The organism is Pseudomonas sp. TE24901, from assembly GCF_054058375.1.
The window spans coordinates 1-42,090 of record NZ_JBSSAF010000025.1 but is presented as its reverse complement, the minus strand read 5'-3'; the positions used below and the strand labels follow the sequence as shown (position 1 = coordinate 42,090).

The 42,090-nt window shown below is 63.0% G+C and carries 30 protein-coding genes and 1 pseudogene; 14 read left to right on the top strand and 17 right to left on the bottom strand.

Features of this window, described 5'->3' with window-relative positions; translation table 11 throughout:
- Positions 1-209: 209 nt before the first annotated feature.
- From ACVWVP_RS30195 to ACVWVP_RS30185, 3 genes are all read right to left on the bottom strand, one after another.
- Positions 210-2,036: an ABC transporter ATP-binding protein gene (locus ACVWVP_RS30195; RefSeq protein WP_457409761.1), complete on the bottom strand. Its 1,827-nt coding sequence runs from the start codon at positions 2,034-2,036 to the stop codon at positions 210-212.
- A complete protein-coding gene (locus ACVWVP_RS30190) occupies positions 2,029-3,795 on the bottom strand; it encodes an ABC transporter ATP-binding protein (RefSeq protein ID WP_457409758.1) in 1,767 nt (588 codons plus the stop codon). The genes ACVWVP_RS30195 and ACVWVP_RS30190 overlap by 8 nt, the downstream gene beginning before the upstream one ends.
- 156 nt (positions 3,796-3,951) lie before the next feature.
- Positions 3,952-5,184 (bottom strand): acyl-CoA dehydrogenase family protein, encoded by a 1,233-nt coding sequence (locus tag ACVWVP_RS30185; protein WP_457409755.1) that lies wholly within the window; start codon positions 5,182-5,184, stop codon positions 3,952-3,954.
- A gap of 302 nt (positions 5,185-5,486) precedes the next feature.
- Between ACVWVP_RS30185 and ACVWVP_RS30180 the strand changes: the two genes are divergently transcribed.
- The 7 genes from ACVWVP_RS30180 to ACVWVP_RS30150 all read left to right on the top strand — a co-directional run bounded on the left by ACVWVP_RS30180 (position 5,487) and on the right by ACVWVP_RS30150 (position 13,792).
- Complete coding sequence (locus tag ACVWVP_RS30180) at positions 5,487-6,530, top strand: ABC transporter substrate-binding protein (RefSeq protein WP_457409753.1); 1,044 nt, start codon at positions 5,487-5,489, stop codon at positions 6,528-6,530.
- A gap of 15 nt (positions 6,531-6,545) precedes the next feature.
- Positions 6,546-7,277: a class II aldolase/adducin family protein gene (locus tag ACVWVP_RS30175; RefSeq protein WP_259171254.1), complete on the top strand. Its 732-nt coding sequence runs from the start codon at positions 6,546-6,548 to the stop codon at positions 7,275-7,277.
- A gap of 138 nt (positions 7,278-7,415) precedes the next feature.
- Positions 7,416-8,603 carry an LLM class flavin-dependent oxidoreductase gene (locus ACVWVP_RS30170; protein WP_457409750.1) on the top strand — a complete coding sequence of 396 codons (1,188 nt, stop codon included), beginning with the start codon at positions 7,416-7,418 and terminating at the stop codon, positions 8,601-8,603.
- A gap of 3 nt (positions 8,604-8,606) precedes the next feature.
- Entirely contained in the window at positions 8,607-10,163 is a 1,557-nt protein-coding gene (locus tag ACVWVP_RS30165; RefSeq protein ID WP_457409748.1) for an ABC transporter substrate-binding protein, read from the top strand.
- Positions 10,156-11,214, top strand: coding sequence for an ABC transporter permease (locus tag ACVWVP_RS30160; RefSeq protein WP_457409747.1), 1,059 nt, complete (start codon positions 10,156-10,158; stop codon positions 11,212-11,214). Before ACVWVP_RS30165 ends, ACVWVP_RS30160 begins: the two co-directional genes overlap by 8 nt.
- The gene (locus ACVWVP_RS30155) at positions 11,211-12,020 is read left to right on the top strand and encodes an ABC transporter permease (protein WP_259171257.1); all 810 of its coding nucleotides are present in this window, start codon (positions 11,211-11,213) and stop codon (positions 12,018-12,020) included. The genes ACVWVP_RS30160 and ACVWVP_RS30155 overlap by 4 nt, the downstream gene beginning before the upstream one ends.
- A complete protein-coding gene (locus ACVWVP_RS30150; RefSeq protein WP_457409745.1) occupies positions 12,017-13,792 on the top strand; it encodes a dipeptide ABC transporter ATP-binding protein in 1,776 nt (591 codons plus the stop codon). The genes ACVWVP_RS30155 and ACVWVP_RS30150 overlap by 4 nt, the downstream gene beginning before the upstream one ends.
- Positions 13,793-14,013: 221 nt before the next feature.
- Here the strand turns inward: ACVWVP_RS30150 and ACVWVP_RS30145 are convergent, their stop codons facing one another.
- The 6 genes from ACVWVP_RS30145 to ACVWVP_RS30120 form a co-directional block, all read right to left on the bottom strand.
- On the bottom strand, positions 14,014-15,096 hold the full coding sequence (locus ACVWVP_RS30145) for an LLM class flavin-dependent oxidoreductase (RefSeq protein ID WP_457409742.1): 1,083 nt from the start codon (positions 15,094-15,096) through the stop codon (positions 14,014-14,016).
- 19 nt (positions 15,097-15,115) lie between these two features.
- On the bottom strand, positions 15,116-17,677 hold the full coding sequence (locus ACVWVP_RS30140; RefSeq protein WP_457409740.1) for a TonB-dependent receptor plug domain-containing protein: 2,562 nt from the start codon (positions 17,675-17,677) through the stop codon (positions 15,116-15,118).
- 141 nt (positions 17,678-17,818) lie between these two features.
- Complete coding sequence (locus ACVWVP_RS30135) at positions 17,819-19,375, bottom strand: ABC transporter substrate-binding protein (RefSeq protein ID WP_457409737.1); 1,557 nt, start codon at positions 19,373-19,375, stop codon at positions 17,819-17,821.
- Between the two features lie 4 nt (positions 19,376-19,379).
- Complete coding sequence (locus tag ACVWVP_RS30130; RefSeq protein ID WP_457409734.1) at positions 19,380-20,585, bottom strand: LLM class flavin-dependent oxidoreductase; 1,206 nt, start codon at positions 20,583-20,585, stop codon at positions 19,380-19,382.
- A gap of 12 nt (positions 20,586-20,597) precedes the next feature.
- Positions 20,598-21,824, bottom strand: coding sequence for a lipase family protein (locus tag ACVWVP_RS30125; RefSeq protein ID WP_178923040.1), 1,227 nt, complete (start codon positions 21,822-21,824; stop codon positions 20,598-20,600).
- Between the two features lie 14 nt (positions 21,825-21,838).
- On the bottom strand, positions 21,839-22,906 hold the full coding sequence (locus ACVWVP_RS30120; RefSeq protein ID WP_457409731.1) for an ABC transporter substrate-binding protein: 1,068 nt from the start codon (positions 22,904-22,906) through the stop codon (positions 21,839-21,841).
- A 390-nt stretch (positions 22,907-23,296) separates the two neighbouring features.
- Between ACVWVP_RS30120 and ACVWVP_RS30115 the strand changes: the two genes are divergently transcribed.
- The 4 genes and pseudogenes from ACVWVP_RS30115 (at position 23,297) to ACVWVP_RS30100 (ending at position 26,567) form a co-directional block, all read left to right on the top strand.
- Entirely contained in the window at positions 23,297-24,373 is a 1,077-nt protein-coding gene (locus ACVWVP_RS30115) for a sigma-54 interaction domain-containing protein (RefSeq protein ID WP_457409729.1), read from the top strand.
- A gap of 42 nt (positions 24,374-24,415) precedes the next feature.
- A complete protein-coding gene (locus ACVWVP_RS30110) occupies positions 24,416-25,033 on the top strand; it encodes an LbetaH domain-containing protein (RefSeq protein WP_178923034.1) in 618 nt (205 codons plus the stop codon).
- Positions 25,034-25,125: 92 nt separating this feature from the next.
- A pseudogene (locus ACVWVP_RS30105) lies at positions 25,126-25,644 on the top strand (sigma-70 family RNA polymerase sigma factor).
- Complete coding sequence (locus ACVWVP_RS30100; protein ID WP_457409727.1) at positions 25,641-26,567, top strand: FecR domain-containing protein; 927 nt, start codon at positions 25,641-25,643, stop codon at positions 26,565-26,567. Before ACVWVP_RS30105 ends, ACVWVP_RS30100 begins: the two are co-directional and overlap by 4 nt.
- A gap of 84 nt (positions 26,568-26,651) precedes the next feature.
- Here ACVWVP_RS30100 and ACVWVP_RS30095 read toward each other — a convergent pair whose 3' ends face one another.
- Genes ACVWVP_RS30095 through ACVWVP_RS30085 form a run of 3 tightly spaced genes read right to left on the bottom strand, consistent with a single transcriptional unit; the run spans position 26,652 to position 29,159 of the window.
- Positions 26,652-27,368 (bottom strand): ABC transporter ATP-binding protein, encoded by a 717-nt coding sequence (locus tag ACVWVP_RS30095; RefSeq protein ID WP_178923028.1) that lies wholly within the window; start codon positions 27,366-27,368, stop codon positions 26,652-26,654.
- Positions 27,365-28,192 (bottom strand): ABC transporter permease, encoded by an 828-nt coding sequence (locus ACVWVP_RS30090; RefSeq protein WP_259171266.1) that lies wholly within the window; start codon positions 28,190-28,192, stop codon positions 27,365-27,367. Before ACVWVP_RS30090 ends, ACVWVP_RS30095 begins: the two co-directional genes overlap by 4 nt.
- Before the next feature lie 10 nt (positions 28,193-28,202).
- Positions 28,203-29,159 carry an aliphatic sulfonate ABC transporter substrate-binding protein gene (locus tag ACVWVP_RS30085; RefSeq protein WP_457409723.1) on the bottom strand — a complete coding sequence of 319 codons (957 nt, stop codon included), beginning with the start codon at positions 29,157-29,159 and terminating at the stop codon, positions 28,203-28,205.
- 332 nt (positions 29,160-29,491) lie between these two features.
- Between ACVWVP_RS30085 and ACVWVP_RS30080 the strand changes: the two genes are divergently transcribed.
- Together ACVWVP_RS30080 and ACVWVP_RS30075 are read left to right on the top strand one after the other, a co-directional pair.
- The gene (locus tag ACVWVP_RS30080) at positions 29,492-29,707 is read left to right on the top strand and encodes a TOBE domain-containing protein (protein WP_003173733.1); all 216 of its coding nucleotides are present in this window, start codon (positions 29,492-29,494) and stop codon (positions 29,705-29,707) included.
- Positions 29,708-30,169: 462 nt separating this feature from the next.
- Positions 30,170-34,267: a hypothetical protein gene (locus tag ACVWVP_RS30075; protein ID WP_457409721.1), complete on the top strand. Its 4,098-nt coding sequence runs from the start codon at positions 30,170-30,172 to the stop codon at positions 34,265-34,267.
- Between the two features lie 66 nt (positions 34,268-34,333).
- Here ACVWVP_RS30075 and ACVWVP_RS30070 read toward each other — a convergent pair whose 3' ends face one another.
- The 5 genes from ACVWVP_RS30070 to ACVWVP_RS30050 all read right to left on the bottom strand — a co-directional run bounded on the left by ACVWVP_RS30070 (position 34,334) and on the right by ACVWVP_RS30050 (position 40,479).
- A complete protein-coding gene (locus tag ACVWVP_RS30070; protein ID WP_259171269.1) occupies positions 34,334-37,681 on the bottom strand; it encodes a hypothetical protein in 3,348 nt (1,115 codons plus the stop codon).
- An 87-nt stretch (positions 37,682-37,768) separates the two neighbouring features.
- Positions 37,769-38,920, bottom strand: a complete 1,152-nt coding sequence (locus tag ACVWVP_RS30065; RefSeq protein ID WP_457409718.1) for a MalY/PatB family protein — start codon at positions 38,918-38,920, stop codon at positions 37,769-37,771.
- Between the two features lie 59 nt (positions 38,921-38,979).
- Entirely contained in the window at positions 38,980-39,573 is a 594-nt protein-coding gene (locus ACVWVP_RS30060) for an FMN-dependent NADH-azoreductase (RefSeq protein WP_457409715.1), read from the bottom strand.
- On the bottom strand, positions 39,570-40,010 hold the full coding sequence (locus ACVWVP_RS30055; RefSeq protein WP_457409712.1) for an N-acetyltransferase family protein: 441 nt from the start codon (positions 40,008-40,010) through the stop codon (positions 39,570-39,572). The genes ACVWVP_RS30060 and ACVWVP_RS30055 overlap by 4 nt, the downstream gene beginning before the upstream one ends.
- Entirely contained in the window at positions 40,003-40,479 is a 477-nt protein-coding gene (locus ACVWVP_RS30050) for a carboxymuconolactone decarboxylase family protein (RefSeq protein WP_457409765.1), read from the bottom strand. The genes ACVWVP_RS30055 and ACVWVP_RS30050 overlap by 8 nt, the downstream gene beginning before the upstream one ends.
- Before the next feature lie 133 nt (positions 40,480-40,612).
- Between ACVWVP_RS30050 and pdxR the strand changes: the two genes are divergently transcribed.
- Positions 40,613-41,986 carry a MocR-like pyridoxine biosynthesis transcription factor PdxR gene (gene pdxR / locus ACVWVP_RS30045; protein ID WP_457409763.1) on the top strand — a complete coding sequence of 458 codons (1,374 nt, stop codon included), beginning with the start codon at positions 40,613-40,615 and terminating at the stop codon, positions 41,984-41,986.
- Positions 41,987-42,090: the final 104 nt, after the last annotated feature.

Genomic DNA, 42,090 nt, shown 5'->3' with positions numbered 1-42,090 from the left:
CAGGACGCCGGGTTAGCCGTCCTGGGCCAAGGATGGCCCATGACGGCGGCCCACGGATTCAAGCCGGAGTGAGGGCATGCCGAGCCTAGGCGAGGTGCCGAGTGTTGGGGCAAGAGCGTTTTGCTTACTTTTGCGCTTTTCAAAAGTGAGCCGCTGTAAGAGCGGAACCATAAGCAGCCGTTACTCCAATAACGGATATGTACACGACGTCAAACCACCACCTCCGCACTCAACAAATAACTCCGATACAACCCCGCATACACACCATCCCTCTCAATCAACTCCCCATGCCCCCCCACCTCAACCACCTGCCCATGCCTCACCACCGCGATCCGATCCGCATCCCGAATCGTCGCCAGCCGATGGGCAATAATGATCGCCGTGCGCCCTTCACACAGCCGTCGCAACGCCCGCTGAATCCGCCGCTCGGTATGAATATCCACCGCCGACGTCGCCTCATCCAGCACCAGCACCGCCGGGTCCGCCAGGTACGCGCGCACCAGGCACACCAACTGCCGCTGCCCATGGCTCAAATGCGCGCCCAGCGGCCCCACCTCGGTGTGGTACTGATGGGGCAGCCGCTCCAACACCTCATCTGCCCCCAACTCACGGGCCGCGGCAATCAGCAGCGCATCAGACGCCTGGGGCGCCGCCAGGCGCAGGTTGTCGAGAATGCTGCCGCTGAACAACACGTTGTCCTGCAACACCACCCCCACATGCCGGCGCAGGGTGTGTTGCGCCAGGTCGCGCACGTCGATACCGTCAAGCCGCACCGCGCCGGTCTGGGCTTCGTAGAAACGCGTCAGCAACTGCACCAGCGTGCTCTTGCCATGCCCGGACGGGCCGACAATCGCCAGCACTTCACCCGCCGCAATATGCAGGTTCAGCCCGGTGAGGACCGGCGTCTGCCCGTAGCTGAATCCCACCTGGTCAAACTGCACGTCACCGCGTGCCAGCGGCAGTGGTTGAGGCGCGGGGCTGTCGACGATCTGCGGGCGGGTGTCGAGCAACAGGAAGATCCGCTGCGCCGACGCCGAGCCCGTGGCGTAACGCTCGAACAGGTCCGACAGTTCCTGCAGCGGCCCGAGGAACAGAAACACGTAGAACAGGCTTTCAGCCACCTGGCCCACACTCACGTCGCCCGCTGCCAGGCCATAGGCGCCCACCAGCAACAACAGGGCGATGCCGGCCGAGCTGAGCAGGGCGGTAAACGGCGCAAACCACGACGAGCGCAAGCTGCCGCGAATCAGTGCGTGGTTGAAGTCATCCAGCAGCCCGCGATAACGCTGCAGGTTGGGCGTTTCCTGGGCGCATTGTTGCAGCAGGCGTGCGCCGCTGACGCTTTCCACCAGGTGCGCGGTAAAGCGGCTGCGGTTTTCCGCGACCTTGGCCCAGTTGCGCTGGGAGATGCGCTTGAAACTCCAGGTGGCTATGACCAGCAGCGGCACCGTCGCCACCAGGCTCAGAAAGAAGCGGGGGTCGATACGCCACAGCATCACCGACGCCAGGCCGCAACGCAGCACGGCGCCGAGTAATTCCGGTGGGCCCTGGATCACCAGCGGTTCAAGGGCGTCCACGTCGCGGTCGACCCGGGAAATGATGCGCCCGGCGCGGGTCTGGTCAAAGTAGCTCACGCTCAGGCCCTGCACATGGGCGAACACCTGTACACGCAAGGCGTTCAGCACCCGGATCGCCGCGCTGCCGGCCACGAACTGCGAGACCCCGGCCAACAGAAAGCGCGCCAACCAGCTTGCCGCCAGGCCGAGGCCCAGCCACAGCACCAGGCGTTCATCCAGCAGCCAGTGATCGGCGCTTTGAACCAGCCCGCGGTCGAGCAGTTCACGCACGAACCACGGGCGCAGGAACACGGTAAATACCAGCAAGATCTCGATACCGATCACCGCCAGGATCTGACGTCGGATCGGTCGCAGCAGCGGCAGCAGGCGCTTGAACATGCCCCGGTCGAGGGCTTTTTTTGCCAGCATTTCTTCGATTTCGATGTCGCTCAAGGCTTTGCCTGGCAGCGGGTTAGCCATGGTCGATCCCCAGCAGGTCGCGGTAAGCCGCGTCGGTGGATTGCAGGTGGGTGTGGGTGCCTTGGGCGACGATGTGGCCGGCGTCGAGCATCAGCACGCGGTCGGCCAGCAGGATGGTCGAGAGCTTGCTGGAGATCACCAGCACCGTCGTGCCCTGCAGTTGCCGCAAGTTGTGCAGCACCTGGCGTTCGCTGATGGCGTCGAGGGCGCTGGTGGCGTCGTCCAGGCACAGGATGTCCGGTTTGCCCAGCAACGCGCGGGCCAGGCACAGGCGTTGACGCTGGCCGCCGGACAGGGTGACGCCGCGATCGCCCAGGGGCGTTTCCAGCCCGTGGGGCAGACGTTGCAACACATCTTCGGCGGCGGCCAAGTGCAGGGCGTCGCGCAGTTGTTCGTCGCTGGCATCGGGTGCCGTGAGGCGCAGGTTGGCGGCCAGGGTACCGGCGAACAGGAAACTCTCCTGCGGCACCACGTGCACCCGTTGGCGCAATGGGCCCAGTTGCAGGGCGCGGATGTCCTGCCAGCCATGACGGTCCGAGCCCAGCAAGACGCGCCCGGCCGTCACATCGCTCAAACGTGGCAACAGGCTGGCGAGCAAACTCTTGCCAGTGCCCGTGGCGCCGACCAATGCGACGATCTCACCGGGCTGCAAGGTCAGCGAACAGCCCTGCAGAATGTCGCGACCACCGCCAGGCGCGGTGACACTCACCGCGTCCAGCTTGAGCCCCAAGGGGCTGGCGGGCAGGGTGGCAGTGCCGCTTTGGATCGCGGCGGGAGCATCAAGCAATTGCCAGATGCGCTCGGCACTGGCGCGGGCGTCGGCGAACGTCTGCATCACCCGGCCGATGCCTTCGATGCGGAACACCAGCGTGGTGGCGATCAGCAGGGAGGTGACCAGCTCACCAATCCCCAACTGACCGGCCGCCACCAGATGCGCGCCGTACACCAGGATCCACACGTGCCCCAGTGCGACCACCGCCTGGGGCAGCGGAATGCGTGAACTGGAATAGGCCAGGGCCTGCCGGGCCAACGTGGCAAACACCGCCACTTGGTCGGCAAAACCCTGGATACGCGGTTGCTCCAGCGCAAATGACTTGATCACCCGCACCCCGCCAATGCCTTCGCTCAGGTCCTGGTTGACGCGGTCATAGGCGCTGCCGACGGCACGGTCCAGGCCCACCAGCCGTTCGGTTTGCAACACGAAAATCCCCAGGCCCGTGACCGTCAGCAGCAGCGGCACCAGGCCCAGCAGTGGGTCGTACCAACTCAGCAAACCCACGGTGGCCAGTACCACCAAGGGCGTTTCCACCAACTGGCGCCAGAAGGTGATCAGCGCGTCGCGTACCTTGTCGGCGTCGCGGGTAGTGCGGGTGATCATCTCGCCCATGCCGTGCTGCCAGTGGTAGCCCAGGTGCAGGCTTTGCACCTGGGCCAGGATGCGTTCGCGCAGGCGTGTCAGCAGCTCTTGGCTGATCACCAGCGACAGCACACTGGCGACGTATTGCAGCACGCCACGGCCCAGGGCCACGGCCAGCATCAGGCCCAGCCAGTACCAACCCAGGCTGGCGTCGAGGCTGCCGTCGGCGTGATGCACCACGGCGCGGCCGGCGCTGACGTCGTTGACCGCGTGGCCGATCAGCCATTGCTGCCAGACCAGCCCCAGGTTGATGGCGATGTACAGCGCTGCCACCAGGCTGAACCGCCAGGGCATTTCCCGGTAGATCGCCAGGCTGCGCAGAAGAGGGTGTCTTTCGATCATGAAAAGCTCATCGGCAAAAAGGAATTCACGCGTCCCCGTGTAGGAGCCCGGGTTGCCGGCGATGGCGTCGGCACATCCACTACAGATGTCGCCTGACACACCGCCATCGCCGCGGTGCGACGTTTCGACAAGCCGGGCTCCTACAGAGTTGTGTGGTTATTTTTGGGTGGCGCCCTGGGTTTCCTTGGCGTTGAGGATTGCGGTGTATTCGCCGGGGTCCACGTCGTTGAGGTAGTAGTTGCCCACGTGGTGCAGGCGCCAGCGGATCGGGTCGTGGGTGGTGTGCACCCGGGCGTTGCGCCAGAAGCGGTCGAGGTTCCATTTGCTCAGGGATGCGCTGGCGCCGAGCAGCGAGAAGATGTCGCTGGAGATCTTCAGCGAGGCACTGTCGGAGTGAGCACGGGCGGTGGCCACAGAGAGGATCAGTTCGTCTTGCAGTGCCTTGTTCTCCGGGTCCAGCTCATGGGCATCAAACACCCGTGCCGCATCGCGCAACAGCGACTCGGCGGCGCGCAAGGCCACGGCGTATTCGCCGATCTGCTTGATGATGTGCGGCTCTTCATTGGCGTGATCGACGCCGCTTTCCACCCACGGGCGTGCGTTGTGCTTGAGGTAATCCACGGCGGCCGACAGCGCGCCCGCAGCGATGCCGGTGTCGATGGCCGCGTGAAGGATCTGCGGGAAGGTCAGCCCGGTGCGTTTCATCGGGCCTTTGCGCCGTGACACGTAGTCTTCGTCCAGCACGATGTTGTCGAAATTCACCGTGCCGCTCACCGAGTTTTTCTGGCCGAACGCCTCCCAGTCATCCACCAGGGTCAGGCCCGGCGCGTTGCGGTTGAGCAGCACGCCCGCGCCGCCATCCTCCGAGGCGGCGGTGAGGGAGATCCATTCGGCCAGGTAGGAGCCGGTGGAGTAGAACTTGCTGCCGTTGAGCACCAGGGCACCGTCCTCACGGCGTTCGACGCGGGTCTTGAGCGCGAATTTGTTCTTGCCGCCGACCTCGGCCAGCGCATTGCCGAAGCGTTTGCCGGCCAGCACATCGCTGACCAGGCGATCACGCACGGCGTCGGGGTAACCATTGAAGATGCCGCGCAGCATCACGTTATGGATCTGCAGCAGTTGCCCCACACCGCCATCGGCCACCGAGATGATGCGCACGGTCTCGACGATGGTTTGCACCGACGCGCCAAGCCCGCCGTAGGCCTCTGGCACGCCGATGGCGGTGATGCCGCTCTCCGATAACAGCTGCGCCTGGCGCCACGGCAGTTGGCCGTTTTGCCTGTGGTCGGCGGCAATGGCGGCGATCTCCTGGGCGATTTCATGGGCGGCGGCGATGGCCTCGGCTTCGCTGTGCAGCTGGCGTATGGGGGCCTGTTCAAACGTAGTCATGCATTCATCCTTCTGGTTTGGTTCGCGCCGGGCTCCTACAAGAGCGAGCGGTGTCTGAAGGGGCTTGAGCAAGTTCCAAGCCAACGCCTGAAACCCCATGGCACGGGGGCTGAGGCACACGGGGTGCTGCTGGAGAAGCAACACCCCCAAGCGACTGCTGGCGCAGCAGCAGTGCTGTTGGCAGGTCAGCAATCGCGTTGCATAGCCCCGGGCATCAGGCCCGTAAACCGGGGCTTTGGCCGTTTGGCACGGCCTCTGCAATACCCCCTCCACTGAACCCGCCCAATTCAATGGAGCTGCCGATGACCCTTTCCGCTGTCCTGCCCACGCCTGAGCTTGAGCAGATCTGGTTTACCCGTTGCCCGGTGCCGACCGCGTCCGGCATCGCCTACAAGCTGGGCTGGCTCACCGAAGAGTTCGCCGCCGATGGCCTGCCGGTGTCCACCTTGCAGGAGGCCCGCCAGCTGGGTCGTCATCATTACGATCACGACCTGCCAGGGCTGTTTCGCGAAGGCGGCAATGTGCCGGCATTGGCCGCCCGTGCAGCCGGTGCGCCGAGCCGGCTGATCGGCCTGACCTGGATCGAGGAATGGCAGACCATCCTCGTGCGCCCGGACTCCGGCATCACCCGCCCCGAGGACTTGAAAGGCAAGCGCCTGGCCCTGCCAGCGTGGGGGGAAAGCCGGCCGGGCAGCATTGCCCGGGCCATGAGCCTGCACGGATACAAGGGCGCCCTGAGCCTGGCCGGCCTGGGCTTTGATGACGTGACGCTGGTCGAAGTGGCGTTGCAGGATCAGGAACAGGCCCCCGACCCGCAGCGTGGCTTGCAGCGCCTGTGGTCGGGCCTGGATTACCTGGTGCGTGGTGAGGTGGACGCGGTGTACGTCAAGGGCGCTTCGGCTGCTGACGCAGCGCGCCGGCTCGGCCTGGTGGTGGGCATCGACCTGGACCTGATCGCCGAGCCGCGTTATCGCATCAACAACGGCACGCCGCGGCCGATCACCGTCCACCAGAGCCTGCTGGACAACCACTTTGACCTGGTGGTGCGCTTCCTCGCGCAAACCCTCAGCGCCGCCGAGTGGGCCGCGAACAACCGCGACAGCCTCAACGCGATTCTTGAAGAAGAAACCCGCGCGGGCAGTGCCGGTGTGGCCGAGGCTTATCGCGGCGACTTCCACACCACCCTGGCACCGGACCTGTCGGCCCAGCGCCTGGCGTTCCTCGACACCCAAAAGACTTTCCTTTACCTGCACGGCTTCCTGGAGCGCGATTTTGCCATCGCCGACTGGGTCGACCCGCGCCCCCTGCAAGCCGCCCATGAACTGTTGGCCAAGCGCCGCGCCTGAACCTGGAGACACCCCATGACTGCCATCGTCCACGCACAACCCATCAGCCAGGAGTTGCAGGCCTTTATCGACAAGGTCCTGCTGGAAGCTGAAGAAGCCTTCACCGTGTTCCGCGAAACGAACACCATCACCGCCAACGGCACCGTTGGCTTTATCGAGCGCGTCCCCGGCCAGGAGCTGCTGGTGTCGGTGAACTACGGCGGCCCGTGGAACTACCGCAAGCCGCTGCAGGCCACCGTCACCGACTTTGCCGGCAACGTGATCTTCGGCAAGGGCAAGGGTGGCCTGGGACGCTACACCAAGCTGTTCCAGCAGCACCCGGACGTGACCACCGTGTCCCACGTGCATTCGCCGTACCTGGGCGCCTGGGCCCAGACCCACCGCACCCTGCCATTTCATTACGTGCCGGTGCAGCGCTACCAGTTGGCGCGTGAGCTGCCGGTGTACATCGACCGCCGCCAGCAAGAGGTGGATTTCATCCTCGACAAGATCGCCGAAAACCCCTTCAACCTGGCGATCCTCGAAGCCAACGGCGGCTCCACGGTGTGGGGCAAGCAAGGGCTTCGCGCCACGGCGGAATTCATCCTGTTGCTGGAGGAGGGCGCACAACTGCAATTGCTCGCCGACGCACTGGGGGGCTCGCGCGCCTACGGCCCGGGCGTGTTGACCCAGCAATGGAAGATGAGCGGGTTGTTCGAGCAGGCTACGGCGTTGGGCCTGGTGCCGGCGATTGACCGTCGTAGCTAAGGTTCACTCGGTCCAACTGTGGGAGCTGGCTTGCCTGCGATAGCGGTGTACCAGGCGACATCAATGTCGGATGTGCCGCCGCCATCGCCGGCAAGCCGGCTCCTACAGGGGGATTTTTTAATTCAAGGATGTGTTGTCATGGCCGTAAAAATTCTCTGGTACCTCACCACGCCCGACGGGCCTTATCCGTGGGAGCCCGAAGGCCGCTGGAAAACCGATTTCCACCACCTCAAGCAACTGGCCGTCGCCAGTGATCGCCTGGGTTACTACGGCTCTTTGCTCGGCTCCAGCCCGAATGAAAGCCTGGCCGTGGCCGCCTCGCTGATCGACGCCACCCAACGCCTGCGCTTTTTGGTGGCCCAACACCCGGGGGAGCTGTCGCCGGCTGTCTTGGCCAAATGGGCGCTGACCTTCGACCAGTTCTCCAACGGCCGCCTGTTGTTCAACGTGGTCAACGGCAATGACGCGGGCCTGGCGACGCTGGGCGTGCATTACCCCCATGACGAACGCTATGCCTTCAGCCTCGAATACTGGCGGGCGTTCCAGGGCTTCTATGCCGGCGATACCCGTGGCTATGACGGCGATTACGTCAAGCTCGCCCCCCGTTCGCCGGGCGCGGCCAGGCATCCGTTGGGCGGCTGGCACCCGCCGTACCAGAAGCCCGGCATCCCGCTGTGGGGCGCAGGCACATCGGGGCCGGGTGTCGAGCATTCGGTGCAATTGCTGGACGTGTACCTGAGCTTCGCCAATACCCCGCCAAAATTGGGCGACAAGTTCCGCAAGGTGGCCGCCGAGGCCGCGAAGATCGGCCGCGAGCTGACCTTCGGCACCCGCCTGCAGATCATCGTGCGCGAGACCGAGGAAGAAGCCTGGGCCCACGCCGAAAAACTGCTGCAGCGTACCTCGCTGCAAACCGCACGAAACGCCATCGAACGCCAGCTGCCGCCGGGGGTGAGCTTGGATGATTTCCACAGCGACGACCCGCACATCCAGCGCAATGTCGACACTGTTCGCAGCGGGCGCTTGCCCACCGCACGCGAGCTGGAGATCTACCCCAACGTGTGGCTCGGGCCTAGCCTGTTCGGCTTCAATATTCTTGGCCCGGCAGCCGGCACCTACCTGGTGGGCAGCGCCGAGCAAGTGGCCGAGCGCATTCGTGAATACGAGGCCCAGGGCACGTCGGCGTTCATCTTGTCGGGCTTCCCGCTGATCGACGAAGCCCACCGCGTGGCCGACCTGTTGTTCCCGCTGCTCGACCTGGACCACGGTTTTGACGTGCCACGCCTGGGCGTCACCCACACGGTTGTGCAGCGCGAAGAGGCTTGAGTGATGAGTGACGGATTTTCCCGCCGGGTGTTTCTCGGCAATAGCCTGGCCATCGGCGGCGGCTTGCTGTTGGGGGGCTGTGACAGTGGTGCGGCGACCCAGGGCGCGGCCGTCCTTACCGGCAAGCCCGTCAGCGGGGGGCGCTTGCGTGTCGGCATTATCGACGGTGACCAGTCCGGCAACCTGGACGCCCACAAACCGGTGGGCGGCGGGATCATTCGCGGTTGGGCGCTGTACAGCAAGTTCTGGGAATGGAACACCGACGTCAGCACGCGCCTGGCCCTGGCCGAATTCGCCGAGCCGAACGCCGACGCCAGCGCCTGGACCATCCGCATCAAGCCGGGCCTGGAGTTTCACCACGGCAAGACCATCGGCGCCGACGACATGCTGTTTTCGTTGTTGCGCCTCACCGACCCGAAGCTGGCTTCGCCGTTTGCCGGGCTGGTGGGGGCCATCGACCGCAATGCCTTGCGCAAACTGGATGAACGCACGATCGAAATCCGCTTCAAGCACGGTCAGAGCTTCTTCCCGCTGGATGAAACCCTGATCAGCTTCGGCGGCATCGTGCCCACCGACTATGACCCGATCACTAATCCGGTGGGCGCCGGCCCCTACAAGCTCAAGCGTTTTGTACCCGGCCAGCGCTCGCTGTATACGCGGTTCGAGAACTACTACAAGCCCGGCCAGCCGTATGCCGACGAGCTGGAAATCATCGAATTCAAGGACCAGGTGTCCCGGGTTGCCGCCTTGCGCGCCGGGCAGATCGACGTCGCCAGCGGCGTGCAGGCCGAGCACAGTGCATTGCTCAAGGCCGACTCGCGGCTGCAACTGAGCGTATCGCCGACCACCTCGTTTACCGGCTTCAACCTGAACCTGGCCAAGCCGCCGTTCGACGATGTGCGGGTGCGCCAGGCGTTTCGCTTGCTGGCCGACCGGCAAGAGTTGGTGGACCGAGGCCTGAACGGCTTTGGCCGTATCGCCAACGATCTCTATTCGCCCCACGACCCCACCTACAACCATGGGATTGCCCAGCGCCCGTATGACCTGGAGCAGGCGCGGGCGTTGTTGCGCCAGGCCGGCCAGACCGACCTGCGCGTGGAACTGACCACCACGCCGGGGCCGGGCGTCAACGCCGCGCTGGTGTTTGCCCAGCAGGCGAAGAAGGCCGGTGTCGAGGTGCGCGTCAGCCAAGTCGACGGCGCCGTGTTCAACGGCCCGCAACGCGAGCAATGGCAAGTGTCGCCGGGCTCCACACCGGCCCGTGGTTTCCTCGCGTCGGCGTTGCATAACGATGCACCGTTGGCGATCTATAACCGCAGCAACTTCCATGACCCGCGCTTTGACGACCTGTACCGCCAGGCCCTGGCCCAGCCCGACCTGGCGTTGCGCAAAGGCCTGGTGCATGAAGCGCAGCAGATCCAGCACGCGCGTGGCGGCCTGTTGATCTGGGGTTTCAGCGACGTGCTGGACGCGGCTTCGGTGAAGGTCGGTGGCCTCACGCCGGAACAGACCACCTTCGCCTCCTGGCGCTTTGATGAGTTGTGGTTGAACCATGTCTGAGCCGCACTGCAACACCCCACGCACACCGGCGTGGCTGTCCTGGTTTGTCGGGCGCCTAGGCTATGGCCTGCTGACCGCCTGGGTGATCAGCCTGGTGGTGTTCATCGCCACCCAGGCGCTGCCGTCGGACCCGGCGCGGGTGATCCTCGGCCCGGACGCGCCGCTCGACAGCATCCTCACGCTGCAACATCAACTTGGGCTCGATCAGCCGATTGCCTGGCAATACCTGCGCTGGTTGGGCTCGGCTTTGCGGGGCGACCTGGGTGTGTCGCTCGACTCCAACGTGCCGGTCAGTCACCTGCTGTGGGGGCGGTTTGGCTACACCCTGGTGTTGCTGGCGGGCGTCATCGCCGTGGTGGTGCCCACTGCATTGGCACTGGGCGTGGCGTTGGCGTTGCGGCGCGACAGCCGGCTGGATCGCTGGGGCCTGTCGCTGCTGATCTTCCTCAAGGCAACGCCGGGGTTCCTGTTGGCGATTGGCCTGGTGCTGTTGTTTTCCATGCCCCATATGGATTTTTTGCCGGCCGTGTCGATCCTCGACCCGGACCAGTCGCTGCTGCGTCAACTCAGGTTCCTGGTGCTGCCGGTGTTGGCCCTGAGCCTCACCGCCTTGCCGTACCTGACCCGCATGGTGCGTGCTGCGATGATCGAGGCGCTGGCGTCCGACTACGTGATTGCCGCCCGTTTGCGTGGGGTGCCCGAGCGGCGCATCGTGTGGCGCCATACCTTGCCCAATGCTCTGGTGCCGGCCATCCAGGGGGTGGCGCTGACTTTGCGCACCTTGATCGGCGGCGCGGTGCTGGCCGAAGTGATCTTCAGCTACCCCGGCATTGGCACCGCGCTCAACGCAGCGATCCAGATGCGCGACCTGCCGATGGTGCAGGCGATTGTGCTGGTGATCACCTTGGCCGTGGTGCTGATTAACCTGCTGGCCGACCTGTTGACTGTGCTGCTGACACCCAAGCTGCGCACGGCGCGGCGGGTGACCCTGATCCAACGCAACCGCCGTGGCATTACGCCCTGGTGGCGCCGTTCCCGAGGTGACGCATGAACGAGCCGCAAACCCGCAAGGGCCTGTTGATCACGCTGCTGGTGGTGGCTGTGGCGTTGCTCGGCCCTTGGCTGGCGCCCCACGGGCCGACGGACATGGTCGGCCCGGTGTACGGCGCCCCCACGGGCGCGGCGTGGCTGGGGTATGACTTTCTGGGGCACGACGTGCTGTCGCGGTTGCTCAGCGGTGGCGTGTCGGTGCTGTGGATGTCGGTGGCGGCGGCGAGCCTGGCGCTGGCGGTGGGCACCACCCTCGGTTTGCTCGCCGGCTTGTCGCGGCGACGGCTGGACCAGTGGATCACCTGGTCGGCGGACGTGTCCCTGGCGTTTCCCGACCTGATTTTGGTGTTGCTGATCGTCTCGATGCTCGGGCGTGCGCCGTGGCTGATCGTGTTGACGGTGTCGATCGCGTTCATCCCCGGCGTGATCCGCCTGGCACGCGCCAGCGCGGTGGCGGTGGCGGGGCAGGAGTTTGTCGAAGCGGCGCAGATGATGGGGTATTCGCGCCGGCGCATCCTGTTCAAGGAGATTCTGCCGAACATCCTCACGCCGTTGCTGGTGCACTTCGGCAACCTGCTGACCTGGGGCGTGGGCATGCTTTCGGGCCTGAGTTTTCTCGGCTACGGCGTGGCACCACCGACGGCGGATTGGGGCTTGATGATCAACGAAAACCAGGCCGGCCTGCTGGTACAACCCTGGGCGGTGCTGGCCCCGGCCGTGCTGATCGGTGTGTTTGCCTACGGCACTAATATCCTGGCCGAGGGCATCGGCCGCAGCAGCGCAGGGACGGGAGCAAAACAGCCATGAACGCCATGACCGAAATCGACAGCGCGGTGTTGCAGGTGCGTGACCTGCGGGTTGAATTACCCGGCGAAGTGGACGTGGTGTCGGGCATTTCGTTCAGCCTGCAAGCGGGGGAGATCCTGGGGCTGGTGGGTGAGTCCGGCTCGGGCAAGACCACCCTGGCCACCGCGTTGTTGGCCCATGCGCGGCGTGGTGCGCAGATTGTCGGCGGCCAGGTGCAGGTGGGCGGCCAAGCGCTGTTGAGCCTAGAGGGTGAAGCCCTGCGCCGTGCCCGAGGCAGTTTGATCGGCTATGTCGCCCAGGACCCGGCCACGGCGCTGAACCCGGCACTGCGCATCGGCCACCTGTTGCGCGAAACCCTGGCGGTGCATCCTTTGGGATTGGATCGCGAGGCGCAACAGGTGCGTATCCGCGAGACGTTGCAGGATGTCGGCCTGCCGGATGAGCCGGAATTCCTGCGGCGCTTTCCCCATCAACTGTCCGGTGGTCAGCAACAGCGGGTGATGCTGGCGCTGGCGTTTGTGCTGCGTCCATGCCTGATCGTGCTGGACGAACCGACAACCGCCCTCGACGTCACTACCCAGGCGCACATCCTCGACACCCTGCGCCACCTGTGCAAACGCCAGGGGGTGGCGGCGGTGTATGTGTCCCATGACCTCGCGGTGATCAAGGACCTGGTGGACCGGGTGATGGTGATGTACGCCGGGCGCATCGTCGAAACGGCGACGCGGGAGGCGCTGTTCAGCCGGCCGTCCCACCCGTACACCCGAGGGTTGCTGGCGGCGATCCCGGATGTGGCGGGGCGGCGTGAATTGCAGGCGATTGCCGGGCATGCGCCAGCACCGGGGCAGCGGCCAACGGGGTGCAGCTTCGGGCCGCGCTGCGAGCGGTTTACCGACGCGTGTTCGCGGGTGGAACCCACCTTGCCGGTGGACGTCGCCCATGCCGTGGCCTGTTGGGTGCCCCATGAGCAACCGTTGCAAGCGGTCGCACTGACACCGATTGCAAGCGTCGCCGCGCACACCCAGGCGCCGTTGCTGACGGTCAGCGCGTTGAATGTCGCCTACGACCGCCAAGTGCTGTTCGACATCAACGTGCAGGTGCAGCCAGGGGAATGCCTGGCGTTGGTGGGGGAGTCCGGCTCAGGCAAGACCAGCCTGGCCCGGGCCATTGCCGGCCTTGGCGAGAACGCCACCGGCGCATTGAGTTACGCGGGGCAGGCTTTACCTTTGCAGGCACGCCGGCGTGAGGCGGGGCAGCGGCACCCGATCCAGTACATCTTCCAGAACCCGTACCGGGCGTTGAACCCACGGCAAACGGTGTACCAGACGCTGAGTGCGCCCCTGGAACACTTCTTCTGCGTGAAGGGTGCAGCGGCGCGGCAACGGGTGGAAGCGGTGCTGATGCGGGTGTCGCTGCCGGCCTCGGTCGCCGACCTGTACCCCGGGAGTTTGTCGGGTGGCGAACGCCAACGCGTGGCCATCGCCCGTGCGCTGCTATGCGAACCGAAGCTACTGATCTGCGACGAAATCACCTCGGCGCTGGATGTGTCGGTGCAAGCCTCGATCCTTGACCTGCTGCGCCAGTTGCAGCGCGAAGGGCTGACCTTGCTGTTCGTCACCCACGACCTCGGCGTGGTCCGTGCGATTGCCGACCGGGTGCTGGTGCTCAAGGCGGGCAGGGTGGTGGAGCAGGGCGCGGTGGATGAGGTGCTGGACCGGCCGCAGGCGGCGTATACGCGTACGCTTCTTGCGCATTCGCCGTCGTTGGGGTGAAGGGCAAATTTGCGCGGTGATCGAACGAGTTCTGCATAACCTGTGGCGAGGGAGCTTGGTCCCGAAGGCGGTGTGTCAGTCACCCTTTTTTCAACTGACACACCGCCTTCGCGAGCAAGTCGAATCGTCGAACCGCCGATCCCACCGTTAAGGTAGGGGTGAACCTGGTGATTCATGGTTGGCTGTGAGGTCCTCACGGGAGCAAGCTCCCCCGCCACAGGTTAGGCGTTTGCCTGCCTGCGCCGTGCCTCTTCCCGCACCGCCGGAATGATCCACCGCCCATAATCCACGGTGTCGTACAACGGGTCATAGCCCCGATTCAAAAACGTGGTCACGCCCAGATCGACGTAATCCAACAAGGCCTGCGCCACTGTTTCAGGTGTGCCCACCAGCGCCGTGGTGTCGCCATACGCTCCCACGGCCGTGGCGGTTGGCATCCACAACGCGCGGTCATGGCGGTCCCCCAAGGCGGCCGCCGCCAGCAAGCGTTCCGAGCCGGTGCCCTTGATGCGTTTGCTCCACGGACTGCCCGCCGCAAACTGTGGGTTGGCCTTGATTTGCGCCAGGATCTGCTCCGCCCGCTGCCAGGCCAATTCCTCGGTAGCGCCCAAGATCAAACGCACCGACAAACTCACCCGTGGCTCGTCAACCCCGGCCGACGCGGCGGCGGCCTTGAGCTTGGCAATCTGTTCCGCCACGCCACTCAACGGCTCGCCCCACAGCGCATACAAATCCGCATGCTTGACCGCGATCTGGTAGGCAATGTCGGAAGACCCGCCAAACGAGATCGGGATATGCGGCTGTTGCAGCGGCTTGACCGGTGAAAACGCGCCCTTGATGTTGAAGTATTTGCCCTCGAAATCGAACGGTTCCTCGGCGGTCCAGGTGCGGCGCACGATCTCCAGGTATTCGTCGGTGCGCTGGTAGCGTTCGGTCTTGTCCAGCAGGAAATCGCCTTCCTGGGGTTCGGCGGTGATGCCGGTGATGGCGTGCAGGCGTATGCGCCCGCCGCCGGTGGTGTGGTCCAGGGTGGCGAAGGAACGGGCGGCCACGGTCGGCGCGGTGAGGCCCGGGCGATGGGCGATCATGAACCCCAGGCGCTCGGTGTGCGCGGCCGCGTAGGCGGCGATCTGCAGGCTGTCGGCGCTGCCGGGGCCGCTGGCAATGAGCACGCGGTCGAAACCGGCGTGCTCGTGGGCGCGGGCGTGGTGGCGGATGAAGTCAAGGTCGAAGTCCGGGCTGCGAACGCCACGGGTCTCGGACCATTGGCGGGGGAAGATCATGCCGACAAATTCAATGGACATGGAGCGCTCCTGGTGCGGATCAGAATTGATAGTCGACCTGGGCCAGCAAGGTGCGGCCAGGCATGGGTTGCAAAAAGGTGTTGGTGGAACCGGCGAGCCCGCTGACGAAGTTCAGTTCGTTGGTCAGGTTGAGTACGCGCAACGTGGTGCTCCATTGCGGCTGGCGGTAGTACAGGGCGAGGTCGAGGTTGTATTCGTTGGGAATCTTCACGGTCTTGCTCAGGTTCAAGTACCAGCTGCTGGTCCACCAGCCGGACAGCTCGGCGCCAAAGCCGGAATCGAAGCGGTAGTCCACGTAGCCGCTGGCGGTGTATTCGGGAATCTGCACCGCGTCATAGCGCCCGGACGGCCGCTGATTGAGGCTGTTGTTGTCGCCGAACACCGTGCCGTTGTCGGGGATGAATCCCGCCGAAGCGAACCCGGCCTGGGAGGTGAACTCGTTGTAGGCGTTGAGCTTGGACAGGTTCAGGCCGCTGCGCAGGTGATCGTCCGGTTGATAACGCACGGTGGCTTCCACGCCCTTGATCATCAGCCGCGCGATGTTGTTATTGCTGTCGGGCGCCTGATCCCGGGCTTGTTTGAATGCGGCCAGGGTCATGAACAGCTGGTTTGGCACCGCCTCGACCTTCACGCCCACCTCATGCAGCACGCTCAGGCTCTGGAACGCCAGCGGGTTGAGGCTGTTGGCGCCACTGCCGCTGCCCCAGCCCAGGCCGTTGGAGAAGAACCCGGTGTTCACCGCCAGCGAGCGGTCGAAGGTGTAGTACAGCGTGGTGTTTTCGGTGGGTTTCACATAGGGGCTGACCTGGAAGGCAAACAAGCGGTAGTTGTCGTTGTCCTGGCGTCGGCTGCCACCGGCCAGGGCGAAGGGGTTGTGGATCTCGGCCTCGATCCAGCTGCGGCTGGCGCCGATGTTCAGGCCGAAATAATCGCCGTACTTGAGGTTGTGCTGGCTGAACAGGGTCTTGGTGGTCCAAGTGCTTTCGGCGGTGTAGGGCGCCACCGATTCCGCATACAGGCCATGCCCGGCCGCATACATCGGTGGCAGGTTGAGCCAGCCGTAATAGTTGGAATACTGCGGCACGCCCGGTTGGCCGATCCACGCGCCGTTGCCCCCGGCCGGGTTGCTGCCGTCGAGGCCGAGCAGGTCGCCCGGGTTTTTGCCGGACGGATTCTGGGTCAGGTCATAGGCGTTGATGGTCGAGCCGAAGCTGTTGTTGGCGGCAATCGACTGGTTGAACTCGCGGCGATAGATCAGGCCGGTGTTGCTCTCGTCGCGCAGGGTCCAACCGCCCACTTGGGTTTCGTTGCGCGAGCGGAACTCGAAGCGGTTATCAAAAATGGTGTCTTTGGATTGCACCTGGAAGGCACCCACGGCGTCGGTGATGTCCTTGGAGCGCTCGTAGAACGTGCTGTTGGCCAGGGTGATGGTCGGCGACAGATCGGCCTCGATGCGCAGTTGCGTGGTGAAGCGCCGCGAGCTGCTTTCATCCTCTTTGCGCTGCCCGGTCTGTGACGACAACGATTGCTCGCCATTGCCTGCCAGCGTCGGGTCGTACACCCAGCCACGCAGGCTGCCGGGGTTGGCCTGGGTGTTGGGCGAGGCGGTCTGGAAGCTGCCATCGACCACGCTGTATTGGCCCTGGGCATTGCGCTGGCGCTGCACCCAGCCGAGGGTTGGCGCATCGGCAGCGCCGGAAGCAAGGACCGGCGACCACAGGGTGTTGCCGTTCTGGATGATCGGCGTGGCACGCCCGGCGTAGTACTTGCCGTGGTCCACCAGGTCCTGGGTGGCGCGGTTCCAGCCGTGGGTGATGTTGTAGTCGTAGTAGTTGTCGTAGCTGGCGTTCCAGTCCACGCGCACGTTGTCGTTGCGCCAGGCGAAGGCGCCGTAGAACGCGTCGAAGTTGTTGTCGACGTTGTCGTAGAAATCCTGCTGGCGCTGCTTAGTGATGCTCACGCGATACGCCAGGTTATCGGTCAGCGGGCCGGTGTTGTCGATGCTGAATTTGTTGGAACTGCGCGAGGTGCCGTCGGGTACCCACGAGCCCAGTTCGCCGCTGAGCTTGGTCTTGAACTGATTGAAGTCCGGCTTTTTGCTCAGGTAGTTCACATAACCGCCGCTGCCGGACACCGAGCCGTAGGTCACCGAGGACGGCCCGGCGACGATATCGGCACCCTCGTAGGCGTTGAAGTTGGCCGGGTGGCGCACGGCGTAACCGCGCTGGCCGTCCTGGAAGATCTCCGAGCCCTGGGCACGGAACTGCGGGGCAATACCGGCGTTCTGGCCACCGCCCCGGGTGATGCCGGGGGCGTATTTGACCAGGTCATCGGCGCTGTGGATGGAACCGTTGGCCAACTGCTCGGTGTTGATCTGCACCACCGAGCGCGGGGTGTCGAGCACCTTGGCCTCGGTGCCGCCGTACACCGAGGTCGGCGGGCGGGTGGGCAGGGCGTCGTCATCGGACTCGGCGGTGCTGGCTTGCACCGTCACGGTTTGCAGTTGGGTGTCGGCGGCAAAGGCCTGCAGTGGCAGGGTGGCGGCCAGCAGCAGGGGTAAACGCAAGGCGATAGCGTGCATGGCAGAAATGCCCCATTAAAAAGAATTGAAAACGCAGATCCCTTGTAGGAGCCCGGCTTGCCGGCGATGGGGCCCTCGAATCCGGCGCAACGTTCAAGGACGCCATCGCCGGCAAGCCGGGCTCCTACAGAGCGTGGGGGATCAGGCGGTGTCTTTGAGCCAGAGCTTCTCGAAGCGCCAGGTGCTGAACAGCGACGCTTCGGCACTGGCACCGCCGACGCGTGTGGACACGCTGTCGAGCAGGTCGGCGTAGCCCCAGATCAACATGCCGCCGCGCTCGTATTGGATCTGCTGCACCTGATGCACCAGGGCCTTGCGTTTCTCCAGGTCGGGCTGGGCCATGGCGGCGAGGAACAGCTCGCTGAATTGCGGGTCGTTGAAGTGGGTCTTGTTCGACACCGCAAACGGCGCATCGGTATGAATCGCGCTGGCCAAAAACGGCGCACCAATGCTGCCGCCAGTGCTCAGGGTCCAGTCGTTCTTCAGCGGGCCCTGGAAGGTGGCGAGGTCCACTTGCTTGACCTTGAGGGTCACGCCAATGCGCTTGGCCTGCTCGGCCAGCACCAGCGCCGAACTCAAACCCGGCCCCGGCGTGGTGACCAACTCGACTTCGAGGTTTTCCTGGCCGGCTTCCTTGAGCAATTGCGCGGCGCGTTGCGGGTCATGGGGGCGCGGACCCAGGCTGTGGTTGAAGGTGGGGTCGCTGGGCGCATACAGGTCGTTGGCCACGCGGCCCTGGCCGTTGAGGGCACGGTGTACCAGCTCATCGCGGTCGGCCAGCAGGCGAAACGCTTCACGCACCCGTGGGTCGTTGAACGGCGGCTTGTCCAGGTTCATGTCGAAGGACAGCCAATTGCCGGTCACCGACTTGATCACCTGCAGGCGCGGGTCCTTTTGCAGGATCGGCAGTTGCTCGGTGGGCATCACATTGGCCATGTCGATCTGCCCGGCGCGCAAGGCGGCGAGGCGTGCGACCTGGTCCTTGAAGTCGATGATCTCCAGCTCATCGGCGTAGGGCTTGCCGTCTTTGTAGTAGTTCTCGAAGCGGGTGAACAGCGAGCGTCGCCCCGGGGTGAAACTCTTGAGCTTGTAGGGGCCGGCGCCTACCGGGTTGGTCACCGGGTGGTAGTCCACCGGCACGATGCCGCCAAAGTTGACCCAGGTTTCTGCCAGCGGCATGTAGCTGCGCCCCTCGCGAAAGCCCAGGCGCACGGTGCGGTTGTCGAGCTTGACCAGGTTGTCGCGGTCGACCCAGTGCAGCAGCGCGGCATACGGTGACGCCAGTTGCGGGTCGGTGAGGCGGCGAATCGAGAAGATCAGGTCGTCGGCGTCGATGGTCTTGCCGTTGTGGAACTCCAGGCCCGGGCGCAGGCGCAAGGTCCAGGCACTGGCGTCGGCATTCGGCTCGGCGAATTCGGCCAGGGCCAGGCGCGGTTGCATCTGCTCGTCCCATTCCCACAGCTTGCTGTACAGCGCAAAGCCGCGAACGATACCGCTGCCCACTGGCTTGTGCGCATCCAGGTTGCCGCTCTGGTTGCCGTCGAGAATGCCCAGGCGCAGGCGCCCGCCATAGCGCGGCTGGTTGTTGCCGGCGGTGGCGGTGGGCGCGTCACTTGGGCCGCAACCGGCCAGCAGCAGGCCGCCGCCGACGGTTGCGCTGTAGCCGAGAAAGTCTCGGCGGCTCAGCAGTAAGGTCATGGCATCAGGCTCCGCCGTTGGCTGAGTGCAGCTCGCGCAGCGGCTCGGTGCTGCGGCTCAGTTCGGCGCGCTCGCTGCGAAAGTGCGGCAGGATGTGCTCGCCGAGGCGATAGGCTTCTTCGAGGTGCGGGTAGCCGGCGAGGAAAAACAGGTCGATGCCGATGCTGTTGTACTCGCGGATCCGCGCCACCACGTTTTCATAGCTGCCCACCAGCGCACAGCCCGGTGGGATGCCGATGTAGCCGAAACCGGTCCACACGTTGGGGTGGATGAAGAAATCATCAAAACCCTGGGTTTCGTTCTTCTCGGCAAAGCCATGTTCGTAGCTGAGTTTGCGCGCAGTGCGCAGCCCGGCGTGGGCGGCCACTGCCTTGACCGCGCCACGGGCGATGCCTTCGTCGAAGAAGCGCTTGGCTTCGGTACGCGCCAGCTCTTCGGTCTCGCGGGTGATCACATCAATCGACAGGCCAAAGCGAATGTCGGTGCGCCCCCATTTCAATGCGCGCTGGCGCAGGTCGGCGATCAACGCGGCGATTTCGTCCGGGTGCTCGGCGCGCATCAGGTAGAAGTCGGCGTGCTTGGCGGCAAACTCTCGTGCCGCCACCGAAGAGCCCGCCGTGCAGATCAGCGGCAGTTGCGCTTTTTTCAGCGGCCCGCGCAGGCCACCGCCGTCGGCTTTGTAGAACTTGCCGTCGTAGTGGAAGGTTTCGTTGTGCCAATAACCCTTGACCACGTCCATGAACTCGGTGGCGCGCTCGTAGCGTTCATCGTGATCGCTGTAGTCGCCGACCTGGCGCTGGATCACGTCCGAACCGCCATTGATGATGTTCCACACCAGACGGTTGCCAGTGGCGCGCTGGTAAGTGGCGGCCTGTTGCACCGCCACCCACGGGGTGTAGTGGTAGGGCTGGAAGGCGGTCACGAATTGCAAGGTGCGGGTCTCGCGGGCGAGCAGCGAGCAGACCGTCCAGGGTTCTTCGCCGGTGGGCGCGTTGACCATCAATGCGCCGCCAAATTTATTGATTTCCGCCGCCTTGGCAATCTGGCCCAGGTAGTCGATATAGGTGAAGGGGTCGCCCACGCTGAACCCCGAGACCGCGCCGGTGCTGTTGGCGCCGCCGCGATGCCAGTCGCCCCGGTTGCGCGGGTCGCCGGGTAAAAACTGGGTTTCGCCGTGCAAGGGCAAGCGGGTGAAGAATTCGATGCTCATGAAGCCTCCTGCTTACTGGGCGGTCGGGGCGCAGATCGGGGTGATCGGCTGGTCGTTGATGACCTTGTGGGCGAACGGGATCGAATCCCTGAGCGAGGCATTGACCGTGGCGCTGTGGCCCAGGCCTTTGTAGAGATGGCCCTCGACCACCGAGCCGGCGTTGCAGGCGTCCTGCATCAGCTTGGTCTGGGTCGCGGCGGCGGGGGTGGTGTCTTCGGCGCCGGTGCCGATGAAGATCGGCTTGGAGGTTTTCAGTGTGGGGTACGACACCTGCGCGAGCCACGGCGCGAGCTGTTTGCCTTTGTAGTCTTTCTTGGTATTGGCAATGCTCAGGCCGAGGCCTTCCACGTCGCCTTCCAGGGCAAACAGGCAACTGGTGCGGGCCTGTTCGAAGATCGGCAGGGCTTTGTCGGTGTAAAAGTCGGCCGGGTTGATGCTCGGGTCGTACTGCTGGGCGGCGAGCAAGGTGTAGAAGCCGTAGGCCAGGGTCGGGTCGACTTTGTTGCGCACTTCTTCGCTGGGGTTCTTGGCGTAGTCGAGGGTGTAGATCACGCCGGTGCCGACGCTGCCTTTCACGCCCAGGTCGGGTGCATAGGTGGCCGCGTAAGCGGCAGCGGCAAAGGCACCGGCACCACCTTGGGACTGGCCGACGATCAGCACTTTGTCTGCCAGGCCCGGTACGCCGGCGACCACCGCTTTGGCGGCGTCGAGAATGCCGTAGGCGGCCATGCGGCTGTTCAGCAGCGGGTGGCCGCCGGGAACGCCGAGGCCCTGGTAGTCGGTGGCGACAATGGCGAAGCCTTCGGCCAGCCAGCGGTTGAGGTATTCCACATCGCGGTACGAACGGCCTTGCCACGACGGTGCGCACACGTCGGCCACGCCTACGGTGCCGTGGCCCCAGCTCACCACCGGCCAGCCACCTTTGGGCGGCGTGCCCTTGGGCAGGAACAGCGCGCCGGAGACCACGACCGGGGTCTTGTTATCGATGCCGTTGGTGGAGGTGTACAGAATGCGCTGGGCACTGGCGGCGTTGGCCAGGCTGATGGTCTTGTCCAGCGGCTCGCTGCGCAGCAGTTTGCCGGGGGTGGCCGGGATGGCTTTGTCCCAGGTGTAGAACGCTGAGACACGGCCATCGCCCTGCAGCGGGTCGGGTTTTGGCGCGTAGGCGTCGGCGGCGAAGACGCCCATGGACAAGGCCAGGATGCTGAGGCCGAAGGCAAAGGAGTGCGGCAGTTTCATTATCGAATTCCCTATCACGGATGGGTGCTGACCTGGCCACGCAGGGCCGGCCAGTAGTCGGTGAGTTTCAGGTCGATCAGCGCCTGATGGGTAAAGCCGGTGGCCAGTGACGGGCCGATGTCGTAGGTGTCGCGAATCAGGTGGTTGGCCAGGGCATAGGCGGTGAGCGCCTGGTAGTGGGCCTTGAGCTGCGCATCGCTTTTCGGTGCCCAGCGTTCCTTCCAGGCCACCGGGTCGTTTTGATCGTCACGGCGCAGCACGCTTTCGGCGGTGCCGGCGCGGGAAGACAGTTGGTAATAGGCGTCCTGGTTCTGCGGCTGGGAAATCCACCACGCCGCCTTGACCCAGGCGGTGGCGAGCAACTGAGTGATGTCCGGGTGCTGCTTCACGAACGCCTCGGTGCCCCACAGGTCAGAGACCAGGCGCCAGTCGTTGCTGCCTTGCTTGGTCGACCAGATGATCTTGCCCACGCCCTTGTCTTCCAGGGCATAAGCCTCGCTGAGCAGCACGGCGGCATCGACCTTGCCTGCCGACACGGCAGCGGCGCCAACCTGCGGGTTGAGGTTGGCGATCTTGAAGTCGTCGAGGGTCAGGCCTTTGCTCGCCAGGAAGTTGCTGAACGCGAACTCCCACGGCCGGCCACGGTGCAGCGCCAGGCGCTTGCCCTTGAGGTCTTCGATGGTCTTGGCGCTGGAGCCTTCGGGCACCACCAGGTAGATGTTGTTGCCGCTGCCACCGGGCACGATCAACTTGCCCGGCACGCCGCCGGCGCCGGCGATCACAGACGGCAAGTCACCGCGTACGGCGAAGTCCAGGCTGTTGTTGCTGAAGCCTTCGTTGATCTGCGGGCCGGCGCCGGCGTGGGGCAGGGCGATCCATTCGAGCTTCACCCCGCGTTCACGCAGTTGCGCCTCCAGCCAACCGTCCTCGATCACCCGCCCGGCGATGCCGCCGAACACCGGTTTGCCACCTTGGGTGTAGGCGACGATGGCGATTTTTACTGAGGCCGGGTCTGCGTGGACTGCGCTGAATGCCAGCACCCCGAACAGCACCGCGATGCTCTTGCGCCAAACGTTTTTCATGGGTGTTCTCCCTACCTGAATGAGCGATCCCCTCTAGGAGCCGGCTTGCCGGCGATGAGGCTGCAAGGCCTAAGGGCCTCATCGCCGGCAAGCCGGCTCCTACAGGGGGAATCGTGTTGGGAGGGAGAGAGCAGATTGCATGCCAGGCGCTGTCACAACCGCTCTAGCCCGTGTAGGGCAAGGGTTTCAGCGATTCGGACAGGGGGCCGCCCCACCCGTGTTGCTGGTGAGCAAACACGCAAGTGCTGGCTGATTGCTGCTCCAGCAGCAGCGGGGTGTTGGGTTGTTGGTATATTCGATCAGGGAATATGTAAATATTAATTTATAATTAAATGGTCTAGAAAAGTTCATGCACTATTGAGCACGCGCTTTTACTGCCAGGAATGCACCATGTCGCTGATCACCCATCCCAATGCCCGTGAATTGACCAAGTCGGTGCGTGCCACCGTGCTGGTCTTCAAGGACCCGCGCTCCCAGGAATTGCTGGCGCGCATCGAGCGCCTGGCCCCCAGCGAAGCCAACACCTTGATCATCGGCGAGACCGGCACCGGCAAGGAATTGGTGGCGCGGCACATCCACACCCTGAGCCGTCGCGGACGCGAACCATTTGTGGCGGTCAACTGTGGCGCCTTCGCCGAAACCCTGGTGGAAAGTGAACTGTTCGGCCATGAAAAGGGCGCCTTCACTGGCGCTACCACCCACAAGGCCGGTTGGTTCGAAGCGGCGAATGGCGGCACCTTGTTTCTCGATGAAATCGGCGATTTGCCCCTGAACATGCAGGTCAAGTTACTGCGCGTGTTGCAGGAGCGCGAAGTGGTACGCCTGGGTTCGCGCACGCCGATTCCGATCAATGTACGGCTGGTGGCCGCGACCAACGTCAACCTGGCCGACGCCGTGGTAGCGGGGCATTTTCGCGAGGACCTGTTCTACCGTTTGCACGTCGCAACCATCCGCCTGCCACCTTTGCGCGAACGCCCAGGGGACATCCTGCCCCTGGCTGAATTCTTCCTGGAGGAACACTGCCAGCGCCTGGGTTACAACCGCGCGAGCCTGAGTATCGAGGCCGAGCGCAAGATGCTCGAACACAGTTGGCCGGGCAATATTCGCGAGTTGGAAAACGCGATCCACCACGCACTGTTGGTGTGCCGTAACCAGCGGGTGCAGCCAGCGGATTTGCACCTGGTGGACATGCGTTCTTCGGGCATTCGCCAGGAGGAGGCCAGTCATGCCCCGCTGGCGTTGAGCGGCCCGGTGGACTTGGAAGGCGCATTGAATGCGTTGTTCGAACAGAACATCCCGGACCTGTACGAGCACATCGAAGAGACGATCTTTCGCGCGGCCTATCGCTACTGCCACGGCAACCAATTGCAGACGGGGCGCCTGCTCAATATCAGCCGCAACATCGTGCGCGCCCGCCTGGAAAAAATCGGCGAGCTGGGCAAGCCGGTATTACTCGACGGCCAGTAATGCTAGGTTTTCGAACTTCTCTCACCACTGGAGGGTTCGACGTTGATCCGACTGAGTGACTTTATTGCCGATTTTTCCACCTCTGCGCTGGCGCCGTGGGCAGACCTTGCGCCCTGGGCGCTGGTCATCCAGGCACCGGTGATCGTTCGCCAACTGCTCGCCGAGTTGCCCGCTGACGACTACCACATCGACGGCGACGTGGCGGTTCACCGCACGGCCATCGTGGAGCCGGGTGCCTTGCTCAAGGGACCGTTGATCATCGGCGCCGAGTGCTTTATCGCCAGTGGCTCGTTGTTGCGTGGCGGCTGCTGGCTGGACGCGCAGTGCATCATCGGCCCTGGCGCCGAACTGAAAACCTCCTTTGTCTTCCGTGGCAGCAAGCTGGCGCATTTCAACTTTGTCGGCGATTCGGTGCTGGGCCATGGCATCAACCTGGAAGCCGGGAGCATCGTTGCCAACTACCGCAATGAGCGCGCAGACAAGGAAGTGCTGGTGCGCGTCGACGGGCACTTGCAGCGTACCGGTTGCGACAAGTTTGGCGCGTTGCTCGGTGATCAATGCCGCATCGGCGCCAATGCGGTGTTGGCGCCCGGTGCCGTGCTGGCGCCTGAACGTGTGGTGGGACGCGGGCAAGTGTTCGATGCAGAGGTGTCTGCCTAAACGCAATGTTGAAAAGGGCATGGTGTGCCGGCGCGTTATTAAATAGAATGAATCTCATTTGAGACTCACTCGCGCCGCGCAGGTCTGTTGCCATGAATGATGCTGTTGCCTCGACCCACGCCCCGGAACACACGCTGTCGAGCCTGTACCGCGACCATCGCAGCTGGCTGGAAAGCTGGTTGCGACGCCGCCTGGGCAACGCCTGGGATGCGGCGGACCTGAGCCAAGATACGTTCCTGCGGGTGCTGGCCAGTGCTCAACCGGTCGCGCAGATGCAGGAGCCCCGGGCGTACCTGGTGACAGTCGGCAAGCGTTTGCTGGTGAATTTTCATCAACGGCGCAGTCTCTAACAGGCTTACCTGAACGCCCTGGCGAGCCTTCCTGATGCCTGCGTGCCGTCGCCGGAACAACGCTGGCTGGTGCTGGAAACACTGCAAGCCCTGGACGAATTGCTCGACGGCTTGCCGACCCTGGTGCGCCGTGCGTTCCTGTGGAGCCAACTGGAAGGCCTGGGCTATCGCGAGATTGCCGAGCGGCTGGAGGTGTCCGAACGCACGGTAAAACGCTACATGGCCCAGGCCTACGAGCATTGTTTGCTGGTGGACCTGTGAGCCGCGACGTCGCCCGCGCCGCTGCGCAATGGCTGGCACTGCTGGAATCCGGCGCAGCCACCGAAGGCGATCACGCCAACTTGCAGCAATGGCGCGACAGCCACCCCCAGCACGAACAGACCTGGCAGAAAGCCCAGTCCTTGCGCCAGCGTTTCAACGACTTGCCCCCGGCGCTGGCGATGGCCAGCCTCGACCGCCCGCAACCTGGGCGTCGCGCCGTGCTCAAGCGTGCGCTGGGCCTGGCGGCACTGGTGCCGACAGCCTGGTTGATCAGCCGCCAATTGCCCATCGAGACCTGGCGTGCCGACCTGCATACCGCCACCGGCGAGCGCAAGCGCCTGCCATTGGCGGATGGGGCCAGCTTGCAGCTCAATACCGCGACGGCGGTGGATGTGGATTTGGCGCAGCGCCGTATCACCCTGGTGGACGGTGAACTGGCGCTGACCGTGCCGGGCCCAACAGCGATGACGCTGCGCACGCGCTACGGCGAGTTGGAGGTGAGGGAGGCCGACATTTGCGTGCGGCAACTGGCTGCGGGTTGCCGGGTGTCAGTGCTCAAGGGTTCCGTGCAGGTGCGCGACTTGAATGGGCAAATGGCAACGTTGCAGGCGGGGCAGCAGGCGTCGCTGAATGCCGGCGGACTGGGCGCGTGGGCACCGTTTGACCTGTCGCAACTGGGCTGGCGTGACGGTGTGCTGACGGCGCAGAACCAGACGCTGGGTGACTTCCTGCGCGAGTTGGAGCGTTATCGCCCTGGCGTGTTGCGCTGGGACCCAAGCCTGGAAACGCTGCGGGTGACGGGCAGCTTTCGCCTGGATGACACGGATCGCATTCTCACTTTATTGGCCTCTACCCTCGGCCTGGAAGTGCACGCACGTACCCGCTACTGGGTCACCCTGACCCCCCGCAAATCCCTGGCCTGACACAACCTCGTAGGAGCCCGGTTTGCCGGCGATGGTGTCCTCAAGGGCCCCATCGCCGGCAAGCCGGGCTCCTACAGGGGTGGGTCAGATGACGTGGGCACGTTGCAGCTCGGTCAGGGACAATGCCTTGAGCTGGGCCAGCAACGGGTCGCGCCGATCCCTCGGATGTGGCAGGTCCACCGCCAGTTCCTGACGAATGCTGCTCGGTCGGTTGTCCATCACCAGCACCCGATCACTCAAATACAGCGCCTCATCCACATCATGGGTCACCAGCAGCAACGCGATGGCATGGTGCGCCGCCAGTTGCAGCAGCAAGTCCTGCAGCTTCATGCGGGTAAACGCATCCACCGCACTGAACGGCTCATCCAGCAATAACACCTGCGGGCGTGAATACAGGCCGCGCGCAATGGCTACCCGTTGCGCCATGCCACCGGACAACGCCTTGGGCAGCGCCTGGGCGAAGCCCGTGAGGCCGACTTCCTCGATCAGTTGGGTGACCCAGGCTTTGTCGTAACGGTCGTCGTCGCTGAAGCCGATGTTCTGTTCCACCGTGAGCCAAGGCATCAGCCGGGGTTCCTGGAACACAAACGCGACCTCGCCCTCGGGGCTGTGCAGTTCTCCCTGATAGTCCTGCTCCAACCCGGCCACGATCCGCAACAGTGTGCTTTTTCCGCAGCCACTGGGGCCTAGCAGGCTGACGGCCTCACGCGGTTGCAAGGCCAGGCGCACATCCTTGAGCACGGTGGTGGTGGCGAAGCTTTTGCGTTGAACATGGATCTGCAACAACGGTTGGCTGCTCATTGCTCTGCTCCTTGGCCATTGAAGGTGTCGCGCCAGGCCAGGCAGCGTTTTTCCAGCGCTGCCAGCAGGCCGTCGGTGATCTTGCCGAGTACCGCCAACACGATGATGGCTGCCAGGACGATGTCTGGCCGTGAGGTTTCCCGCCCGTCACTGAGCAAATACCCAAGGCCCTTGGTGGCCGCGATCAACTCGGCGGCCACCAGGAACATCCACGCCAGGCTCAAGCCGCTGCGCAACCCGGTAAACAGGCCGGGCAGGGCGGCCGGCAGCAGGATCCGCCGTACCAGCCGGCGTCTGCTGAAACCGTACATCTGCCCGACCTCCACCAGCTTGCGATCAATGTCGCGGATCGCCGCCACGCCGTTGAGGTACACCGGGAAAAACGCGCCAATCGCGATCAGCACGATCTTCGAGGTTTCATCGATCCCCAGCCACAGCAGCAACAACGGCACCCAGGCCAGGCTCGGGATCGAGCGCAGCCCGGCGAAGGTCGGTTCCAGGTAGGCTTCGGCCTCGCGACTCAGGCCGACCCAGGCGGCAAACACCAGGGCCAACCCTGCGCCGATGACAAAGCCCAGCAACACCCGTAACAGACTGGCGCTGATGTGTTTCCACAACGCACCTTCGGCGAGGTCAGTGAGTGTCGTGGCGACCTCACTGGGCGCCGGCATCTGGTACGACGGCAGCCAACCCACACGCACCACCACCTCCAGCACCAGCAGGATCAATGCCGGCAACACGAGGCCCTTGAGGCGGCGCGGCCACGCACTGCGGTTAATCACCACCGACGCGGCAAGCGGCAGTGCTTGGGTTTTGCCTGTCATCACGCGCTCCTTAACGGCCGAACGAGGTGTCGATCAACTGGTCGATCACCTGGTCCACATTCACGCCTTTGCGCACCAATTCTTCGGACACCAGGATCGGCGCGGCGGCCTTGGACGCCACCACATCCTTGCTGCTCAGGAAGGGCGTGCTCAGGTCGGTACGCGACAACTGCAGCTTGGCCACTTCCAGCGGCAGGCCGGACTCGTCGGCGAGCAGTTTGGCGAACTCATCCGGGTGCTTCACCGCCCAGTCGCGGGCTTTTTCGTAGGCACCGAGCACTTTGGTGATGGTCTGCGGGTGCTCCTTGGCGTACTTCTCGGTGACGCTGACCACGCCGTAGCTGTTGAAGTCCTTGTTGCGGTACAGCAGGCGCGAACCGGCCTGGATTTCGCTGGCGGCCATGTGCGGATCGAGGCCGGCCCAGGCGTCCACGTCACCTTTCTCCAGCGCGGTACGGCCGTCCGGGTGTTGCAGGTGCACCAGTTCCACGTCGTCCTTTTTCAGCCCGGCTTTTTGCAGGCTGCGCAGGGTGAACAGGTACGGATCGGTGCCCTTGGTGGCGGCGATTTTCTTGCCCTTGAGGTCGTTGACGCTTTTGAGTTGCGAGTCCTTGCGTACCACCAGCGCGGTCCATTCGGCGCGGCTGTAGACGTACACCGATTTGATCGGGCTGCCATTGGCGCGGCTCAACACCGCCGACAGGCTGGCCGACGAGGCGAAGTCCACGCCACCGCTGTTGAGGTACTCCAGCGAGCGGTTGCTGCCCTGGCTCAGTACCCAGCCGACTTTGGTCTGCGGCAGCGCCTGCTCCAGCCAGCCGAAATGCTTGAGCACCAGGCTCACGGGCGAGTAGTAGGCGTAATCCAGATTGACTTGGGCCGGGTCGGTTTCTGCGGCAAATGCCTGGGGTTGAAGGCACAGGGCGAGGGCGCACGCGCCGAGTAAACGTGTGGTGAAGAGGGTCATGGAACAGCTCCGGGCTACATAAGCGAACAAGGCGTTGAGAGAAGGCTTTTCTTATATTCAGAAAACTGAAACGGCATGTTCCATCATGCTTTATAGGAATATGCAGTCTCTGTGCCAGCTCGCGCGGAGGCGCATTTGCGGGGTTTTACGCTGAACGTACTGTGATGGAACAGGGCAGAGTGTTGATCCACTGTTGATAGGCGAACAGTGCTTATATATCTATCAGGAATAAATAAAGAGTTATATATTCCTTTTAATGTCTTCAGCGTTGGCGCATTTTGAGGGCCTGCGCATTCGTGCGGATTGACCCAACAGCCAAAAGGAAAGCCGACATGACCATCAAAGCGATCAACGTGCGCAACCAGTTCAAGGGCGTGATCAAGGAAATCCTGCTGGGGGAGGTGGTGTCTGAGATCGACGTGCAGACCGCGTCCGGGATCGTGACCTCGGTGATCACCACCCGCTCGGTGCGTGACCTGGAATTGAAGGTGGGCAGTGAGGTGATTGCCTTTGTGAAGTCCACTGAAGTGTCCATCGCCAAGTTGTAGGTATCTGAACAGGGAGCCGGCCAGCCGGTTTCCTGCTGTTCTTATCCAAAGTTATTACCTTCTGCATCATGCTCACAAGCGCAATGCTTGATAATAAATTAACTGGGAACTTATTGGGCACGTTGTAAATAGCATTGTTCAGATAATCCTTACATTGACGCCCTTTGCCATTTTGTATGTTCAGGCCAGGGAATCATGTTGCAGGGAGGGCAAGGTTATATATCTATAGTTCGGACACTTATGCACCTAAACTCCTCGGCAACCGGCTCGCGTCATATTCCCATTTTTTCCCCCAATGAACACGCGGGTGACGCCACCCATAAGCGTACGCGCAGGCAACTTCCTAATACTGCCGACCTGCCGGCCACTCCGCCCCCTGTTGTTATACCGGATCACGACGTACCTGCGAATTTTATCAGCAAGGTCAGCCAGGCTAAGTCGGGGCTCAACTATGAGTCGTTCATGAACGGTTACAACAACCCTTTTGCTGTCGTGTTGCCGGGTTATTTTAAGGACATGAGCAATATTCAGCTTATGCGGCTGAGCCTGGCCCCGTCGTTCACTCCGGAGCAGATGGGTGCTTTGAAGTTTATGATTGAAAAGCGACTGGGTAACGAAAGACTTGAAGATGTCAATCTGTTTACGAAAATAATGACGGGTGAGGGTGTAAAAGTAACGCCGATGTCCCAGGGATTCTATCTGCGGGTCATCAACCAGTTGTCCCCAGGGCAATGTGCAGGGATATCTCACTTAATGTCGCTGGCGATAGCCGAGGGAAAAGAGCATATCTTTCTGGGTAACATCTATCAGGCGCTTGCGGATCCGGATGCGCCTGAGTCCCTGGCGTTTTTCAAGAAACTGGCTCAAGTACACGCGGTCGTTACAGATCCCGATGTTGCGCATGATTCGAAGACCACGAAGTTTGTGCCTCCTGCCGCCATCGCCTCGGAACTGATCAACTCGCCCACCACCAAGACACTCTTGATCAGCACTGGCGGTCACCGTGTGACAGCAGGTGTCATTGTCAATCCCCAAGGACAGCACGCCTACTACTTCTTCGATCCGAACTTTGGTTTTACTATGTTCTCTTCCAAAGAAAGCTTTAAAAAAGGACTGAAAAAGATATTTGAACACCCCGCGCTGAAGGGTTCTTTGGAGACAGAATTTCAGAGTGGCGGAAAACCTCTGTACAAAATAAGTGTATTTAATCCTGATCACCTGCCAGCCCTTTCTGGCGCGTCAAACGATATAAGATTTATGTACAACGCTCCTCTCAGTGGGCTGGATACTCTCAATATTATCAATGTTTCACATGTTCCAACGGCGGAAAATCTGACGTTTCAGGGAGCAGGGCCATCTTCTGCCGAGATGACCGACTACAACAGAGTTTCGTATGAGTTGAAACACGTGCATAGCTCCAAGGGGATGTCGCAGTTTCATAAAGCGATAGAGGCGGTGGCCGCTGTAAGGCGTTTTATGCGCCATCATCCAGGCAGCGCGCTTTCGCCTCGTATGATCGAACTGGAGCAGAAGTTGATCGCTGCAATCAATGAGGCGCGCGGGCCGGCTGACTACCCCTATGCCTTTGAGCGTATGGAACAAAAGCGGGCTCATCTGGTTATCGATAAACTGGGGAAATACAAGAAATCTGAGAGCGCTGTTATTCAGGGCATCGAGTTCAATATGGCTCGCGATCTCAGTATGGGGCCTGACCAGTCACAGCACGTGACCGACGCAATAACAGCCGCGTTGCTCAAGCTTCAGCAAAGTGATCCAGGTGTGGTGAAGTCACTGGGTTCGACCATCAATGTCATCATTGCCAAACCCGGTAGTCGACCGCAAACGCAGTTGTTTATGAGGCGTCCTCCTGTTTTGATTGTCGGTGATGATTTCTTCAACCCTCCTGCGGCCAAAGGCGGCACTGTCGCGGATCAAGTGGGTCGCCAGGCTCAACGCAACGGCGACGCTCCAATCACCGCAAAACAAGCGGCGTTGCTGCTCGGAAAGCTCGGCATGCTGGGTCATTACAACGGTGATTCCGGCGGGTTTCTGAAGTTGGTGGATGGCGCGCCGGTCAGTTCGCACGCCAATCCACGCCAAGTGGTAGAGGGCGCCTATACCGCGCGTCTCTATGGGGTGCGTTTGCACAGCAATACCCAAAACGCGGTCGAAAACCTGTTGTTGCCAAGCACGGATAAGTCAGCGCCCGCCGCGCCCCAAGGACGCAATACATTCTCCAGAGAGGGCGACGCTGAACTCAAGCGCCTGCAAGCCCAGGACGCCAGCCAACCGCCAATCCGCGTTGGCGAGATGGACGTCAGTCGCGCCGAGCTTTACCAAATGGGGGTACAGGTTGGTGGCAAGCCGGTAGTAGGTGCAATGGTCCCTGATTCGCAGGGACATACAACCGGTAAGGTGCAGATCGACTACACCCGCCTCCTGGCGTACCTGCAATCGGCGCCGCCTGAAGACGCTGAACGCATGGCAAACATTGTCAGCGAACTGGCGGCCAATCGCAGTCCCACTGACGCTCCTTTGATGACTCGCAGCGATGGCGGGCTCGTTCCTGACACGCTTCAGAAGTTTGTTGCTGAAACATCACAGCGATCCGCGGCAGTACGTGATCTGGTGCGTAGCGGGAAACCAATGCCCGCCGATTTTTTTTCCCCGCCAGCGACTGGCAAGCCCGGGGCAAAAACGAATGCCGCCGGGCTTGGATTTCGGGCTTTCAGCACGTATCAAGGGTTGCGCAGTTCTATCGAGAGCCTTCAGAAAGGCGATACAACAGGGGGTGTCATCGGCCTTGGGGCGGTGGCATCCGATTATGTCGGGATGGGGGTCGAAGCTGGCCTGAACAAGGTGGCGCAACATACCGCCAGCAAGATGGGGCCTTCGGTACTTGGCTTCAAAGCGTCCAGCGTCGGCAAGATGATAGGAAAGGTCGGGGGTGGGGCCGGCCTGGTCATCAGTGTTCCCTTTGACATCTACCAGGCCGTCAAATCCTTTAAAGATGCAGGTGAAAGCACCGGGAAACAGGCTCAAGACCATTACGTCAACGGTGCATTTTCGATTGCCAGCGCGACGACATCGATCGTCCTGGGCACTGCGTTTCTGGCGGGCGCCAGTGCTGCAGGGCCGGCGGGGCTGATTGTGGCGGGGGTCTTGATGACTGCGCAGATGATTTATACGGCTGTGCGTACCGTAGAAGACATTGAGAAATACACACCGCTGACGGGAGGGCAGAAATTCGTCACCGGCGTTAAATCATTCCTGGGTTTTGAGCCAGGATTCGATGTGATGAAACCCTACCTGGAAAAGAAATACAGCACCGAATACGAGCAGCAGAACAGGGCCCGCTACCAAGCGTTTCTGGACGGCCCGGGCAAAGAACAGTTTGAGCGGGTGGTGATCGGCTCAACAGATGTCGAGGCCAAGCAGGTGCCGGGTACGGTCCCGCTGACGCCGGCGCTCTGGTATTCGCCCATTACCTGGTTGCAGCACCAGATCAGTGTGCCGGGCCAAGTCACTAAGGTTGAAGCCGCGGGCGGGAATGACCATATTTCAGGTACGTTCAACTCATGGAACGGCAAGTCTGTCATTGCCGTAGAGGGTGTGCCCGGAGAGCATAAGACCACGCTGTGGGATCTGGGTGGTGGCGATGATTGGGTGACGGGTATCAAGTCCAAGCCCAATTACTTTTTGATGGGCGGCGGCAAAAAGGGCATTAACGGCGGGGACGCCGACGATACGGTGGTGTTTAACGCCGATGCCCGTCAGACGTTGTCGCAGGCCGAGCAAGTGGGTTCGACGACCGCCAAGGACGGCACCAGCCCAAGGCAAACATCACTCGATGGTCACGGTGGTCGTAATACCCTGGCATTTTCCGGTGCATTGACAACGTCGTACAAGGAAGACGGGCAGGATAAAACCGCTCGATACGCAGGCCACGTGATTAACTTCAAGACGAATACGATCTCGGTCAAAACCGAGGATTCGAATACGGAGGGGGTGAAGAAAATCGCGCATTTTCAATCGTTTTCCAGCGTGAGTACGGTCGAGGGCGGGGAAAGCTTTATCCAGGGCAATGATGAGAACAACCTGTTCACGCTCAACGGTGAAAAGGATGTGGTGTTCACCGGCAAAGGCGCGAACGTTGTGCGTGTGCAGGGCGGTGCCCACATTACGGGAGAAGGCGGGCACAACACCTACATCGTGAACAAAGGGTACGGGAAGGTGGTGATCGACGACCCGGCCAGCAGTGTCGTCAAACTCGACTACAGCGCGGCACAGATCTCCGGATGGCGTGTGTCGAGTACGGGTGATTTGTCGGTTGATGTGAGTGACGGCACGCCGGGGAACAGCCGAACGCTGCTTTTTACGAGGGCGTTCTCCAGTGATGCAAAGGACAATAAGGCCCGACCTGTGTTCATCACCAACGACGGGGTGATGATGGTGATCAACGCACCGCGTCGAGACGGCTCCGCGGACCGAACGCTGCAGGTGAACAGCCTTAAAATCCAGGCTGATACGTCTAAGCCTGAGTCGCTGCCAGCGGCCTGATAGCCCCATCAGCTGGCTGGTCACCTCGCCAAGGTGCCAGCCAGTCAATGGCCATGTGCAGGCCGGTCAGATGATTTTTGCGCCGCTGCCCCCCGGTGGGTGAGGTTGGGGTTTCTCCGGCGGAGCGTCCGACGGCAGTTGCTTGGGCGGCGTGTTCGGGTCTTCGTAGTGCTTGTGCAAGCCCCCGTCCAGCCGGTTGCTCGACGAGCCACCTTTTTGCGGCGTTTCGTCGAAGTGTTCCCATTCCGATTGCTGGAAGCGAAAGATACTGTCGTCGGTCGGCGCGTCGCGGCCGCCGTAGTGGTGGATTTCGTAGTGGGCGTACTCGACCTTATCGGCCCAGTTGTCCTGCAGCAGGCCGTCGCCGGCCAGGTCGCGGTACCAGTCGTTTTCTTTCTCGGTGGCCTTCTGCTTTTTGTTGTGATCGACAAAGTAGCCGATGATCCCACCCACCACCGCCAGTACCACACCCACCAGGAACAACGGCCCGGTCAGCGCCGCCGCCGTGCCTGCGCCAAACAGTGCGGCGGCACCCAGTACCCCGGCCGAGGCGCCGAATGCACCGCCCGCCACTTGCAGGCCGCCGGCCGCCTGGGCCAATGGGTCTTTGCTGTCGACACCGCTTTTGATCGCCAGGGCGCCCAACACGATATCGGCAAACCCCCCGGCGATGTCCGTGGCCGGGCCGAGCACCTTGATCACCGAACCGGCAATCTTGGCTGACTTGGACGCGCCCAGCTTGGCCGCGCCCGCGGCGGCCAGGCCGTCATCCAGGTGGGTGGCCAGGCCTTCGGTGGCTTCGGTGACGGCCTTGTCGCTTTCGCCGAACAGCTTGGAGATGCCGTCGTACTGGCTGTCGGGCACGGCGTCCAGGGCGGTGGCGATCTTGTTCTTGACCTCGGTGGGCAGTTCGCTGGTGCGGAATTCGAAGTTCGGCTCCTGCAGGCCGTTCTTGCCCCAGATTTCCGGCAGGGTCTTGTCCAGCCCGAGGAAGTCCACCAGGCCGCCTTTGCCCAGGGTTTCGCCGATCTTGTCGCCCAGGCGCACAAAGTGGCTGGAGCCGCCGGCAAAGCTGAGGAAGTCCTTGGCGATGGTCATGCGCTGGGCCGGGGTCTCACCCAGCTTGCCGCCTTTGCCCACCAGTTGGTAAATCGCCGAGAACATCGTCACACCGGCGCCGAGGGAGCCGAGGATGCCCTTGCTGTTGAGGGTGTGGAACACCTCGCCGAGCATGCCGCGATCGGCCACCGGGATATAGGGTTTGCTCAGGGCGGTCTTGAGGTCGGCTTCGCTGATCGCACCGTTGTTCTTGTACACCTCGCCGAGTTCTTCCAGGGCCTTGGTGACGGCGGCGGATTTCTCCTTGCCTTGCAGGCCTTCGTTGAGGAATTTTTCCAGGGTTTCCTGGGAGCGGCGCGGCAGGTCGAGCAGGGTGCCCTTGAGCACGCCCTTGAGCAGGCCGAACAGGTCCTTGGTCGCCAGTTCCTTGTTCTCGTCGGAGATCTTGCTCGGGTCCGAGAGGATCGCGTTGAGGTCGGTGGTCAAGCCGTCGGCCTGGATGTTCTGCGCGGCCTTGCTCGCAGCTTCGGGGTCGAACAGCGACAGCGAGGTGAGGGTGTCGCTGAGGTCCTTTTGCGCCTCGGAGGTCTTGCCCTGGTCTTGCAGGTCCTTGAGGTACAGCACGTAGTCCGGGTTGGCGGTGAGGTCCAGCAGCTTCTGCTTGATCTCGTCCTTGTTCGGCAGCTTGTTGATGGCGTCGTCCATCTTCGCCTTGTAGTCGGCCTGCACCGTCGGGTCTTTGAACAGCTCGCCGATCTGTTGCTGCACGGCCTTGCCATCGATGATGTCGTGCATGTCGGCCGAGGTCAGCTCGGTCTGCTTGTCATCGAACTCGCGCCACGTGGTGTTGAACGGGCGCCGCGCTTCTTCATAGCCGGTGATGCCATGGCCGTTCTGGTAGGCGGCCTGGGCCTCCAGGGCGCGGACCAGCTTGGCCCGTGGGTCGTCCTTGGGAATCGAGCCGTCCTTGACGCCGGCGCGGTAGGTGTCGATCAACTGGGTAGTGGCCAGTTCGCTCACGCTGAGGGTCGGCGACTTGTCGTCCTTTTCATCGGCGTGCACGCCGGTGTCCATGTTCAGCACATCGAGGTCGCCGGCCTTGGGCAGGTTGTGCTTGCTGCGGGTGTCGTCCACCGCGCCGGCGCTGAAGGCGTCCCACTTGGCCTTGACGTCGTCGTAGAGCTGCGGGCTGAGCTCCTTGGACACGATGACCTTGCCTTCGCTGGTTTCATAGCGGATCAGGCCGTCACCCAGTTCATCCGGGGAGCCGAAGGTGATGTCGGTGTTTTTCAGGAAGTCATTCGGCCCGGCCAGCTTGTAGCCGGCGTCTTCGCTGGTGTGGATCTTGTCCCAGGTGTCATGGGCAGTCGCGACGCTCTTGAACAGCTCGGGACTGACGTCGGACGACACCACCACCTTGGTACCGTCGTGCAGTTCGTAGGTGAGGATGCTGTCTTTCTGGTCGTTGTTCCAGCTGAAGGTCTTGTAGTCGTTCAGCCCTGGAACCGGGGTGTTGGCATCGGCGAGCACCGCGCCGTTGTTGAGTTCGCCTTCGACCACGGCTTTTTTGTCCGGGTGGGTGTAGACCTCGTGCAGGCCCGCCAGGTAGTCGAACAGCTTGGGGTTGTCGTCGCGAGCCACGACCATTTTCTGGCCGTTGCTTTCGAAGCGGATCAGGCCCGGGCCCACTTCGTCTTCGGGGCCAACGGTGGTGCCGGCGTAGGGCGGCCACACTTCGTTGTCGCTGGCGCGCTTGTAGCCGGCATCTTCGCTGCTGGAGAGGCCCATGAAACTTTCGTAGTCGTTCTTGGCTTTCTGGAACGCTTCGGGGTTGTCGCGCTGGCTGACGACGAACTTGCTGCCGTCCTGGGTCTCGTAGCGGATCACGCCCGGGCCGGTTTCATCCGGTGGGCCGAGGGATTTGTAGTCGGCGAGTTTTTCCGGGGCCGTGGCATCGCCGCCCAGGCTTTGATAGCCGGCATTCTGGCTGGCGACCACGCCGGAGAGCGCCTTGAAGTCTTCGCTGACCTGCTTGAACAGTTCCGGGCTGTCGTGCTCGCTGACGATGACTTTCTTGCCGTCCTGGGTTTCATAGCGGATCAGCCCGGGCCCGACTTCGTCGGGTGGGCCGATGGCCTTGTAGTCGGCGAGGGCCGGCGGTGGCGTGGCGTCCTTGGCGGCCAGCTCATAGCCTTGCTGCTTGCTGGCATCGAGCCCCGACGGCGTCTTGTCCTGAGCCTCGACCTTCTTGTTGGCGCTGTTCTTGAGCAGCACATGGAACGCCGCGCCGGACTTGGGCGGCGTGCGGGGAAGGGCTTTGGGGTCGGACGCGCGATCGAGGGGCTGTGTCGTCATGCCATGGAACTCCTACTGTTACCGGTGGGACGTAGCGGTAAAAACAGTAACAGCAGGGGTTGGCCACTCGTTGCGAAAAGTTGTGAATTAGGCCTGGCGGTGGCGCAGGGCCTGCTCCATGCGTTTAAGGCCTTCTTCGAGCATCGCCCGTGGGCAGCCGAAGTTCAGGCGCACGAATTGTTGGCTGTCATCACCAAACTCGATACCGGCGCTCAAGCCGACTTTGCCTTGTTCGAGGAAGAACTGCTGCGGGTCGTCCAGGCCCAGGGCGCTGCAATCGAGCCAGGCGAGGTAAGTACCTTGTGGCGCGTGCATCACCACGCCCGGCAAACGGGTCTGCACGGCGTTCAACAGGTAATCACGATTGGCTTGCAGGTACTGCACCAGCGCGTCCAGCCATTCGCCGCACTGGCTGTAGGCGGCGCGGGTGGCTTCCAGGCCCAGGGGGCTGACGCTGTCGACCATGCCACAGCGTGCGTTGTTGAAGCGCTCGCGAATTTCAGCGTTCTGCACCACGGCAAAGCAGGTTTTCAGGCCGGCCACGTTGTAGGCCTTGCTCGCCGACATCAGGGTAATGGTGCGCTGGGCGATCTCTGGGCTGAGGCTGGCGGTAGGAATGTGACGGCGGCCGTCGAAGCACAGCTCGGCGTGGATTTCGTCACTGATGATCAGTGCGCCGTTTTCCAGGCACGCATCGGCCACGGCTTGCAGCTCTTCGCGGGGGAAAACCTTGCCCATGGGGTTGTGCGGGTTGCTCAGCAGCAGCGCGCCGGCGCCCTTGAGTGCTTCGCGCATTGCGGGCAGCGGGGTATGGTATTCGCCGTCGATCAACTCGAACGGCACTTCGATGCGCGGCAGGTTCCAGTGACCGGGCGCCAGGCGGATCGGACGGTAGTTGGGGGTTTGCAGCACCACGGGCTGGCCCGGTTGCACAAAGGCATGCAGGGCCATGTTGAAACCGGGCTCCACGCCGGGTAGGAACAACAGCTCCTCGGGCAACACGCGCCAGGCGTACTTGGCCCACAGGTCTGCGACGATGGCGTCGCGAACGTCCGGGCCGGCCACGCTGTAGCCCAGCACTTGCTGGTCGAGGCGCGCGTGCAGTGCCTGCAGAATGGCGGGTGGCGCGGCGATGTCCATGTCGGCGATCCACATCGGCAAAACGTCTTGCGGGTAACGGTTCCACTTGGTGCTGCCGGTGCCGAGGCGAGTGTGGATCGTGTCGAAATCAAAGCTCATGGAGGGGCTCGTGTCAGGGAGGCGGGCAAAGAATGGCGCCGATTCTAGCGCCATTAATTTTATAGGCCAGTGCTGATTGCCTCCGACAGTTGCCGATGGGCCTGCTCGACGGCCCGTTTGACCGCATCTTCACCCCGCACCATGGCGCCCAGGTAAACGAACTCCACGCTGCGGATGCCTACCGTCGCGAGGATGGCGGTCATGTAGGGCGTGAGAAAGTCCGGTTCATGGCCCTTGCGCGAATTGCCGGAACTGACCAGCACAAAGGTGCGCCGGTCGTCCAGCAGGCCGACTTTTTCAAACTGTTCGTTGACCGTGAAACTGTGCTGGATGCGCACCACATGGTCGACCCAGGCCTTGAGCGCGGCCGGCACGGTGAAATTGTGCACTGGGGTGCAAATGATCAGCAGGTCGCAGGCCTCCAGTTCAACGATCAACTGCTCCGACAAGGCCGTGGCGTTTCCACTCAGCCCGCCCGTGCTGGTCAGTGCATTGGCGTACTCGCGGGTCAGCGGTGGCAGCGCTTGGCCGCCGTAGTCGCGCTCGATGACCTCAGCCCCGGGCACCAAGTCGCTTAAAAAGGCGCGAGCCAGCTTGAAGGTGTGCGCGGCCTTGCCGTGGGGGCTGAAACTGAGGAGCAGGGCGCGGGTCATTGGTTCAGGTCCTGGGAAAAATGCAAGCCCTTGGGCAACAAGCCCTGGCGGAAGTAGAAACGCTGGGCCAGGGCCATGTGCAGGCCGGTGTCCAGGACCAGGTAGCGATAACCCAGGGCGCGGGTTTCCTCGCGCACGCGCTCGAGCAGTTGTTCCCCCAGGCGCCGACGTTGCAGCACGGCGTCTACCACCAGGTCATCCACATAGATGAAGCGGCCATACAGGGTGTTCTCGGTGTGCCGGTAGCCGATCAGGCCGATGACCTTGCCGTTCTCGCAGGCGGCCAGCAGGTGATAGCCGTTCTGCCGCTGGCGTTGGATTTGCCGGGCAAACCCTGGCGCATCCGTGAGGTGCGGGCGCAGCTGCTGCATCACGGCAAAGCTGGCGAGGCAGTCGGCTTCGGTTTCCATGGGGGTGAATTCGACGTGCTCATTCATGGTCGAGGTTCTCCAGGTGCGCCTTGATCGCCGCCGGCACTTTGCGAAAGCTGATGGCGACGCGGTTCAGGGCGTTCATCAGGGCAATCGCCAGGGTCAGGTCGGCGATTTCCTTCTCGCTGAACACTGCCGTGGCCTCTGCGTAGTCGGCATCGGGAATCTGGGTCTGTGCCACGTGGGTGACGGTTTCGGCCCAGGCCAAGGCGGCCTGTTCACGCGGTGTGAACAGCGGCAAGCCTTCGCGCCAGGCCGCCAGCAGCATGATTTTTTCCAGGCTCACGCCCAGCTTGAGCAGGTCGCGGGAGTGGGCGTCCAGGCAGTAGGCACAGCCGTTGAGCTGCGAGACGCGCAGGTACACCAGGTCGATCAGTTCTTTTTCCAGGCCGCAGCCGTGGACATAGCTGTGTACCGAACCCAGGGCTTTGTAGCCGACAGGGGCGGCCAGGGCGTAATCGAGGCGGTGTTTCATGGTGCGATCCTTGTGTTCGTCAGGTGATGCGCCATTTTCGGTGGCCGGTGCGGTGCTCGACAGGGGCATGATTGGACAAGTGGGTTGGGACATGATCAGACTTCGCCTTGTCTTACCGCCGAGCCCGATTGCGATGTCGTCACTGCCCAAGTACCAGGAAATCTACCGGCGTTTTCGCCTGGCCATCGACCAGGGCCAACTGCGCCCCGGCGAGCGCGTGCCGTCGGTGCGCGCATTGGCCCAGGAACTCAAGGTGGCGCGGGGCACGGTGGAAACGGCGTACCAGTTGCTGGTCAGCGAAGGGTTTTTCGAAGCCCGTGGGCAGGCCGGCACGGTGGTTGCCGAATCGCTGGCGCAGGTGGCATTGAAAAGTGTGCCGGTGTCGGCACCTGTCACCTCCGGCCCGCGCCCCCTGCAAATGGGCCTGCCGGCACTGGATGCCTTCCCGCGCAAACTCTGGGCGCGGCTGGTCACCCAGCAAGTGCGGCGCACCGACGCCGACAGTTTGGCCATGGGCGATGTGTGTGGCGTGCAGGCCCTGCGCGTGGCCATCGCCAGCTACCTGGCGCTGTACCGCGGCGTGGAGTGCGCGCCGTCCCAGGTGTTCGTGTGCGCGGGGTATTCGGGCGGCCTGGCCTTGTTGTGCGATGCACTGGAGATGGCGGGGCAGCGTTGCTGGTTCGAAGACCCGGGGTATCTGCATGCGCGACAGTTGCTCCAGCACAAAGGCGTAGCGCTGGTGCCGGTGCCCGTGGATCAAGACGGGCTGGATGTTGAGCAGGGTCTGCAGCGTGAGCTTCAGGCGCGGCTGGCGATTGTCACACCGGCGCATCAGAGCCCCCTGGGCGTGGCGCTGAGTCCGGCGCGCCGTCAGGCCTTGCTGAGCTGGGCGCGGGAGCAGGGCAGTTGGGTGGTGGAGGACGACTACGACAGTGAGTTCCGCTACCGCGGCCAGCCGCTGGCGGCGCTCAAGAGCCAGGATGCCGATGACCGGGTGATCTACGCGGGCAGCTTCAGCAAGATGCTGTTTCCGGGGTTGCGCCTTGGGTATCTGGTGGTGCCGGTGGCGCTGGTCGAACCCTTTGAACGCAGCGCCCGGGTGTTGCAGCAGCGCAGTGCGCAATTGCTGCAGCTGACGGCGGCGGACTTTCTGGAGCAGGGGCATTTCACGCGGCATTTGAAGAAGATGCGTCAGTTGTATGCGCAACGGCGCGGGTGGTTGGTGGCGGCGTTGCAGGCGCATTGTGCGGAGTTTCTGCGGGTGGATGAGCAGGCGGGCGGGATTAACTTGCTGGCGCGGTTGTTGGTGGACGTGCCCGATGAGGTGGTGGCCCGGGCGGCGGGTAAGGCGGGGTTGGGGGTGCAGGCGTTGTCGGGGTGGACACTGGAGGCTGGGGGTGGGCAGGGGGTGTTGATGGGGTTTACCAATTTGTGTACGGCTGGGGAGGCTGATTCGGTTGTTTTGGTTTTGAAGGGAGTTATTGGGGGGTGTATATCCGGAATTTAGGTAACGGCCGCTATTGGTTCCGCCCTTACGGCGGGTCACTTTTGGAAAAGAGCCCGGAATGCCGGCCCAGCCAAAAGTAACCAAAAGGGCTCTTGCCCCAACAC

What these genes read in the sequence shown, in the direction of transcription:
- ACVWVP_RS30195 (WP_457409761.1), bottom strand. Translation starts at nt 2,036, where the DNA reads ATGGCTAACCCGCTGCCAGGCAAAGCCTTGAGCGACATCGAAATCGAA.
- ACVWVP_RS30190 (WP_457409758.1), bottom strand. Translation starts at nt 3,795, where the DNA reads ATGATCGAAAGACACCCTCTTCTGCGCAGCCTGGCGATCTACCGGGAA.
- ACVWVP_RS30185 (WP_457409755.1), bottom strand. Translation starts at nt 5,184, where the DNA reads ATGACTACGTTTGAACAGGCCCCCATACGCCAGCTGCACAGCGAAGCC.
- ACVWVP_RS30180 (WP_457409753.1), top strand. Translation starts at nt 5,487, where the DNA reads ATGACCCTTTCCGCTGTCCTGCCCACGCCTGAGCTTGAGCAGATCTGG.
- ACVWVP_RS30175 (WP_259171254.1), top strand. Translation starts at nt 6,546, where the DNA reads ATGACTGCCATCGTCCACGCACAACCCATCAGCCAGGAGTTGCAGGCC.
- ACVWVP_RS30170 (WP_457409750.1), top strand. Translation starts at nt 7,416, where the DNA reads ATGGCCGTAAAAATTCTCTGGTACCTCACCACGCCCGACGGGCCTTAT.
- ACVWVP_RS30165 (WP_457409748.1), top strand. Translation starts at nt 8,607, where the DNA reads ATGAGTGACGGATTTTCCCGCCGGGTGTTTCTCGGCAATAGCCTGGCC.
- ACVWVP_RS30160 (WP_457409747.1), top strand. Translation starts at nt 10,156, where the DNA reads ATGTCTGAGCCGCACTGCAACACCCCACGCACACCGGCGTGGCTGTCC.
- ACVWVP_RS30155 (WP_259171257.1), top strand. Translation starts at nt 11,211, where the DNA reads ATGAACGAGCCGCAAACCCGCAAGGGCCTGTTGATCACGCTGCTGGTG.
- ACVWVP_RS30150 (WP_457409745.1), top strand. Translation starts at nt 12,017, where the DNA reads ATGAACGCCATGACCGAAATCGACAGCGCGGTGTTGCAGGTGCGTGAC.
- ACVWVP_RS30145 (WP_457409742.1), bottom strand. Translation starts at nt 15,096, where the DNA reads ATGTCCATTGAATTTGTCGGCATGATCTTCCCCCGCCAATGGTCCGAG.
- ACVWVP_RS30140 (WP_457409740.1), bottom strand. Translation starts at nt 17,677, where the DNA reads ATGCACGCTATCGCCTTGCGTTTACCCCTGCTGCTGGCCGCCACCCTG.
- ACVWVP_RS30135 (WP_457409737.1), bottom strand. Translation starts at nt 19,375, where the DNA reads ATGACCTTACTGCTGAGCCGCCGAGACTTTCTCGGCTACAGCGCAACC.
- ACVWVP_RS30130 (WP_457409734.1), bottom strand. Translation starts at nt 20,585, where the DNA reads ATGAGCATCGAATTCTTCACCCGCTTGCCCTTGCACGGCGAAACCCAG.
- ACVWVP_RS30125 (WP_178923040.1), bottom strand. Translation starts at nt 21,824, where the DNA reads ATGAAACTGCCGCACTCCTTTGCCTTCGGCCTCAGCATCCTGGCCTTG.
- ACVWVP_RS30120 (WP_457409731.1), bottom strand. Translation starts at nt 22,906, where the DNA reads ATGAAAAACGTTTGGCGCAAGAGCATCGCGGTGCTGTTCGGGGTGCTG.
- ACVWVP_RS30115 (WP_457409729.1), top strand. Translation starts at nt 23,297, where the DNA reads ATGTCGCTGATCACCCATCCCAATGCCCGTGAATTGACCAAGTCGGTG.
- ACVWVP_RS30095 (WP_178923028.1), bottom strand. Translation starts at nt 27,368, where the DNA reads ATGAGCAGCCAACCGTTGTTGCAGATCCATGTTCAACGCAAAAGCTTC.
- ACVWVP_RS30090 (WP_259171266.1), bottom strand. Translation starts at nt 28,192, where the DNA reads ATGACAGGCAAAACCCAAGCACTGCCGCTTGCCGCGTCGGTGGTGATT.
- ACVWVP_RS30085 (WP_457409723.1), bottom strand. Translation starts at nt 29,159, where the DNA reads ATGACCCTCTTCACCACACGTTTACTCGGCGCGTGCGCCCTCGCCCTG.
- ACVWVP_RS30080 (WP_003173733.1), top strand. Translation starts at nt 29,492, where the DNA reads ATGACCATCAAAGCGATCAACGTGCGCAACCAGTTCAAGGGCGTGATC.
- ACVWVP_RS30075 (WP_457409721.1), top strand. Translation starts at nt 30,170, where the DNA reads ATGAACGGTTACAACAACCCTTTTGCTGTCGTGTTGCCGGGTTATTTT.
- ACVWVP_RS30070 (WP_259171269.1), bottom strand. Translation starts at nt 37,681, where the DNA reads ATGACGACACAGCCCCTCGATCGCGCGTCCGACCCCAAAGCCCTTCCC.
- ACVWVP_RS30065 (WP_457409718.1), bottom strand. Translation starts at nt 38,920, where the DNA reads ATGAGCTTTGATTTCGACACGATCCACACTCGCCTCGGCACCGGCAGC.
- ACVWVP_RS30060 (WP_457409715.1), bottom strand. Translation starts at nt 39,573, where the DNA reads ATGACCCGCGCCCTGCTCCTCAGTTTCAGCCCCCACGGCAAGGCCGCG.
- ACVWVP_RS30055 (WP_457409712.1), bottom strand. Translation starts at nt 40,010, where the DNA reads ATGAATGAGCACGTCGAATTCACCCCCATGGAAACCGAAGCCGACTGC.
- ACVWVP_RS30050 (WP_457409765.1), bottom strand. Translation starts at nt 40,479, where the DNA reads ATGAAACACCGCCTCGATTACGCCCTGGCCGCCCCTGTCGGCTACAAA.
- pdxR (WP_457409763.1), top strand. Translation starts at nt 40,613, where the DNA reads ATGTCGTCACTGCCCAAGTACCAGGAAATCTACCGGCGTTTTCGCCTG.